Raw genomic sequence first — 57,671 nt, forward strand, 5'->3', positions numbered from 1 at the left:
AACCGGGGTCGGCGTGGGTGCGGGGGTTGGCGAACCTTCATCTCCACCGCCTCCGCATGCAGCCAGCATCAGCGTTGCGACGGCAAGAAGGCCGATCGACGATAGTTTTTCGCACGCCCCAAGCACAATCCCAGTCCCTTCTCGCGGAACATCGATCCCGATCTGGTGAACGGCCTCCGGCGGGACAGGTGGTCGAAGCGGAAGCGGTATAAAGTAAAATAAAGAAGGTAGGGATATGGCTATGGATATAAACCGTCGGCTATACTTAACGAAATGACGTTGTTAATTGTCCGCATATTTGCCGTTATTTTGGATTTTTCCCGGGATTCTGTTCATTGAAGTTGACATTGGAACATGCCTAACCGCAAATTAACCATGGGTAAAAACTTCAAAAACCGAGTCGCCCCAGATAGATGCGCGGTGTGACTGTAGCCTTGGGCGGAATCCCGGTCATGGGAACTGCTACGGGCATGAGAAGATGACTTCTATACCCTGATACAGCCTCATCGACATGGATAATGGCTGGGCATGTCCCGGAACGGCATCCTTTGTCTTGGGTATCGGGCAAAAGCGTTGTGCTTCATGGCCCGATGTGCAGGCGTGACTGGTTTTACTTGGAAAAACCAAAAGATATTCGGTCGCAAACTTATGAAATGATTTCGGCATCCATAAGTTTGGGGGTTTGCCATGACCTATGGCCACAGCGTCACCATCGACGGCTCTCTGAATGACTGGCTCGCAACCGACCGGATCGACGACAACAGCGCCCCCGGCTATCAGGTTTATGCGACACTGGACAATGACGCCTTCGTCTTCGCCCTGACGGCTCCGGTCGCCATAGGCGCGGACACCACCGTCTGGCTGAACACGGACGGCAGGACCGCCACGGGTTATCAGATTTTCGGCTTTGCCGGCGGCGCCGAATATAATGTGAACTTCGCGGCGGACGGCACGGTGAACCTCTACACCGGCGCAGCGGGGGAGACGCTGGTGCTGTCCGGGCTGCAGACGGCCTGGTCGGCTGACCGGACCACGGTCGAATTCCGCCTCCCCACTTCGGCGGTGGGCAATCCGGCGGCGATGTACACCTATTACGACATCAACAACCTGTCGAACAGCTTCATGCCGTCCAATTATCTGTCGGCGCCGTTCACGGTCTTCAACCAGACGACCGCAACCCAGGCGCCTGACATGCGGATCGGCATCGTCTTCTCCCAGACGACAGCCGACGCCTATTTCAGCCCCACCGCCTATTCGCAGCTTTTCATGTCGGTTCAGGCGCAGGCGATCCAGGCCGGCATCCCCTTCGACATATTGACGGAAGCGGACCTGACCGACCTTGCCAAGCTGTCCCATTACGATGCGCTGGTGTTCCCGTCCTTCCGCAACGTGCCCGTCGACAAGGTGGAGGCGATTTCCCACACGCTGGAAATGGCGAGCAAACAACTGGGCATCGGCCTGGTCACGGCGGGCGAGTTCATGACGAACCAGCCCCATGTGCAGGGCGGCACGATCGGCGGCGATCCGCTGCCCGGCGATCCCTATGCGCAGATGAAGCTGCTGTTCGACGCAACCCGCGTCACCGGGGGCACCGGCAATGTGGTGGTGAATGCGACCGACGCGACGGGCCTCGTCCTCGACCATTATGCCAATGGCCAGCAGGTGAACAGCTACACCGGCGTCGGCTGGAACGCCTTTACCAGCGTCAGCGGCACGGGCCACCAGATCGCGACCGAGACCATCGATGGCGGCTCCGTCTATTCGGCCGCGCTCGCGACGCAGACCGGGGCGGCGCGCAACATTCTGTTCTCCAGCGAAGGCATCATGGCCGACGCCAATATGCTGCAGCAGGCGATCTCCTATGCGGCGAACGGCACCGGCCTTTGGGTCGGCCTGCACCTGTCGCGAGATTCCGGCATCGTCGCGGCCCGCGTCGACATGGACCAGAGCCAGGAACTGGAAGACGTCAATCCCGCGGGCAGCACGCCCGGCATCTACGACAAGCTGTTGCCCCTCCTGACGCAGTGGAAGGCGGATTATAATTTCGTCGGCAGCTTTTATCTGAACGTCGGCGACGGCACGAACGGCACCGGTACCGACTGGGCGGTGTCGCTGCCTTATTACAAGGCGCTGCTGGACCTTGGCAATGAGATCGGCACGCACAGCCTGACGCATCCGGAAAACACCAACCTGCTCAGCGCGCAGCAGATCCAGACCGAATTCCAGAACAGCATCACGATCCTCAACCAGCAGATCGGCGCCTATCTGAACCAGCCGTTCCAGATCACGGGCGCGGCCGTGCCCGGCGCGCCGGAACTGCTGCCGACCTCGCAGGAGATCATGAAATATCTGTCGGACTATCTGACCGGCGGCTATGCGGCGCAGGGGGCGGGCTATCCCAATGCCTTCGGCTATCTGACGCCGGACAATCAGAACCAGATCTATTTCGCGCCCAACACCTCCTTCGACTACACACTCATCGAATTTCAGAAGAAGACCGTGGCGGAGGCGACAGCCGCCTGGATCGGGGAGTTCGACAAGCTGGTCGCCAATGCGCAGACGCCGGTGATCGTCTGGCCCTGGCATGATTATGGCGCTGCGGATTTCCTGTCGGGCAGCCCGACGGTGGACAGTCCCTATGATATTTCGATGTTCACGAGCTGGTTGCAGCATGCGGTGGCGGCGAACATGGAGTTCGTCACCCTGGACGATCTGGCCGCGCGCATGACGGCGGTCAGGAATGCGACGATCACGACCACGGTGGCGGGCAACAGCATCACCGCCAGCGTCGGCGGCGCCAATGTCGGCAATCTGTCGCTGGACGTCGACCGCCAAGGCGCTCTGGTCATCCAGAATGTGACCGGCTGGTATGCCTATGACAGCGACAGCGTCTTCCTTCCCCAGAGCGGGGGAACCTTCAGGATCAATCTGGGAGCGGCAGCGGACGATGTGACGCACATCACCGACCTGCCGATGCGGGCCGTGCTGCTGAGCGTCGCCGGCGACGGTCACAATCTTGCCTTTTCCGTTCAGGGGGAGGGGAAGGTCGTCATCGACATCGCCAATCCGGGCACGGACGGGATCGTCGTCACCGGAGCCTTGGGCTATAGCCGGGTCGGGGAGATCGTGACGGTCGATCTGGGCGGCTATGGCCTGCACAATGTCACGCTGGAATATAAGAATCCGCCGGTGATCGTCTCCGGTGGCGGCGGTCCGACAGCGGCGCTTTCCATGGCGGAGAACGGCACGGCGGTGACGACCGTTGTCGCGACCGACGCGGATGTCGGAACGGTGATCGGCTATTCCATCTCCGGCGGAGCGGACGCCGCGAAATTCAAGATCGACAGCGCGACGGGCGCCTTGGCTTTCCTCACCGCGCCGAATTTCGAGGCGGCTACCGACGCCGGGACGAACAATGTCTACGACGTCGTGGTGCGTGCGTCCGACGGCACGCTGTACGATGATCAGGCGATCGCGGTCACGATCACCAATGTGAACGAGGCGCCGGTCATAACCTCCAACGGCGGTGGCGCGTCCGCGGCTATTTCCGTCGCCGAAAACACAACCGCCGTGACCAGCGTGACCGCGACCGATCCCGATGCGGCTACGGTTCTCGCCTATTCTATCGTCGGCGGACCCGATCGCGCGCTTTTCTCGATCGATGCATCGACCGGCGCGCTCGCCTTCCTCAGCCCGCCCAATTACGACCTGCCCGGCGATGCGAACGCGAACAATGTCTATAGCCTGACGGTAAGGGTGTCCGACGGAGCGCTGTTCGACGATCAGGCCATCAACGTCACCGTCACCAATGTGAACGAGCATGCGCCGGTGATCACTTCCGGCGGCGGCGGCGATACGGCTGCCGTTTCCGTCTCCACCGGCACGCGGCCGGTGATGAAGGTGACGGCGGTCGATCCGGATGCCAACACGACGCTGGCCTATTCCATTGCGGGCGGCGTGGATGCGAGCAAATTCACGATCAACGCTTCGACAGGGCAGCTCAACTTCGTCAACACGCCCAATTATCTGCTGCCGACGGACACGGGCAAGGACAATGTCTATGACGTCATCGTCCGCGCGTCCGACGGAACATTCTATGACGACCAGGCCATCGCCGTCACCGTCACCATCCTCAACGCCGCGCCGATCATCATCTCGAATGGCGGGGGCGCGTCCGCAACCATCCGAATGGCCGAAAATGGCACGGCCGTGACGAAGGTCGTGGCGACAGACGTCAATCTGGGCCAGGCAATCACCTATTCGCTGGGGTCAGCCGTTGACGGCGCGCTCTTTTCCATCGATCCCCAGACCGGCGTCCTGACCTTCAAGAGCGCTCCGGATTTCGAGGCGCCCGCAGATTCCAACCTGGACAATCGCTATCAGGTGCAGGTGCTGGCCACGGACAGCCTGGGCGCGCAGGATTTCCAGAACCTGACGGTCGTCGTCAACAATGTGTCCGGCCTGTCGCTGACGGCGGCAAGCGGTGGATCGACGCTCATCGGTCAGGGAGAGGAAGACACGCTGAGGGGCGCCGGCGGCAACGACACGCTGATCGGCAATGGCGGGTCCGACACGCTGAACGGCGCGGGCGGCAACGACATCATCGATGGAGGGGCAGGCGCCGACCGCATCACGGGAGGCGCGGGCGCGGACATATTGACCGGCGGCGCCGATGCCGACCTGTTCATCTATAACGCCACAGGCAACAGCACGCCCGCGATCATGGACCGGATCATGGATTTCCAGCAGGGGATCGACCGGATCGACCTGTCCGCAATCGACGCCATGCCGGCGCTGTCCGGAAACCAGGCCTTCAGCTTCATCGGCAATGCGGCCTTTTCCGGGCCGGGCCAGCTTCATGTCTATTCCAACGGTACGGACAGCTTTGTCGAGGCGAATGTCGACAATAATCCGGCGACGGTGGATTTCGCGATCAGGCTGATCGGGGTGCACAACCTGACCGCGAGTGACTTCCTGCTTTAGCGACGGGGCCGGGGGAATGGCTGGCATCGGCTTCAGACTGGACCGGATAGCCCGGGAGGACGGCTTGGGCGGGATCGCCAATGCCGCCTTCCACGGGGCCGTTGTCAGTTCCGGCCCGTGGCTGATGACCGCGCTCGCGGTCTTCCTGCTACAGGGCTGGACGCGGTCCACCATGGTTGCGGCCGACCATGCGATCATCCAGACCAGCCTGGTCTATGCCTTCGGCGTTTCGACGGTGATCACCGCGCCATTGGCGATGATCGCGACCCGCATGGCGTCCGATCGCTTCTACCTGGGGGAACGCGACGCGATCCCCGCCATCCTGCTGGCCGCGCTGGTCTGGGCGACGCTGGCGTCGCTGATCGCGGGGGACCTGCTGTTCGGCCTTGCCGGTGGGATGCGGCCGGACCTGTTCCTGCTGGCCACCGCGATCCTGACGCTGTTCTCGCAAATCTGGATCGCCAGTCCCTTCCTGCACGCGACATGGCGGCACCGGCCGATATTCCTGGCCTATCTTTGCGGGATCGCGATGGTGGCCCTGTGCCTGGCGCTGGTCCGGCCGACCGCGCCCGCCGCTGTCCTTGCGGCGATCGCGGCGGGTCTGATCGTGACGCTGGCGCTGCTGATCGCCGCGATCCGGGATGATTTTCCCAACAGTCCCGATTGGCGGCCGGGCTGGATCGGCAGGACGCCCGGCGTCCTGGCGCTGGGCGCGGCGGGGTTGACCAACGCGCTGGCGATCTGGATCGACAAATGGCTGCTCTGGTGGGCGCCGGGCAGCGTCCAGGCCGTTGGCGCCCTGCGGGTCAATCCGGTCAACGATCAGGCCAGCTTCCTCGGCCTGCTCACGATGATTCCCGGCCTGACGCTGATCCTCGTCACGACGGAGACGCGGTTCGACCGGGCCTTTGCGGCGCTGATGAGCCATTGCATGGGCACGGCCAACCGGCGCCGGATCGAAAAGGCGCGGCAGAAGGTCGGCATGACGATCCGGCTGGACCTGCGCCTGCTGATGGTCGAGCAGGCGATCCTGGCCGGCTTCTGCTGGGTTCTCGCGCCGGAGATCGTCCGCCTGCTCGACATGAACGCGCGCGGCATATTCGGCTTTCGGCTGACGGCGGTGGGCGTCGTCTTTCACCTCGTCGCGATCCAGATGAGCATCATCCTGTCCTATTATGACCTTGCCGGCCGGATCGTGGCGGTCTGGGGCAGCTTCCTGCTGGCGAGCGCGGCGGGCACGCTGCTGTTTCGCGACAGCGGCTTCGCGGGCTTCGGCTTCGGCTATCTGGCGGGCGCGGTGACGGCAGCCTCGCTCGCCGTCGCGCTGGTGGCGGAGGCGACGGGCAAGCTCACCTATCTGCTCTTCGTCGGCAATAATCCGGCGGTGGCGGGCAATAGCGGCCTGTGGGCGAGATTCTGGCCATGAGCGTTCTTCCCTTCCGCCGCCGCGATCTGCTGGCGCTGTCCCTCATGGTGTTCGGCCTTTCGGCCCGCGCCCTGCCCGAAATCGGCGGGGCCAACGCCTGGGGGGTGGATTATGGCGAAGCGACCGATCCCGCCATCGCCCGCCGCTTCGGCCTTCTGGTGCTGGAACCCGACTTCGCCCGCCCGCTTGCCCCGCTGCGTGGCCCCGGCAGCCGCCTGCTGGGCTATATCAGCCTGGGGGAGGTCCATGACGGTCGTCCCTTCGCCGCAGAACTGGAAAAGGCGGGCGCGCTGCGGCAGGCCAATCCGAACTGGCCGCAGGCGCGGCTCGTCGACCTGCGCGATCCGGCGTGGACCGCCCTTGTGGTCGATCGCCTGATCCCCGCCATATTGCGCAAGGGCTATGACGGCATCTTCATGGACACGCTCGACAATGCGGAGGCATTGGAGCGGCAGGATGCCGACCGCAACAAGGGCATGGTGGCCGGCGCCGCGCGGCTGGTGCAGGCCATTCGCACGCGCTTCCCGGACATGGCGATCATGATGAACCGGGGCTATGCCCTGCTGCCGCAGGTCGCGGGTCAGATCGACCTCGTGCTGGCGGAAGCCATGGCGTCGCGCTGGAACTTCGCGGAGGGGCGCTATGAGATGACCTCCGCCGACGACTGGCAATGGCAGGCGGACCATCTTTTCGCAGCCCGGCGGATCAATCCCCGTCTGGGGCTCGCCACGCTCGACTATTGGGACCCGCGCGACAAGGCCACCATCGCCAGCCTCTATGCGCGGGAGCGCGCCGCCGGATTCCAGCCCTATGTGTCCACCCTGGCCCTCGACCGGCTCATACCGGAGCCCCTGTCATGAAGATCGAAGCGCTGCGCCACCCGAACATGGCGGTCATCGGACCGATCGCGGGAGGTGGGCTGCTGCTCGCCGCTGCGGTGCTGCTGATGCCCAGCCACTGGCAGATTGCCGATGCGATCCGGCGAGCGACATTCGCGCCGCCGCCGGTCGCCATCCCCTTGCCTCCACCCGATGCGGCCATGCTGATGCAGCGCTTCGCGCAAGGGAAAAGGCTTTCTCCTCCGGACCTTCAACGGTTGTTGAACGCTTCCGTGACGACGGCCGACGCGAAGGTTCTGGGGCAACTCGCGGATGCGCTGGCGGGGAAGGGCGCGCCGGTTCCGAGCGCGAGGCTGACCTATGACATCATGGCGGGCGGCCGTCCGGAGGTCGCGCTTGCCTTTCTGGAGGGCCGTCCGGACCACGCCGCCCCCGCCCATTGGCGCCTGCGCTTCGACCTGCGTCGCAAGGCCGGCGACGCGCAGGGCGCCGCCGACATGGTTCGGGCGGGGGCCATGAATCCCGGAACGGCTCCGGCCAAGGATCTGGTCGAGGCCAGCTATGCGCTCGGCCAGCCCGATCTGCTGATCCTGGCCGCGGAGCATGGCGCCATAGCGCCGCTCGACCCGGCACAGTCGCTCGATCTGGCGTCCTGGGCGAGTGGGGCGGGGCGCTATGACCTCATTGCTCGGATCGACCGGTCCGGGACGCCGGGCTGGCGCGACCGGAACCCCTGGCTTGCCATGACGCTGGCGCAGCGGTCCGGCGACATCCGTTCGGCGCTTCGCTATGCCGCCATGCTGCCGACGGGGCGCGATGCGGCCCGCGAAAGCATCATCATGGCGTCCGGAAACAGGGATGCAATACGGCAATGGCTGCTGGATCGGGCGGCCGAGACAGGCGCTGACCGCCCCGCCATCGCGCAACGCCTGCTGGAAAGGGGTTTCCGGTCGGACGCCATCGCGCTGCTTCGGCAGCAATCGACGGCCAAAAGCGATGACCCGTCCGATGCACGCATGCTGTACCTCATGGGGCCGCGCCCTGTCGCGCAGGACCTTGCCTGGTTGAAGGCGCGGGCATTGGCCGATCCGAAATGGGCGCAGGCCTATGTCGAGCGGGCAAGGCCTGCGGACGCGCTGGCGTTTCTGGAAGCGACTGACGCCGCCGACAGCAGCGACATGCTCGTCCAGCGCATCGCACTGGCCAATGCGGCGCGCGAGAGGGCGGCGGCGGCGCGGGCGCTCGACCGGCTGCTCGACGGCCGCACCCTTTCCGCCCTGCAGTTGAAGGCGGCAGCCGGCGCGCAGGTTCCGCCCGATAGAGCGGCCTATTATGATCTGGCGCTTGCGAACGCCCGCGTCGCCAATAGCGCCGCCGAGCCGTCGGATCGCCTTCGCCTTGCCTGGGACGGCTGGAATAGGGGTGATGCGCGGGCGACCGCCGACCAGTTGAATTTCTATCTTCGCGAACGTCCCGACGACCGGGCAGCGCTGAGCCTGATGGCCGATGCGCAGACGAAGCTGAAGGGCGAAGCCGGGGCCCGTCCCTGGATCGAAAGATCGCTGGCGCTCACCTCGCCGCTTTCGGTGGAGCGGGCGGAACTGCTGACCCGGCTGGGCCGGACGTCGGAGGCGACGGCCATGGTCGAGGCACTGCGCCGGGCCGCTCCGGCAGACCGCAAGCTCGACATCATGCTGGCCCGCTTGCTTATCGCTGCGGGTGATCCGGGACGTGCGCGCAAGGTGTTGCGGCCATGACGCCACTGGCCGCCGCCTTGCTGCTGATGGGGCCGCCGCCGCTCATGGTCGCGGCATTGCCGCCCGACACGGATGTGACGGCATCGGAAGTCAGGACTGTGGACCTGCAATGGAGCGGGGACGTGCATCTCGAACTGGAAGACAGCGGCTATGAGCTGGTCGTCCGGTTCGACCGGCCGATTGCCGATGCCGTCCTCAAGGACTTCGCCGCCGCCGCCGGGGCGGACCTGGCGGATTTGCGCTGGAATGACGAGAGTCTGGTTCTGCGCGCCGCCGAGGGGCGGAAGCTGGAGGCGGTGGCGGACGAGCATGGGTTGCACGTCCGTTTCCTGCCCGGTGGGGAGCCGGCGCCTGTCCCCCCCAGCGCAGGCGAACCGCAAACGTCGGATCTGGGCGTCGAACTCGCCATCGCCCGGGCGCTAGCCGATGCCGCCGCCGGCTATCCCGATCTGGCGCGGCGGCGGCTTGCTCCGCTGGCGGCGGCATATCCCGGCGACAAGCGAATCCAGCGCCTGCTGGGCGACATGGAGGTTGCGGAGGGCGCGCTGGCCCTTGGCGCGGCCCGCTATCGCAATCTCGCCGCGGACGATCCCTTTGCCCGGCAGACATTGGCCGAATCGGGCGGCAATGTCGCCGGCGCCGTGACGGCGCGCGGCGGCAAGGTCTTCTGGCAGGCGGAGGCGGGCCTCAATGCGCTGGTGCCTTTCAACAACCGCCTCTCGCTCGGCGCTGGCGTCCGCTGGTTCCGCTCCGAAGCGGACACCGTCCATGGCGCCAACGGCATTCTTGCCAACCGCACGTCCCGCTCCGCCATCGGGGACCTGTTCGCGACCGTCAATCTCGGCGCGGTTTCCCGCATCGAGTTTCAGGGCAGTGCCCAGTTGGACGAAAAGGTGGCGGGCGCCGGCCTTCGGCTGTTCGCCGGTCCTCCCGAAAGGCAGGGAAGGCTGGTCCTCGCCTACCGCCTGCCGGATCTCGCCACGCCTGAGCAATCGACCTTCGGCGGTCATATCAGCCGCGCGGGGATCGGGGGGACGATCCGCCTGACGCCGGAACTGGCGGTGCAGGCGGATGGCGGCTGGAATGGCTATGGATTGACCGGCACCGGCGTCCGGACGCGCAGCATCACCGTGGCGGGCGGCCTCGATTATCTGCTCCGCCGCGGATCGCCATCGCTGGCGGTCAGCTACCGGCTGGATGCGGAATATGTCGGCCGCAGGGCGCTGCGGCCCAATGGCCTTGCCTATATCCCTCTCAGCGACAGGGAAAATCACAGCTTCCAACTGCTGTCCGGCATGTCCTGGACAGGTTGGCAGCTCAGCGGCGCGGCAGGCTGGACCTTCGACCGCAAGGGCAAGACCGACGGCCCCACCGCGAACGTCAGCGCGACCGGGCGGCTGAGCGAGGGCTGGCGCCTTCAGGCGAGCGGCGGGATCAGTTCGATCAGCCGGCCCGGCATTTCGGGACGCCAACTCTATCTGCGCGTGGCGCTCACTCGCTTTCTTGGGAGGCATTGATGCTGAAGAAGCGGCCCATCCTGCTGCAATGCGCGGAAATGCTGATCCTGTTCGCCACGCTGATGGCGATCGACCAGGGATTGATGAGCGGCAATGCCTTTTCCGACATCAACCCCAATCCCTATTGGCTGCCGGTGCTGGTCATGGCGACGACCTATGGCACCGGATCGGGGCTGGCCGCCGCCGCGATCGCCTCCGCCATCTGGTTCCGCTGGTCGAACCCATGGTCGGGCGCGACGGATCATATCGAACAGCAGCTGCGCCTCTCCATCCAGCCCATGCTGTGGATGGTGACGGCCCTGGTGACGGGCGAGGTGACCGCCAGCCGCAGGAACCGCATTGCCGATCAGGAACGGCAGCATCAGGCGATGGACCGCAACTGGAAGAAGCTGGCGGAAATCATCGCCCGTCTTACCGACACCAACCGCAAGCTGCAGGTCCGGATCGCCATCGGGCAGCGCACGATCGTACAGGCCATGGCTGCCGGCCTCGACCTTTCCAAACCCGATCCGGAAAGCCAGGCCGACGCGGTCGCCCGCCTGATCGCGCTCGCCGCGCAGACGGAGGATTTCACCTTCTACGATGTGCGCGGCGCCCAGGTGACGGCGCGCTTCGGCGGCAAGACGGCCCAGGGGCAGGCCCCGGACCTTTCGCGCTCGCCGATGGCGCAGGCGATGCTGGCGACGCCCAGGCCGTTGCGGGCCGATCGTGCCGCCGACCGGCCGCTGCTGTCGGAATGGGGTCTTCTGGCCGTGCCGGTCGCGGGGGCGGAGGAAGGATTGGCGGCCATCATTCTCGTCCACAGCGCCGCCGGGATCAGGATCACGGAGGCCTATGTGGCGCAACTGCTACAGGTTGCAGACCTGCTCGGCAAATGCCCGGCGCTGTTCGGGCGTGAACAGGCCTTTGCGCCGAAATGGCTGGTCCCGGAAGGAAAAGTGGCTTGATCGCCCTGCTCATCCTGTTTTCGGCTGCCGATCTGTTCCTGCTGTTCACCGGTTTGGCGGTGGGAGAGGGGAGCATCCTCTGGTTCGCGCCCATCCATCTGGCGCTCTCCTGCGCCGCGCTGCTGGTCATGATGAAAGGGCTGGATGGGCTGGGCGTGCGCCAGCGTTTCGCCCTGCCGATCGGTGCCGCCATTGGGCCTGCCGGTATGCTGGCCTGCCTGATTCTGGCCCCGCTGGTCCGGCCGTCGAGGCGGAAAAGGCAGATCGCCTATCGGGATGTCCGAACGGGCAAGCGGCGGGACGTCAACGACCTGTCGCCGGTAGAGCGGCTGGGCCGGATACTCGACGATCGTGTGCGTTATCCCGAAAGCGACGAGATCGGTTCACTGGCCACCATGCTCCGCTACGGAAATCTGCAGGCCCGCTACCGGGCCCTGGAAACCGCCGTGATCTCTTTCGAGCCGCGATTGTCCCCCCTCATCGTCATGGCCCTGTCGGATGAGGACCAGACCATCCGGGCGCTCGCCGCCGCTGCGGCTGCGCAGGTCAGCTATAATCTGGCGCAGCAACGCAGCGAATTGCAGGCGAGGATCGCCCCCGCCCAGCATCTGGACGATCGCTATGCCCTCGCCATGCTGCTGGCCGATCATGGCTGCTTCAACCAGTTGCTGCCGCAGGGGCAGAGGCTTCGGCTCTGTCAGGACGCGAACAGGAAGCTGGATGAGATTGCCGGCTTGCTGAAGAGCGGGGATATAAGGCGTCGGTCATTGCAGGCGGCGCGCGCCCGGATAAGGCGTGCGCTGGAGCGGCATCCGGCAGGCAAAGCCCGGCCCACGCGCAGGGGGGACGTGGAGCCGGCGTCATGATGTCCGAGGGGCAGGACAGCGACATATGCCTGATCGTCGAAGGCGCTTATCCGTTTGTGGTCGGGGGCGTTTCCAGCTGGTTGCAGGACCTGATCCTCAGCATGCCCGACCTGCGATTTTCGCTCGTCGCCATCAAGGCGGGCAATGGCGCGCAGCCCTGGCGCATGGCGCCGCCGCCCAATGTCGTGGAGGTGGTGGAAATCCCGCTGCTGATCGAACCCTGCCTGCCGCGCCGCTATCCGGCGTCGCAGATGCAGCGGATCGGCCGCCTGCTGCTCGCCTTCCTGTCGACGGGCGGCAAGGATGAACTGATCCGTCTGCGGCAGGCGCTGGAAGGATTGAAGCCGTGCCCGGGCGCGGGCGATCTCCTCTCCAATCCGGAGATATTCGACCTCTTCACCCATTATTACGACACGGCTTTCCGCTCGGCCTCCTTCCATCATTTCTTCTGGGCGATGCGGGTGCTGCTGGGCGGATTGCTCAAGATGCTGCTCGCGCCCTTGCCGAAAGCGCGTGTCTATCACACCATATCCACCGGCTTTGCGGGCCTGCTGGCTGCGCGAGCCGCCTATGAGACCGGCCATCCCGCCTTCATCACCGAACATGGAATCTACATGCTGGAACGGCAGATAGAGATCATGATGGCCGACTGGATCGGGGACCAGATCGAAACCGGGCTGACGCTCGACCGGGAAGGGCATGATCTGCGCGACCTGTGGCTGGCGGTCTTCCAGACCTATACCCGCGCCTGCTACGACGCTTGCGACCCGATCATCGCGCTGTACGGGGCCAACAACCAGACGCAGCGCCGCCTGGGCGCCCGGCAGGAACGGCTGCGCGTCATTCCCAACGGCATCGATGCGGAGCGCTTCGCGTCGATGGAGCGCGCCTGCGATCCCGCCCGGCCACTGGTGACGCTGATCGGCCGGGTGGTGCCGATCAAGGACGTCAAGACCTTCATCAGGGCGGCGGCTCTGGTCCTGACGGACATGCCCGAAGTCCGCTTCGCCATATTGGGGCCGCTCGATGAGGATGCGGACTATGCCGCGGATTGCGAGGCGCTGGTCGCTGAACTAGGCATCGGCCATGCGGTGCAATTTGCCGGGCGGGTCAATGTCGCGGAATGGCTGCCCCGGATCGACCTGATCGTCCTCACCAGCCTGTCGGAAGCCCAGCCGCTCGTCATATTGGAAGGGGGCGCGTGCGGGGTGCCGGTGGTCGCGCCCGATGTCGGCAGTTGCCGGGAAATGATCGAGGGGCGGGCGCCTGGGATCGACCGGCCGGGCGGCATCGTCACCGAACTGGTCAACCCGGAGGGCACGGCGGCGGCGATCCTGCATCTGCTGCGCTCGCCTTCCTTGCGCCGGGCAATGGGCGAAGCGCTGCGCGAGCGGGTCGTGCGGGATTATGACCGCAGCGCCATCATCGCGGAATATCGGCACATCTACGAGGCGCTGGGCGCGCGGGTCCGCTTTTCCGAACTGCAATGACCGTCTGGCTCAATGCTCCCGGAAGGACAGCCAGAGCGACTGGGTCAGCGGTTCCAGCGCATATTGGAGCGCGGTCCGCCGCCGCAGCGGCACCAGGACCTGCACCGGCATCCCCGCCTTCAGGCTGAAATCCTTCCCCCGCACGCTCCTGATCCTGTCCAGTTCCTTCGGCGGCACCATCACCTCTGCGGTGTAGAAGGAGACCCCCGCCTTTTCATCCTGGAAGCTGTCGGCCGAAAGCCGCGTGATCCGGCCGTCCATGATCGGCAGGTCGCGTTCATGCAGGCTGCTGAACTTGATCTGCGCCTGCTGCCCCACTTTCAGGTCGTCAATGTCTTCGGGCGAAATCCGCGCCTCTATGACGAGGCCCGCCCGGTCGGGAACGATGTCCATCAGCTTCTGGCCGGCGGAAATGACGCCGCCGACAGTGAAGACGTTGAGGCCGACGATGGTGCCGGTGGCGGGTGCGCGGATTTGCAGCCGGGCAAGCTGATCCCTGGCGGCGCGATATTTGGGCAGCACTTCGTTGAGCGAGAATTCGACGTCGCGCAATTCCGATGAGGCCCGTTCCTTATAGGCCTTTTCCGCTTCGAGCGCCTTCAGCCGGTTTTCCCCCGCTTCCGCCCCCGACCGGGCGATGCTGGCGGAAAATTGCCCCTCCTGTCCCTGAAGATCGGCCCTTGCGCGTTCCAGGGCCCTGATCCGGGATTGGGACACAAACCCCTTTTCCGCCACGCCGCGCAGGCTCTCCAGTTCCTCTCCGATCAGACGGGCCTGCTCTGACGAGGCCGTCAGTTGCGAACGATAGCCGCGCGCCGTCTGCTGCACCTGACTGGCCTGCTCGCGCAGCACGCCGGTCTGCGCCGCCAGTACGGAGCTACGCGCGTTGAACTGGGTCAGCTGAAGGCGGATCGCCTCCTCCGCATCCGCCTTCTCCTGCCCCTTCAGCATCGCAAATTCGGCAGGCCACAGGACATGGCTTGCGCCAAGCTGCTCGGCAATCAGCCTTGCCCGCTGCGCCTTCAATTCGATATATTGCGCGCCGAATATGCGCGCCTGCGCCCGCACCTCGGCGGAGGCCAGTTCCATCAGCGGCTGGCCTTGGCTGACATGCTGGCCTTCCTTCACGAAGATCGCGCCCACCACGCCGCCATCGCGATGCTGCACCGATTGCCGCTGGCCCGACACGGTGAGCCGCCCTGGCGCATAGGCGGCCGCATCGAGTCGCGCAAAGGCCGCCCAGCCGAGAAACAGGACGAAGAACAGCGCCGCGATGATCATGCCGGCGCGCATGTCGCGTTCAGGCCTATCATCGATGATCTCCGCGCCGTTTCCGGCGGGATAGTAAAGCTCGACGGCGCCGGCCGCATCCCTGATCTGAATAGTTCCCATGTCGCCTTACCCCTCCGCCGTCTGGGGAGCGGGACGTTCTTCCGACCGGATCGCCTTCAAACGGCCCAGCACGTCGTCGCGTGCGCCAAAGGCCTCGACCCTTCCGTCACGCATCACCATGATCTTGTCGACCACGCCCAATATCCCCATGCGATGGGCGACGATGATGACGGACGCATTCCTCTTCTTGAGGTCGGCCAGCGTCGCGACCAGCCGCACCTCTCCCTCCGCGTCGAGATGCGCATTGGGTTCGTCCAGAAAGACCAGCGGCGGCGCACCGTAGAGCGCCCGCGCAAGACCGACGCGCTGCGCCTGCCCGGCGGAAAGGCCGCGTCCGCCCCAGCCGAGCGTCAGATTATAGCCGCCCGGCAGATGCTGGATCATGTCATGCGCGCCGCTCAGCCGGGCGGCTTCGATGGCGGCATTGTCTATCGCTTCCTCATCGTCCGACAGGAAATTGCCGAAGCGGGCGATATTCTCCTTGATGGTCCCGGCGAACAGGGACGTGTCCTGCGGCAGATAGCCGACGAAGCTCGCCAGTCGTTCCGATTCCCAGTCCTGGATGTCCGCGCCGTCATAGCGGATCGATCCGCGCAGCGGCCGCGCCGCGCCGGACAGCATGCGCAGCAGGGTCGATTTGCCCGCGCCGCTGGGTCCGACAATGGCGATGACCTCCCCCGGCTCCACCGTGAAGCTGATGTCGGCCAGCACAGGTCTTTCCTGGCCTGGGTTGAAACAGGTCAGATGTTCGACCGCGATATGGCCGTTCGGCGCAGGCAACCGGGTGAGGGCGATGTCGGCATCCCTCGCGGCCAGCAGATCGTTGAGTGTCGCATAGCTTGCCCGCGCATGGACGACGTTGCGCCACGCGCCCAGCAATTGGTCGATCGGCGCCAGCGCCCGGCCGACCAGAAAGGAGGAAGCGAAGATCGCGCCCGCCGAAATCTGGTCGTTGATCGCCAGCCACGCACCCAGGCCCAGCGCCAGCGATTGCAGGGCGAGGCGGATGAACTTGCTGATGGCGACATAGTGCCCGCCCGCGAAGCTGGCATGGGCCTGGAGGTTCAGCATCGCCCGGCGTTCGAGCAGGTGCCGACGGACCAGCGCGTTCCGCATGCCGAGCGCGCGGATCACCTCCGCGCCCGCGATCGTCTGTTCCTGGCTGACATAGGCCTTGTTGGCGGCGTCATTGGCCTGCTTCAGCGGCGAATTTGTCCGCCTTTCATTGCAAAGCGCGATGAAGAGGAGCGCGCCGCCGCCGGCCACCGCCATGGCCGCAATGGCCGGATGGATCAGGAAGCAGACGACGACATAGATGGGGCTCCAGGGAAAATCGAAGATCGACAGAATCGTCGGCCCGGTCAGCGTCTGGCGGAGCGTGTCGAATTCCCGGAGGGCCTGTCGGTTCATCGCCTCGCCCGTCGAGCCGCGTCCGCTCAGCGTCGTGTCGAGCAGCAGCCCCGAAAGCTGCCGGTCGAAGCGGATGCTGGCCCGCACCAGCAGGCGGGAGCGCACCTGCTCCAGCAGCGCGAGCGTGCCGATCACGAAGATGATGATGATTGTCAGGAAGAACAGGGTAAGTCTGCCCTGTCCCGTCACGACCCGATCATAGATTTGCAGCATGTAGAGAACGGGTCCGATATAAAGGACGTTCATCAATGCGCTGAATATCAAGGAAGAAAGAAAGTGGCGCCTGCATGATGACAGGGCAGCCTTCATCGGAGCGGATGGTTTATGAAGGTCACGCAACATAAGTTCCGCCTCGCCCCCATGTCGCGTCATGCTGTCGGCGCTATGTCCTATTCTTTGCTTATACTATCCTGCTGATTTTCGGTAAATATAACCAATAGCATAGGTGCGCATGCGTGCCGTAATGGCCCGGCCCGCCGGCAAGGCTCCAACCGGGTCAGGCGGTGGCGATCCGGATCAGCGCCTGCACATCGACATGCTCTTCCAACTGCATTGCGATCTGGTCCAGCGCTTCATGCACCGAAGCCTGATAATCCTCCGATGTGGCTTCATGCCCCAGGCGGGATAGAAAGGCGGCGCGCAGCGCGGTGCTGGCGAACAGGCCGTGGACATAGGTGCCCATCACCGTGCCGTCTCCGCTCGATGCGCCATCGGGACGACCGCCCTCCAGCATTGCGAATGGGCGCGCGCAATCGGCGCCGTCCGTCCGTCCGACATGCATCTCATAGCCCGAAAAGGCTTGGCCCATGGCGGTTCCGTCGGTCCTTTCCAATGTCTTGACCTGCGTCAGCCGGGTTTTCACGTCTAGCAGGCCAAGCCCCTCGATGCCGCCAGGCGGCCCCTCGATCCCGTCCGGATCGTCTATCCTGCGGCCCAGCATCTGGTAACCGCCGCATATCCCCAATATCGGCCGCCCGCGCCGGCGATGGGCGAGAATGTCGATGTCCCATCCCTGATCGCGGACCGCCTGCAGGTCGGCGATCGTCGCCTTGGAACCCGGCAGGATGATGAGCGCGGCCTCCGCCGGAATGGGCTGGCCCGGCGGCACCATCATGACTTCGACGCCCGGCTCCAGTTTCAGCGGGTCCAGATCGTCGAAATTGGCGATCCGGGGTAGGATGGGGCAGGCGATCAGCAGCTTTTCGTGGCCGCCGCCCTGCCGGCGTTCGAGCACCACGGCATCTTCGCTGGGTAAGCGGCTGGCCTGTCGCAGCCAGGGGATGACGCCAAAGCCCTTCCAGCCGGTCAACTGCTCGATATGGCGATAACCGTCCTCGAACAGCGCGGGGTCGCCCCGGAACTTGTTGATCAGGAATCCCCGGATCATCGCCGCATCGGCCGGATCGATGACTGCCCTTGTTCCGGCGACGGCCGCGATCACGCCGCCGCGATCGATGTCGCCCACCAGGATCACCGGCACATTCGCGGCCCGCGCAAAGCCCATATTGGCGATGTCGCCGGCGCGCAGGTTCACCTCTGCGGGCGATCCGGCGCCCTCCACCACGACAATGTCGCATTGCGCCTGCAAGCGGCGGTAGCTGGTCAGTACGGCCTCCAGCAATTCGCCGCGCGCGGACCGGAAATTTTCGCTGCCCAGCTTGCCGCGCACCTGGCCATGGACGACAAGCTGGGACGTGCGGTCGGCCTGCGGCTTCAGCAGCACCGGGTTCATGTCCGTATGCGGCTCGATTCCTGCCGCCATGGCCTGAAGAGCCTGCGCCCGCCCGATTTCTCCGCCATCGGCGGTGACGGCGGCATTGTTGGACATGTTCTGCGGCTTGAAGGGCCGGACGCTGTATCCGCGCCGCACCAGCGCGCGGCAAAGGCCCGCCACCAGCAAGGATTTGCCGACGTCCGAACCCGTTCCCTGAAGCATGATCGCAGCCATGACGCCGCTCCTGCATGGAGCGGGCGGCAGATACAAGTTAAATGGCGCTGTGCCGCATCTCCACGGCGTCCAGGATCATGCCGCCGGCCATGAAGACGCTGCCGGTGCAGGCCAGCGCCAGCAAATGCCCCCCGGTGCCGGGATATTGCTGCATGTAGACGAAGCCGCGCTCGGTCGCGCCAAGGGCCAGGGCGTAAATCACCAGAAACGCCTCGAACTTGGTCTTGATCGTGAAGAGGCGCTTGATCCGTTCCATCCGGTCCCACTCGGCTTGCCCGCCGTCAGGGGATTAGATCGCCTGAAAGTTGCAAATGGTCAACAACCGTTAACCATGATTGTTCGATGCGGGCGATCAGCCGGGTATCGGCCAGATCCTCTGGCGCTATAGCTTCGGGCCAATAGTTGCGGACGATGTCGGCAATGCCGTCCAGCTTCGCCTCGTCGACCAGGAAGCGGGGATCGATATTGGCAGGATCGGCCACCACGCGCAGGCGCAGGCAGGCAGGACCGCCGCCATTGGCCATGGACTGGCGAACGTCGACGGGCACGAGCTTGCGAATGGGGCCGTTGCCCGCGACCATCTCCTCCAGCCAGTTCCAGATGGCGGGCATATCCCGCGCCTCCGTCGGCAGGATCAGCGCCATGCCTGTCCCGGGCAAATTCGAAGGGTCGCCCGTGGGCAAGGTGACGAGCTGCGCATTGAAGATATAGCTGCGGATCGCGTCTGACAGGCTGATGGCGCTGGCGGGAACCTCCACGATCTCCACCGACGGCAGCCTGGCGCGGAGATCGGCGTAGAAGCGCTCCTTGTCCGCAAAGGCATGTTCATGCGTGAAGAGCACGCGTTCGTTGGCGACGGCGACCACGTCATTGTGGAAGGCGCCCGCCGCGATCGCTTCCTCCGACTGCATGACGAACAGCGTGCGATCCGGATCGAGCCGGTGCAGCCGGGCGACGGCCTTGCTCGCCTCGACATGCTGGCGGGCGGGAAAGGGGCCGCCGGACTGGCCATAGACGAACACCTCGACGCCTGCCTCGCCATGGCTGTCGCACAGGCGCATGTGATTGGCCGCGCCCTCGTCGCCGAAGGGGGCGGGGACAGGGCCATGCACGGCGAAGGCGTTCCGGTCGGAAAAGGCAAGGCGCAACTGGGCCAGCGTCTGCGGCCATTCATGGCTGCGATGCGGCATGGTGACGAGATTGGCGACGGTCAGGTGCGTGCGCCCATCGGCCGTATCGGCCGCCGGCGAAACGGTCGCGGCATTGGCGGCCCACATGGAGGAGGCCGACATGGCGGCGGCGCGGATATGCGCCTCCGCATTGCCGACATCGGTCCCGAGGGCTGACAGCCAGGCGCCATCCGGCCGCCACTGGGGCAGGAACAGCCCCTGCGGCAGCCCGAGGCGAAGGTTGGACCGCATCTTCTCTATCCCCTGGAGCGCCGCCGCTCGGGGATAGGAGATGGCGCCCGCGTTGCGCGCGGAGGCAAGGTTGCCCAGGCTGAGGCCCGCATAATTGTGGCTGGGACCCACCAGGCCGTCGAAATTGATCTCCCTTGCCGTCATGCCCGTTCCGCCATGGTGAATGTCTGTCCCGGTTCCACCCCCAGCAGTTCCGCGGAAGCCCGGTCGAGCGATATGCCGCCATCCTCCCGTTCCGTCACGAAGCCATAGGTGCAGCGGAAATCCGCGAGCCGTCCGGTGGTCACCAGCATCTTGTCTCCGCCCTTTTCGTGCACCGCGCCCAGCACCGCGTCGGAGGCATGGGCGATGGTGCGCAGCGAATTGATTTGCCCCACCATCGTCGGTCCGCCGTCGAATATGTCGACATAGCCGGGATTGGTGAAGCCCTCCGTCTCCAGCATGCGCATGGCCGCGCGGCCATTGGGGTGGGGCATGCCGATGACGCCGCGCGCGGTGTCGGTCAGCATGGCGGTGTAGATCGGCGTCTTTGGCATCAGGTCGGCAATGAACTGGTTGCCGTTCACCGCGTTGAACTCGTCCGCCTCCTGAAAGCTCATGCCGAAGAAGCGCCCCGCGAGGCCGTCCCAGAAGGGGGAACCGCCCGCCTCGTCGATCACGCCCCGCAGTTCCGCGATGATCCGCTCTCCGAAGCGGGCGCGATGGTTGCGGATATAGAGATAGCGGCTGCGCGCCAGCAGCAGCCCTAGACCTTCGGCCCGCTCGCGGGGGTGAAGGAACAGGCCGCCCACTTCCGTCGACCCTTCCAGATCGGTGACGAGCGAAAGCATCTCCGCCCTGAAGGTGCGCGAAAGCTCCCGGCTATGTTGGGTGAGAACGCCCAGCCGATAGGAATAGAAGGGCCAGCTTTGCCCGACCTTGCTGAATATCTGGCAGGTGCCGCGGACCTGACCCGTCTGGCTGTTTTCCAGCACCATGACGATCAGTTCGTCCTCGACCCCTTCGCCTTGCCGGGCCAGCGCCTGTTCCGTCCGCTCCAGCTTGGCGGCAAGCGACTTCCGGTCCGGCGGCAGGTTGGTGAACCCGCCCCCGGTCAGCTTCGCCATTTCATAAAGGGTCTGCAAATCGTCGGCGCGCGCCGTGCGCATGAAAAAACTCACGCCTTCATCCCCCCGGTGAAATGCCCCTGGGCGATGCGGAGCAGCGCCAGGGCCGATAGTTGCGCCCGTTCGGCCAGGCTGTCGACGATCAGATATTCCGAATCGCTGTGGATATTGCCGCCCCGCACGCCCATGGTGTCGACCACGGGCACGCCGCAGGCCGCGATATTATTGCCGTCGCACACCCCGCCGGTATCCCGCCAGGCGATGGAAAGGCCCAGGTCCGCGCCGCACTGCCGGACGAGCCCGAACAAGGCTTCCGCCCGCCCATCCATCGGCTTGGGCGGCCGGCCGAAGCCGCCATGCCGGTGAAGCGTCACCTCATGCTCCAGGGCGATCCGCGCCATGGCGTCCTTCAGCAGTTCGTCTGCGGCCTGCTCGTCGGCAGGCGTCTTCGGCCGGAAATTGACATGCAGAACCGCATGGTCCGGCACGACATTATTGGGACTGCCGCCCTCGATCCGCGCGGGATTGCAGGAAAAGCCGCCGCCGCTCGCCGCCTTCAGCCGCAACGCCAGGTTGGCGGCCGCCAGCAATGCGTTGCGGCCGTCCTGCGGATTGCGCCCGGCATGCGCGCTTCGTCCGGTGACGACGATGGCGAAGTTGCCGCTGCCGGCGCGGGCCCCGGCCAGCGTGCCGTCGGGCAGGGCCGGTTCATAGGTGAAGGCCGCGATCTTGCCCGTCGCGACCTGCCGCAACAGCGCCGCCGAGGAAGGGCTGCCGACCTCCTCATCGCTGTTGATGATGACGTCATAGCCCAGCCGCCCTGCATCCGGTGCGGTTTCCACCGCGCGCAAGGCCGCCAGCATGACGGCGATCCCGCCCTTCATGTCCGCGACGCCCGGTCCGTTCAGCGTCGCCGGATCGATCCACCGCAGCGCCTGAAAGCCATGGTCGGCGGGGAAGACCGTATCCATGTGCCCGGTGAGCAGGATCTGCACCGGAGCCTCCGGCCTGACCGAGAGGCGCAGGTGGCTGCCATGCGCGACCATCGCCAGACGGCCGTCGGGGCGGACGGTTTCCACCGGCTCTGGATCGACAAGGGACATCGCGCCCGGCAGGCCGGCGAAGGCATCGGCAAGCATGGCCGCCATGGCCGCAAGACCGGGAAGATTGCGCGACCCGCTGTTCACCGCCGCCCATTTTTCAGTCTGGGCGAGCATGGGCGCGTCGGCGGCGCTTTCCATGACGCTCCGTTCGAACGACGAAATGCCTCTCATCCTGACGACCCTATCAGAGCGGAGGGCGCGCCTCCACCCCTGGTCCTGAAAGTCGGCGACCGCCTAGAAATCATAGGTGAGGGTCAGGCGACTCATCGTGTCCGAATCCCGCGCCGAAAGCAGCGTCTCCGATTCATATTGCACATTGTAGGAAAAGGCGGCCGACCAGCGTGTTCCCACCTTCGTCACCAGCGAGGTCAGCGAATTCAGCGTATAGACGTCGCTTTCGGCATAGCCGGAGGCTGTCTGCCTGAAGGTCAGCGCAGGGGTCAGGCGCCAGGCGAAGTCCATGGACGCACGGGCGCCCAATTTGGTCTCCCGCTCTCCCGTCACATATTTGGCATGGCGGATCGAAGGACCGGCATCCAGCGAGAGGTCAACCGGATCGCTGACGATCAGCTTGTAGCCGATGCCGGCCGAGGCGGTGTAGCGCGCGTCATAGCCGATCGACGTATCCCGCTCGAACTGCGTCAATCCATAGGCGAAGCCCCGTGGATCGAATTCATAGCGGGGCTCATAGCTGGCGGTATAGCGTTCGCGCGAGGTCACGCCGTTGGCGCGCCGGTAATCGACGCTGGCGGCCAGCTTGTGCGACCATTGGATGCCGGTGCGCTTGACCGCTGCGCTGGCGCTGATGCCGATTTCGCTGGTGGAACCGGTGGAGCGGAAGCCGCCCGCTTCGATCTTGCCCGTCCACAATTCCGTGAAGCGCGCCTCGCGGATCACGGTTTCCTGCGTCGCCCTGGTCCGTTCCTTCCAACTGTTGACCATGCGCTGAATCTCGTCGGCGGAACCGGGATTGGTCTGCTTGGCGATCTTTGCGACGGTCGCGATCTCGGTCTCATTGCCGTTGGCGATGGCCGCTTCCAGCATTTCCCGCACCGATGGCGGCAGGAGCACGGGGTAATCGGCGAGCGCCGGGGTGGAGAGGAAGAGGGGCAGAACGGCCAGCCAGTAACGCATGCGCCTTCTCATACTGGCATGGCAGCGGATTTTAACCCTTGTTTTCAGATCAAATCCCTGAATTCCTGGAGAATATCCCGATACAGCTTGCGCTTGAACGGCACGATCAGGTCAGGCAGGCTCTCCGGCTCCGCCCATTTCCATTCGCGGAATTCAGGATGCGCCGTCTGGATGTCGATGTCCTCATCCGACCCCAGGAAACGCGCAAGGAACCAATATTGCCGCTGGCCGCGATATTTGCCGCCCCACAGCTTGCCGATCAGTTCCGGCGGCAGGTCGTAGAAATGCTCTTCGCGGGCCTTGGCGATGATCTCCACATGCTCGCGAACGATGCCGGTCTCCTCGTTCAGCTCCCGAAGGGCGGCCGCCTTCATATCTTCACCGTCGTCGATGCCGCCCTGTGGCATCTGCCAGGCTTCCACCGCATTATCGATCCGCTGACCGACGAAAACCTTGCCATCCATGTTGACGAGCATGACACCGACGCATGGCCGGTAGGCGAGTTCTGAATCATTCGGCATCGAAGCCATCATAGTCCCTGGTCGTTAATCCCGACAAGCCATCCGGGGGCTCCAGCCCGCCCGTCGCTTTGTGCAGTGCAAGAATAAGCGGGGCGGGGCGGCGCGTCCATGCCGGAAAAATCCTGACGCGGCGATTTGTGCTGTGCATCGCTTCAAATGGGCGGGGGCTTGGAACATCGGGCGGCCCATGGCATGCCCGATCGCATGTCAGACCCCGTAATTCTCTGGTTTCGTCAGGACCTGCGCCTTGCCGATCAGGCCGCACTGGCAGCCGCCGTGCAGGAAGGGCCGGTGATTCCCGTCTATGTGCTGGACGATCAGGCGCCGCGCCAATGGAAGATGGGCGGAGCGTCGCGCTGGTGGCTGCACCATAGCCTGAAGAGCCTGGACGAAAATCTTCGGGAGAAGGGATCGCGCCTGATCCTGAGGCAGGGAAACTGCATCGATCAGATCGTCCAGATCGCTGAGGAAACGGGCGCCCGGCGCGTGCATGCCCTGCATCATTACGAACCCTGGTGGCGCAATGCCGAGAAGTCGCTCGCCAAAAGGCTGGAGCTGTGCCTGCATGACGGCGCATTGCTGCTGCCGCCCGGCGCGGTGCGGACGGGCGAAGGAAACAGCTATCGGATCTATACCCCCTTCGCCCGCGCCGTGATGGAGCATATGCCGCCGGCCGAACCGGTTCGCGCGCCTTCGCGCATCGGTGCGCCAGGACGTTGGCCGAAAAGCGATTCGGTGGACCAATGGGACCTTTTGCCGACCAAGCCGGATTGGGCCAGGGCCTTTTCACGCGACTGGGCTCCGGGGGAAGCGGGGGCGCGGGCCAATGTCGCCGCCTTTCTCGACCAGGTGGCGGATTATGACAGGGCCAGGAACCTGCCCTCGCAGGAGGGGAGCTCTCGCCTGTCGCCGCACCTCCATTTCGGGGAGGTCTCCCCCGCCTATGTCTGGCGCCGGGTTGCCGGAGCGCCCGACGATGCGACGACCTTCCTCAAGGAACTGATCTGGCGCGACTATGCCCATACGCAGATATGGGCCATGCCCGCCTATGGATCGGAAAATGCGCGGCCAGCCTTCGACGCGATGCCCTGGCGCGATCTTCGCGAGGCTGGTGCCGATTTCAAGGCGTGGAAGACAGGGCGCACGGGCTATCCCATTGTCGATGCCGGCATGCGGCAGCTCTGGACGACGGGCTGGATGCATAATCGGGTGCGCATGATCGCGGCCAGCTTCCTGATCAAGCATCTGCTGATCGACTGGCGGCATGGGGCGCGCTGGTTCTGGGATACGCTGGTCGATGCGAGCTACGCCAATAATAGCGTCAACTGGCAATGGGTTGCAGGCAGCGGCGTCGATGCCAATATCTTCTCGCGGATCATGGCGCCCCTGACCCAGTCGGGAAAGTTCGAAGCCGCGGACTATATCAGGGCCTGGGTGCCGGAACTGGCGCATCTGAACGATGACATCATTCACGACCCCGAAGCGCATGACGCGCGTCCGTCCGATTATCCGGCCAAGTGCATCGGTCATCGGGAGGGGCGTGAACGGGCTCTCGCCGCATGGCGGGGGATCAGGCCATGATTGCGACGCGGTAAACCATCGGGCAGAGTGGAAGCATGAACGCCATTGAACCCCGTCGTGGCCGGGCCGCAGTGCCGGTCAGGCGACCGCTGGAGCGCCGCAGCCATGGCTGGCCGGATCGTCTCGCCGCCCGGCAGTTCCACAAATTGCTCGACCGCATCGACCTTGGGCTCGAACAGGGTTCTTTGCTCGCCATTCTGCCGGACGGCAGCCGGCGCCTGCTCGGCGGCCGCGCAGCGGGACCGGAATGCGAGGTTCATCTGCTGCGCTGGCGGGCGCTGATTCGCCTGATCGCCGGGGGATCGGCGGGCTGGTACAGAGCCTGGGCGCGGGGAGAGTGGACCAGTCCCGATCCGGTTCCGCTCTTCGCCCTGTTCATGGCCAATGCCGTCAGCCTGGGCAATGTAGCCCGGCCGCATGGGCCGGCACGCTGGATCGGGCGCGCGTTCCATTGGGCGCGCCGCAACAGCCGCAAGGGTTCGCGGCGCAACATCGCCTATCATTATGATCTGGGGAATGATTTCTACCAGCCATGGCTCGACAAGGGCATGCATTATTCCAGCGGCCTGTTCCGCGACCCGGACGACCGGATCGAAAGCCTGGAGCGGGCGCAGCAGCGGAAGGTCGACGCCATTCTCGACCGGCTCGACATCGGCGATGGCGATTCGCTGCTGGAAATCGGCTGCGGCTGGGGCGGCTTGGCCGAACAGGCGATGGCGCGTTGCCCGATCCGTTATGACGGGCTGACCCTGTCTGTGGAACAGGCGCATTTCGCACGTGACCGCCTGGGGTCGGGAGCGAACATCATATTGCGCGACTATCGCGACGCGCAGGGGCAATATGACGCCATTGCCAGCGTGGAAATGGTGGAGGCAGTCGGGCAACGTTACTGGCCGGCCTATGTCGGGGCGATCGAGCGTCTGCTCAGGCCCGGTGGGCGGGCGGCCATACAATATATATTGATCGATGACGCGATCTTCGAAGGCTACGCCCGGGGCGCGGATTTCATCCAGACCTATATCTTCCCCGGTGGCATGCTGATTTCGGAAAGCCGTTTCCGGGCCTTGGCCGAAGCGAACGGTTTGGAGTGGCGTGATGTACGCCGCTTCGGTCTGCACTATGCCGAAACGCTGCGGCGGTGGCGCGAACGCTTCGACCGGGCGGTCGACAGGGGATGGTTGCCGGCCGGTTTCGACCAGCATTTCGTCGATCTATGGCGCTATTATCTGATGTATTGCGAAGGCGGCTTTCGCGGCGGCACCATCGATGTCGCGCAGGTCACGCTGGTGAAGCCGGCTTAGGGCGGGAGGAATTCAGTTCGGCTAGAGCGTTTTCCAAGCAGATGGAATCATCTGCTGACTCGAAAAACGCGATAAAACAAAAACTTAGAGCAGTCGAGCCGATGCAATCGGATCGGAATCTGCTCTAGCGGCCTTGGCGGGTGGATGGGGGAAGTGCCATGCCCGCAACCGGCCAATCCAGTCATCCCCAAGGCTCAGCCTCTAATCGATACGCGTCCGGTATCCGTCGGGCGTGTCCGCAATCACCAGATCGAGAATCGCCTGACCCACGGCAGCCGGTTCCTTGAGCGTCGCCGGGTCTTCACCCGGAAAGGCCCGCGCCCGCATCGCTGTACGGGTGGCGCCCGGATCGACGATATGGGTGCGGATGGCGGAAATATTCTTCACTTCCTCGCCATAGGCGCCGACCAGGGTTTCGAGCGCCGCCTTCGAAGCGCCATAGGCGCCCCAATAAGCGCGCGGCGCCGCGCCGACCGAAGAGGTGATCGCCACCACGCGCGCATCGCCGCTCGCCCGCAGCATGCCGTCGAACGCCGCGATCAGCGCCTGGGGCGCGGCGACGTTGAGCGTCAGCAACCGGGCGAATTCCTTGGCGTCGATGGCTGGAACCGAAGCCAGGCTACCCAGCGTCGCCGCGTTAAGGACCAATATGTCCAGCGCCTGCCAGCGACCCGAAATGGCATGCGCCAATCGCCCGATGCTTTCGCCGTCGATGAGGTCCAGCGGCGCGATGGTCGCATTGCCGCCGCCCTCGTGAATGCGATCCTCCACCTCTTCCAGCCCGCCCGTGGTGCGGGCGGTCAGGATGACATGGGCGCCGGCGGCGGCGAGCGCTTCCGCCGTGGCGGCGCCGATGCCACGGCTCGCTCCGGTGACGAGGGCGAGCTTACCGGAAAGGGGTTGGCCGGAAAGGGGTTGGCCGGAAAGGGGTTGGGTCGACATGAATGTCCCTCATGGGGTCAGGAAGGAGCAAGCCCGAGGCCGCAAAGCGTCGGGCTGTCCGTCCAGCGGTAGGAAAGGCGTTCAGACCACTCGTTCGGCCAGCAGTTCGAGCTGGTTCTGAACCACAGCTTCGTCCTGGTCGGTCAGAGTGGTGGGATAGTCGCCGGTGAAGCAGGCGTCGCAATATTGCGGCCGTATGTCGGCGCGCTTCGCCTCGCCCAAGGCCTTGTACAGGCCGTCGATCGAGATGAAGGACAGGCTATCGGCATGAATGAAGTCCTGCATCCCGCCAATGTCCAGACGGTGCGCCAGCAGCTTGGTCCGTTCCGGCGTGTCGACGCCATAGAAGCAGCTATGCTTGGTCGGCGGACTGGCGATGCGCATGTGCACTTCCTTGGCGCCTGCCTCGCGCATCATCTGCACGATCTTGAGCGAAGTGGTGCCGCGCACGATCGAATCGTCGATCAGGACGATCCGCTTGCCCTCGATCAGGGCGCGATTGGCATTATGCTTCAGCTTCACGCCCAGATGGCGGACCTTGTCGCCCGGCTGGATGAAGGTGCGCCCGATATAGTGCGAGCGGATGATGCCCAACTCGAAGGGAATGCCCGATTGCTGGGCATAGCCGATTGCTGCCGGAACGCCGCTGTCGGGCACGGGGATGACGAAGTCCGCCTCGACCGGATTTTCAATGGCCAGTTGCGCGCCGATCGCCTTGCGGACCGAATAGACGCTGGAGCCGTCCACGACCGAATCGGGACGGCTGAAATAGACATGTTCGAAGATGCAGGGCCGGGCATGGGTGTCGCCGAAGGGACGGTGGCTGCGCACCTCGCCGTCATGGGTGACGATGACCAGTTCGCCCGGTTCGATGGAGCGGACATGCTCCGCGCCCACCACGTCGAAGGCGACGGTTTCAGAAGCGAAGATGATCGAATCGCCCAGCTTGCCCATGACCAGCGGCCGGATGCCCAGCGGGTCGCGGCAGGCAACCATGCCTTCGGGCGTCATGACGATCAGCGAATAGGCGCCCTCGACCTGCTTCAGCGCATCGATGAACTTGTCGAGCAGCGTGCGATAGGTGGACGTGGCGACCAGATGGATGATGACTTCCGTGTCCGACGTCGACTGGAAGATGGAACCGCGGCGGATCAGTTCCCGCCGCAGCTTCATGGCGTTGGAGATGTTGCCGTTATGCGCGACGGCGAAACCGCCCGAACTCAGTTCCGCATAAAGCGGCTGGACATTGCGGAGCGATGTCTCGCCGGTGGTGGAATAGCGGACATGGCCGCAGGCGGCGGTGCCGGGAAGGCCCCGAATCACTTCGTCGCGGTCAAAATTCCCGGCCACATGCCCCATCGCCCGATGGGTGTGGAAATCATGGCCGTCCCAACTGGTGATGCCCGCGGCTTCCTGGCCGCGATGCTGGAGCGCGTGAAGGCCAAGTGCCACCATGGCGGAGGCGGTTTCAGCGTTGAAGACGCCGAAAATGCCGCATTCCTCACGCAATTTGTCGTCGTCGAACGGGTTGGTCGTAAACATGGGTTTTTGATGGTCCACTGCCGATCCTGTGCGCCCTCATCGGGACGGCTTTCGCGCGCATATAGTGCGTTGAGGACGATTTGTCGCCTGCCTGTCACAAAAAAGGGATGCAATACCCACCGGCCGCTATTTTCCAGCGATGAAATTGGGAAAAAGGCCTACTGGCCTTGAGCCATTGGGGAGGCTAATAGCCTCTTCTCATGCATCGTTTCGCCAATCCTGCACGCTTCCTCAAAATTGCCCGGCCGTTGACCGCCTGGCTGTTCTGGCCGGGGCTGATCCTGCTGCTGGCCGGCGCCGGCTGCGGCCTGTTCGTGACCCCGGCGGACTATCTTCAGGGGGATACGGTGCGCATCCTCTACATCCATGTGCCGGCCGCGTGGCTGGGCATGGGCGGATGGACCGGAATCGCCGTCGCTGCCCTCATGCAGCTCGTCTGGCGCCATCCGCTTGCGGCCGTCGCGGGCCGGGCCATCGCCATGCCGGGCGCTTTCTTCACGGCGATCTGCCTTATCACCGGATCGATCTGGGGCCGGCCGACCTGGGGTACATGGTGGGAATGGGACGGACGCATGACCTCCATGCTGGTGCTGTTCTTCCTCTATCTCGGCTATATCGCGCTCGCCAATGCCAGCGCGCGGCAGGGCAGCGGCGGGGTGAGCCCGGTGACAGCCATTTTCGGGCTGGTGGGCGCGATCAACATCCCGATCATCAACCGCTCCGTCGTCTGGTGGAACAGCCTGCATCAGGGGCCCAGCATCACGCTGCGCGGGTCCAGCATCGATACCGCGCTGCTTTGGCCGCTTGGCTTCACCCTCGCCGGATTTACCTTGCTTTTCGCCGCGATCGTGCTGATGCGCATGCGCGCCATATTGGCGCAGAACAAGATCGAAGCGCGCATGCAAAGGCTGGCGCGGGGGTGAGGATATGAACCAGTGGGCTTTCGTCATCGGCGCCTATGCGCTGACCTTGTCGGGCACCGGCCTCATCAGCCTGTTCAGTTGGCGCGCGATGCGCAACGCTGAACGCAGGGCATCGGCGGGCAGGGTATCGGCGGACAGGGTATCGGCGGGCAGGGCATGAAGGCAAAGCATCAAAGGCTGATCCTGGCCGTGGTGGCCCTGCTCGCGCTGATCGGCGCGGGATTGCTGGCCGCTTCCGCGCTGAAGGACGAGGCGGCTTATTTCTACGCGCCCAATGACGTTAAGACCAAGGGCGTCGAGCCGGGCAAGCCGATCCGGCTGGGCGGCATGGTGGTCAAGGGCAGCCTGAAGCGCGCCAGCGACGGCGTCACCATCCATTTCGACGTCACCGACGGCAAGGCGACCGTTCCGGCGAGCTTCAAGGGCATCACGCCAGACCTTTTCCGCGAAGGTTCAGGTGTGGTGGCGGAAGGTGCTTTCGATGCGGGCGGCACATTCCAGGCCACCAATCTGTTGGCCAAGCATGACGAACGCTACATGCCGCGTGAACTGGAAGGCATGAGCTATGATGAGAAAACCCACAAGATGAAGGCCGAACGGTGAGCGAGAGCCAGCTTCATCGGCAAGGTCATGCTGGGGTTGGTTCAGCATCCGTCAGGCCCCGCGCTCCGCAACTCGAAGGGGCGGAGCAGGCGCGGCATCTGGTTCATGGTCACGAAGCATCCGGGGAGGAAGCGGCAGCATGATCGCTGAGGCCGGCCTTGCCGCATTATGGCTCGCCGCGTCCTTGGCGCTGCTTCAATTGGCGCTGGCCGCTATAGGGCTGGCGGGCGGCAAGAGCGAGCTGCTGGGCGCCGTCCGTCCGGTGGCGGTCGCGCAGGGGGTGCTGACCGCGACGGCCTTCGCCTTGCTGATCATGCTGTTCCTGCGATCCGACATGTCGGTCCTGCTCGTCGCCACCAACAGCCATTCGATGAAGCCATGGCTCTACAAATTCGCTGGAACCTGGGGCAATCATGAAGGGTCGATGCTGCTTTGGGTGACGGTGATGGGCGTCGCCGGATCGGCCGTCGCCTTGTTCGAGCGGGCCTTGCGGCGTGAAACCCATATGGCGACGCTGGGCGGACAGGCGGCGATCAGCCTTGGTTTCTACGCCTTCCTGCTTTTCGCCTCCAATCCCTTCGCGCGGATCGATCCGCCGGCGGCAGACGGGCAGGGGCTCAATCCGCTGTTGCAGGACCCCGGCCTCGCCTTTCATCCGCCGACGCTTTACCTTGGCTATGTCGGGCTGTCGGTTGCCTTTTCCTTCGCTGTCGGCGCATTGCTGACCCGGCAGGTGGACGCCGCTTTCGCCCGCGCCATGCGGCCCTGGGTATTGGGGGCGTGGATATTGCTGACGCTCGGCATCACGGCGGGCAGCTATTGGGCCTATTATGAGCTGGGCTGGGGCGGCTGGTGGTTCTGGGACCCGGTGGAGAACGCCTCGCTCATGCCGTGGCTGGCGGCGACGGCGCTGCTGCATAGCGTGACCGTGCTGGCCACCCGCGACGCCCTGCGCGCCTGGACGGTGATGCTGGCGGTCGTCGCCTTCTCCATGTCGATGGTCGGCACTTTCCTCGTCCGGTCGGGCATCCTGACCAGCGTCCACGCCTTTGCCGTCGATCCGGAGCGCGGAACCTTCATCCTGGCGTTGCTCGGCATCTATATCGGCGGGGCGCTGGCGCTGTTCGGCTGGCGCGTGGGCGCGGTCCGCGAGGGCGCGCCCTTCGAGCTGGTCAGCCGGGAAACCATGCTGGTCGTCAACAATCTGCTGCTGTCGGTCATATTGGGGCTGGTGCTGATCGGCACGCTTTATCCGCTGCTGACCGAAGCCTTCGGCCATAAGGTGTCGGTCGGCGCGCCCTATTTCGACCGCATCGCCGGGCCTGTCGCGCTTGCCCTGATGATCGTCATGGTCCTTGGGCCGCTGACCCGCTGGCGGCGCGACCGGATGCGGGAGGTGAGCCGGCGCATAACCGTCCCGCTGATAATGGCGGGATTGGTTTTCCTCGCCTTGTCGGCATTCGCCTGGGGACGGATCGGCATATTGCCTTTCCTCGGCCTGGTGATCGCCCTGGCCGTCGCTGTGGGGAGTGTCGCGCCGCTCTGGAAGCGCAATCTGCGTCGCACGCCACTTTTCACCTGGGGCATGGTGATCGCGCATCTGGGCTGCGCGGTCAGCCTGGCCGGCATGGCCTGCGATTCGGCCTTCACGGTGGAAAAGCTGGTGGCCGCCCGCCCCGGCGATACTGTGGAGACGGCGGGCTGGACGATCCGGTTCAAGCAGATTCTGCCGATAGCGGGCGATAACTGGACCGCGCTCCAGGCGGATATGGAAGCCAGCCGGAACGGTGGGGAGCCGGTCCTGATCCACCCGCAGTCCCGCTTCTTCGCCTCGCCGCCCACGACGACGACGGAGGCCGCTCTGCTGACCCGCTGGAATGGCCAGCTCTATGTCGTGCTGGGGCAGGAGGCGGATGAAGGCCGCTGGCAGCTCCGCATCTGGTGGAAGCCTTTCGTGACGCTGATCTGGCTGGGTGGTTTCCTGATCGCTGTGGGCGGCGCGCTGGCGCTGGTCGGGCGGGAACGGCGCGGATGGCTGCTCAAATGGCGGGCGCGCAGGGCCGTGGAGGCCGGCGCATGAGGAAGCCGCTGATCTGGCTGCCGCTGGCGCTGTTCCTTGGTTTTTTCGGGCTGTTTGCCAGCGGGCTGCTGCGTCCGGACGACCGGATCATCAATTCGAAACTGGTGGGCAAGGCGCTGCCTGCCTTTGTCCTGCCTGCCGCCGCGAGCGACCGGCCGCCGCTGGCAAGTTCGGAACTCGCGACCGGCAAGCCGCGCCTGCTCAATATCTTCGCGAGCTGGTGCGTGCCCTGCGCGGCCGAGGCGCCGCAGTTGCTGGCGCTCAGGCAGGCGGGCGTGGAGATCGACGCCATCGCCATCCGCGATGCCCGGCCCGATGTCGACGCCTTCCTCAAGCGCTATGGCAATCCCTATTCCCGCATCGGCCTGGATGCGCGGAGCGAGGTGCAGATCGCCATGGGTTCGTCGGGCGTGCCCGAAAGCTTCATCATCGATGGAAGGGGCCGCATCGCCTATCAGCATGTCGGCGACATCCGTCAGGATGATGTGCCGATGATCCTGGACCGGCTGAGGAACGCGCAATGAGGATGCTGGTCGCCCTGCTGGCGCTGATGCTGAGCGTGCCGGTCTTCGCGCAGTCCGCGCTGCCGCCGGCGCCCTATGCCGACCGTCAGATCGAAGACCCGGCCCTGGAGAAGAAGGCGCGGACGCTGATGGAGACGATCCGCTGCCTCACCTGCCAGAGTCAGTCGATTGCCGACAGCAATGCCAGCATGGCCGGCGACATGCGCTCCCAGATTCGCGAACGCATCATGGCGGGGGAAGAGCCCGAGCATATCCGCGCCTGGCTGATCGAGCGCTATGGCGACTGGGTCAGCTATGAGCCGACAGCCGATCCGATCCTCTGGCCGCTCTGGGCCGCGCCCCTGATCCTGCTGGGATTGGGGCTGCTGCTGCTGCGCGGTCGGATCAAGCGGGGGAGGCGGGTATGACCGGCTGGATCATCGCCGGCGCCCTGCTGGTCCTGGTGAGCGTGGCGCTCGTCCTTGTCGGGCGGGTACCGCGGTCGGCCTGGGAAATCACGGCCGCTGCGCTGTTGCTGGGTTTGGCCGGCTATGCGTGGCAGGGCCGTCCCGGACTGGCTGGCTCGCCCCGGCAGGCGGCCGACAGGGGCGGCGCCGCGTTCGACGAGAAGCTGGCCGAGCAACGCCGGGGCCTTGCCGAGCGCTATGGCAAGGCGGGCCAATGGCTGATGCTTTCGGACGGCCTTGGCCGACAGGGGAAGACGAAGGAAGCGGCGAACGTCCTTTTGTCCGGACTTCGCGAGACTCCGGACGATCCCAATTTGTGGCTGGGCTTCGGCAATGCGCTGGTCGCGCATGCAGGCGGAGTGCTGTCTCCCGCCGCCGATTTCGCCTATCGCCGGTCGATGGTGATCGATCCCGAAGGTCCGGCGCCCCGCTATTTCTATGGACTGGCCCTCGCCCGGGCGGGGCAACTCAAGGAAGCCCGCGCCCTTTGGGGCCCGCTGGCCGCCAGCGCCCCCGAAGGCAGCGAGGTCAAGAAGGAACTCGAAGGCAATATCGCGCGTATCGATGCCATGCTCGGGTCCGAAGGCCGATAGACGGTCGAAGCCGCAGCGGCATCATTGCCACCACCCGGGAGCCGTGATAGGGCGCGGCGGTTTGCGGGGGCTTATGGAATGACAAGACGGGCCGCTTCCCCGTTCGGGTGTCCAAAGATCATGACAATTCGGCATTTTCTTCATGGCTGACGAGATCACCAACGGCGCCGTGCGCGTCGATGACGAGGGCGCCCATGATCACGGTCATGCCGGACAGAAGGCCACGCTGAAGCTGGTCGTCGGTGCGATCGGCATCGTCTTCGGGGACATCGGCACCAGCCCGCTTTATGCCTTCCGCGAAACATTCGCCGGGCATCATCATCTGGACCTCGATCCGGATCATATATTGGGCGTCATCAGCCTGATGTTCTGGTCGATGATGCTGGTCGTGACGCTGAAATATGTCACCGTCATCATGCGTGCGGACAACAAGGGGGAGGGAGGCAGTCTCGCCCTGCTCGCCCTGATCAACGGCCAGACCAGGACGCAGCGATGGTCGCGCGGCATCGTCCTGCTCGGGGTGTTCGCGACGTCCCTTTTCTACGGCGACTCGATGATCACGCCCGCCGTGTCGGTGCTGTCGGCGGTCGAGGGACTGGCGGTCTACAACAGCAGCCTTGCGCCGCTGATCCTGCCGGCCGCGATCGTCATCCTGCTCGGCCTGTTCTGGATACAGGGACTGGGGACCAACCGGGTCGCATCGCTGTTCGGCCCGATCATGCTGTTCTATTTCCTGACCATCGCGGTTCTGGGCATCATCAGCATCGTCAAGACGCCGGGCATCCTCCACGCCTTCAATCCCTATTGGGCGGTCATGTTCTTCGTCACCGATCCGCTGCCGGCATTCCTCGCCCTGGGCGCGGTCGTGCTGGCCGTTACGGGCGCGGAAGCGCTCTACGCCGATATGGGGCATTTCGGACGCAGCCCGATCCGCGTGTCCTGGTTGACCTTCGTCCTGCCCGCCTTGATGATGAACTATATGGGGCAGGGCGCGCTGCTGTTCCGGGAGGGCGCGGCCGCCCTTCACAGCCCCTTTTATTATCTGGCCCCGCAATGGGCGCAATTGCCGCTGGTCGGGCTGGCCACGCTGGCCGCGATCATCGCCAGCCAGGCGGTGATCTCCGGCGCTTTTTCTGTCACGCAGCAGGCGATACAGCTCGGCTTCATGCCGCGCCTGCGGATTGCGCATACCAGCGCGTCGACGGCCGGCCAGATCTACATCCCCCTCATCAACTGGGGGCTGATGGTCATGGTGATCCTGTTGGTGCTGGTGTTCCAGACCTCGTCGAACCTCACGGCCGCCTATGGCATCGCCGTCACGGGCGCGATGTTCATCGACAATGTGTTGCTGACGGTGCTGCTCTACCGGCTATGGAAATGGCGCTGGTATTATTCGGCGCCGCTGCTGTCGGTGCTGTTCCTGGTGGACGGCGCCTATCTGGCCGCCAATTTCACCAAGGTGCCCGATGGCGGCTGGTTCCCGCTGCTGATCGGCTTCGTGATCTTCACCCTGCTCACCACCTGGTCGCGCGGGCGCCGTCTGGTTCAGGACCGGCTGCGCGAAGCGGCCATGCCGATTCCCGTCTTCGTCGCGTCCGCCGCGAACAGCGCGGTTCGGGTGCCCGGTACGGCGGTTTTCATGACCTCCACGCCCGATGGCGTTCCCCATGCGCTGCTGCATAATCTCAAGCACAACAAGGTGTTGCATGAGCGCGTCATCCTCTTGACCGTCAAGATCAAGGATGTGCCGGTTGTAGAAGATGACGGGCGCTTCAAGCTGGAGGATCTGGGCCGCGGATTCTTCCGGCTGGTGCTGCAATATGGCTTCATGCAGGAACCGGACGTCCCCGCCGCGCTGAAGAATGTGACTGGTTGCGGTCAGGCGTTCAGGATGATGGACACCAGCTTCTTCCTAGCCCGGCAGACGCTGCTGCCGTCGGCCAAGCCGGGGATGCCGCTGTGGCGGGAGAAGATTTTCGCCTGGATGCTGCGCAATGCGGAAAGTGCAATGGAATTCTTCCGGCTGCCGACCAATCGCGTGGTCGAACTGGGCAGCCAGGTCGAGATCTGATCCATATAAAAGGGCGCGGCAGGACCGCCGCGCCCCATCTTCCATCCAAGCGGATCAGGCCGCGTCGCGATCGGCATTGATCTCGACGAGCTGACCGCCGTTGATCGCGATCTTCTTCGGCTTCATCGCCTCCGGAACCTCACGCACCAGTTCGATCGTCAGCAGACCATCGGCCAGGTCGGCCTTTTCGACCCGTACGAAATCGGCGAGTTCGAAGCGGCGTTCGAAGCTGCGGTTGGCGATGCCGACATGCAGGAAGCGAGAGCGGTCGCCGCCCTGCGATTCTTCCTTGCGCCCGGTGACCTGGAGCAGGTTCTGCTGGGCAGTGATGTCGATCTCGTCCGTCCGGAAGCCCGCGACGGCCAGCGTGACGCGATAGCGATCTTCGGAAATCCGTTCGATGTTGAACGGGGGATAATTGTCGCCTTGCTGCAACCGGGCGTTGTTCTCGATCAGGTCGAAGAGACGATCGAAGCCCACGGTCGAGCGGCGATAGGGGGTAAGGTCAAAACCACGCATTGTCATAATCTCCCAAAGAGCAAAATGAACATGCCGGACCCAGAACAAGGCATCCGGCGGTACCATGCCCAACCCCATATGGCGGCTGGACGGCTTTGATATGGTTCGATGGAAAAGCGTTTCAAGTGGTCTGGCGGCGGGATTTTGGATGCGTGGCGGGCGCCATGCGCAGCCTTGTTCACATGCCCGGAGGCGGCCCAATGGCTGGTCGTTCAAGCCCGAAAAGAAAAGTACCCGGGCCGTGTTTCCACGACCCGGGTACTAATGGACGATTGCTCGTCTCCCCCTTGGCCTGCCTCAACCGCTTCTCAGCCCCCTAAGCTCGAAGCGGGATGCAGTATCCCTGAACCACGGCCATTTACCTGTGCTTCGTCGCCTGTGCTATGTATAGAGCAGGCCGCTGTCACGGGCTATTTCCCAGCCTTGTGATTTTCCCCGCGAGGCTGTGGCTCCGGTGCAACAATCCGGCAATGCTTGCCGTCGGTCGATAGCATGCTAGACGGGCTGCCTGTCCAATCGAGAGGCCATTCGCGCCGTCATGATTCTATCCCGATACGAACGCATGATTGCCAAGCGTTACCTGCTGCCCGGCAAGGGGGAGGGGTTCATATTCCTGGTTGCCGGCATCAGCCTGGCCGCCGTGATGCTGGGGGTGGCGGCGCTGATCATCGTGATGAGCGTGATGAACGGCTTTCGCGCCGAACTGTTCGACAAGATCGTGGGCCTTAACGGTCATGCCGTCGTCCAGGGCTATGGCGGACGCCTGCCGGACTGGAAGGCGGTGTTGAGGGAGGCGAAGGCGACGCCCGGCGTGACCAGCGCCACGCCATTGATCGAGCAGCCCCTGCTGGGCAGCTTTCAGGGGCGGGTGGAAGCGGTGCTGGTGCGCGGCATGACCGTGAACGACATCCGCAACAATGCAACGCTGAAGGCGAAGGTCGTGGCCGGCAGCCTGAGCGCGCTGACCCCCAATGGCGGCAAGGTGGCGATAGGGTCGCGGCTGGCGGAAAATCTGGGCATCCAGTTGGGCGACAGCCTTACCATCATCAATCCGGCGGGCCGTTCGACGCCCTTCGGCACGGTGCCGCGGCAGGTATCCTATCAAGTGGCCGCCATTTTCGAGGTCGGCATCTACGATTATGACAAGGCCTTCGTCGTCATGCCGGTGGAGGACGCGCAGACATTGCTGCTGTTGGGCGACGTCGTCAGCATGATCGAGGTGGAGACCGTCAACGCCGACCAGGTGGCCGCCATATTGGAACCCTTGGCCGGCAAGGTCGCGGGCCGCGCTATCGTCACCGACTGGCGGCAGATGAATGCCTCGCTGTTCGAGGCGCTGGCGGTCGAGCGCGTCGCCATGTTCGTCGTGCTGTCGATCATCGTGCTGGTGGCGGTTTTCAACATCCTCTCCTCGCTCATCATGCTGGTGCGCGCGAAGACGCGCGACATCGCCATCCTGCGGACCATGGGTGCGAGCCGGGCCGGGCTGGTGAAGATATTCATGACCGTGGGCGTGACGATCGGCGCGTTGGGCATGGCGGCGGGCATGGTGCTGGGCTTCACCTTCCTGTTCTTCCGTCAGAGCGTGGTGAACGCGATCCAGTTCATGACCGGGCAGAATCTCTGGGACCCCTCGATCCGCTTCCTTACCGAATTGCCGGCCAAGCCCGATCCGGTGGAGATCGCCATCATCTGCCTGATGGCGTTGATCTTCAGCTTCCTGGCGACGCTCTATCCCGCGTTCAAGGCCGCCAATACCGATCCCGTGCAGGTGCTGCGTTATGAATGAGATATTGAAGGTCGCAGGCCTCAAGCGCAGCTTCACCCAGGGTGGCGTCACCATAGAGGTGTTGCGCGGTGTCGAGTTGTCGGTGGCGCCGGGAGAGATTGTGGCGTTGCTCGGTCCGTCGGGATCGGGGAAATCGACGCTGCTCCAGGCGGTAGGACTGTTGGAGGGCGGCTTCGACGGATCGATCCGCATCGCGGGCGAGGAAGCGGCGAAGCTCGACAATGACGGACGGACGCGGCTTCGCAGGGATGCGCTGGGCTTCGTCTATCAGTTCCACCATCTGCTTCCCGACTTCAATGCGGTGGAGAATGTCATCCTGCCGCAGGTGATCCGCGATGCGGAGATGGCAACGGCCCGCGCTCGCGCCGAATCCCTGCTCGGGTCATTGGGGCTTGGCCATCGGCTGGAACATCGGCCCAGCCAGCTTTCCGGCGGCGAGCAGCAGCGCGTGGCCGTGGCGCGGGCGCTCGCCAACCAGCCTGCGCTGGTCCTTGCGGACGAGCCCACCGGCAATCTGGACGAGCGGACCGCCGACGTCGTGCTGGCCGAATTCCTGCGGCTGGTGCGCGAGGAAGGTTCCGCCGCGCTGGTGGCGACGCATAATGAAAGACTGGCGGAGAAGATGGACCGGGTTGTCCGCCTTCACGAAGGGCTGCTGGAGGAAAGTTCAGGCGGAATGTGACGCCGCATCCCGGACCGTCGCGATGACGATCTGGTTCCGTCCCTGATTCTTCGCCCGAAGCAGCGCGGCATCCGCCGTCCGGACCAGTGTTTCCGCCCTGCCATGGTCGGGGAAGACGGCAAGGCCAAAGGAGGCTGTGATCGGCCCCAGTTCTTCGCCCCGATGCTCGACTCGCAGTTCCTGCAATTTCTGCTGCACCTGAATGGCGCGGTCGATGGCCTGGTCCTGCGCGAAGCCGGGCATCAACAGCACGAACTCCTCCCCGCCCAGACGGAAAGCGCAATCCTTTTCCCGCAACGCTTCGTCCAGCACGCCGCCCACGGCGCGCAGCACGGCATCGCCCGCATCATGGCCATGGGCGTCGTTGAACCGCTTGAAATGATCGATGTCGACCATCAGGCAGGCCAGCGGCGTCAGGGCGCTTTCGGCATGGGCCACCTGTTCGTTGAACACCGCATCGAAGCGGCGACGATTGGCCAGCCCGGTCAGCGGATCGGCCATGGCCATCTGCCGCAACGCATCGCGCAGCCGCAGATTGGCAAGAGCCAGGCCGATATTTTCCGCCAGCATCTCCAGATATTTCTCGGTGCGGCCGATCTGGTCGGCGGTACGATCCTCGGGCTGCTCGACATAGAGCAGGCCGATGCTCTCCCCCTGCGCCGTCAGCGGTATGCAGATGGTGCGGACCTGCGCATTTCCCGTCAGATGCTCGCAGGGAATGTCGACCAGATCGCCGGCCGGCTTGTGAATCTGCCCCCGCCGCAGCGCCCAACAGGCGGCGGGCGTAAAATCGCCGCCCGACTGCCGGGGCGACAGCCAGTCGCAGGCCTGCACCATCATGTTGCGGCGCGTGTCGTGAATGTAGAGCCGCCCGGCAAAACCCGGCGCGATCTCAGGCGCGAAACGCCGGACGACCTCGACCAGGTCGCTGGTGCTGTCGCATCCCTGCAGGCGTTGCGTCATGCGGGAAAGCTGGTCGCGCGTGATCCGGTCCGCATCGCGTTCCTGCTCCAGCCTTTGCCTTTCCAGGCCGTTTTCCCGGAAAATGCGGATGGCCTGCGCCATGTCGCCAATCTCGTCCACCTGGGGAAAGTCGGGCGGCACAGCGGCGTAATCCTGCGCGGCGAGGCGCGTCACGACATCGCTCAGCCTCACCACCGGACGCAATATGCGCTGCTTCAGGATGAAGTAGAGCACGCACAGGAACAGCAGGGCGGTAGCACCCAGCATGATTTCCGACATGATGCGCCACTGCCGGGCCGCTTCGGTCGCCTGCTGGACGGTGTTTTCGGCCCGCTGGTCCAGCATATACTGGAATTTGCCGATCTGGGCGGCGACGCGATCGAGTTCCCGGCCATATTCGTCCCCGAAGACTATGGTGCGCGCGGTCTCCCGGTCTCCCTTTTCGGCGGCGTTGATGGCGGCTTCCTGCTCATCGGTCAGCGCGTCGGCCCAGTGCAACCCCTGCCGCAACGCCGCCAGTTCGCTGATGCTTGCTCCCCGGTCGCGCAGATGCAGGATACGCTGCTCGACAGAGCGGAGCGCCGCCTTCTCCCGCCGATAGGCGATGATATGCGACGGATCGCCCGTAATCACATAGGCGCGCGCCTGCTCGGTCAGCCGATAGGTGTCTTCCTCCAGCGTGGCGGTCATCTGGTCGAACACGGCCCGCTGCTCGACGGCGGCCCGCTCCTTTTCTTCGGCGCTGGAGGCCATCAGCATGACCGCCCCCGAAGCGAGGGTAAGGGCCACGGTGGCGCCATAGGCATAGTTGGTGATGGTGGATAGACGCATGATCCGCTCAGGCTAGAACTCAATAGTTGGAGATGTGTTAACCATCGGCCAGTGACGGCGCAATTTTACCCACGACTTTCTGCGTCCGGGGGCTGGCGCCGAATCGGTGGGAATGCCTAGATGAGGTCATGCCTCATGCCGGTTTCGTCCCCCTTCGCGTCTTTTCATCCTTCACCATGCTGGAGGGGGCGATCGACCCCAAGAAGATCGCGAAGCAGGCCAGGGCTCTGGGCTTTCCCGCCGCGGCCATCACCGACCGTAACGGCCTGTATGGCTCCATGGCCTTTTCCGACGCCTGCAAGGGGGAGGGGGTGCAGCCGATCATCGGCGCGATGATCGGCGTTTCGCGCCCAGACCGGCCGGCCAATGCGGCGCCCGTGCACGACTGGATCGCCCTCTATGCGCAGGATGCGGCCGGCTATGACAATCTCTGTGCGCTGGTATCCATGGCGCATCTCGACAGGCCCGTCGAAGAGGTGCCGCATATCAGCCTAAACATGCTGGAGGGGCGGACCGATGGCCTGATCGCCTTGACCGCCGGAGGGGAAGGCGCGCTGGCGCGGCTCTTCGCCGAGGATCAGCCTGCTGCTGCGCTGGCCTATGCCAGTCGGCTGGAAGCGCTGTTTCCCGGAAGGCTCTATATCGAAATCTGCCGCCGTTTCGACCCCATCGAAGGGAAGGCGGAACCGGAACTGCTCGATCTTGCCTATGCCCGCGACCTGCCTCTGGTGGCGACCAACCCGACCTGCTTTGCCGAGCCGCATTTTCACGAAGCGCATGACGTGATGCTCTGCATTGCCGACAGCGCCTATGTCGAGACGCCCGACCGTCGCACCAGTTCGCCGGACGCCTGGATGAAACCGGCGGCGGAGATGAGGCGACTGTTCGAGGATTTGCCCGAAGCGCTCGCCAATACGCTGGTGGTCGCCCAGCGCTGCGCCATTGCCGCCCCCAAGCGCAAGCCCATCCTCCCCAGCCTGGCCGGGGACATAGAGGGCGAGGCGAAGATGCTGCGCGAGCAGGCGACGGCAGGGCTGGAAGCCCGGCTGGCCAAGGCCGGCATCACCGACGAGGAAGCGCGAAAGCCCTATTTCGACCGGCTGCGGTTCGAAACCGACATCATCATCCAGATGGGATTTCCGGGCTACTTCCTGATCGTGGCCGACTTCATCAAATGGGCGAAGGATCATGACATTCCGGTGGGGCCGGGACGCGGTTCGGGCGCTGGATCGGTCGTCGCCTGGGCGCTGACGATCACCGATCTGGACCCGCTGCAACTGGGATTGCTGTTCGAGCGCTTCCTGAATCCGGAACGCGTCTCCATGCCGGACTTCGACATCGACTTCTGCGAAACCCGGCGAGGCGAGGTGATCCGCTACGTCCAGCAGAAATATGGCACGGACCATGTCGCGCAGATCATCACCTTCGGAAAGCTGAAGGCGCGCGCCGTTCTGAAGGACACGGGCCGCGTCCTGCAGATGAGCTATGGGCAGGTCGACCGCCTGGCCAAGCTGGTGCCCAACCATCCGACCGATCCCTGGACGCTGGAACGCTCGCTGAACGGCGTGGCGGAGTTCAGGGCGGAATATGACAATGACGCGCAGGTCAGGCGGCTGATCGACTATGCGATGAAGCTGGAGGGGTTTCCGCGCCATAGCTCCACCCATGCGGCGGGCGTGGTGATCGGCGACAGGCCGCTGTCGCAACTGGTGCCGCTCTATCGCGATCCGCGCTCCGACATGCCGGTGACGCAGTTCGACATGAAATATGTCGAGGGCGCGGGGCTGGTGAAGTTCGACTTCCTTGGCCTCAAGACGCTGTCCGTCTTGCAGAAGGCGGTGCAACTGCTTGCGGGCCGGGGGGTGGAGGTCGACCTCAATTCGCTCGGCTGGGACGATCCGGCGGTCTATGAACTGCTCCAGCGGGGCGATACGGTCGGCGTGTTCCAGTTGGAATCGGAGGGCATGCGCAAGACGCTGGCCGCCGTGCGTCCGACCAATTTCGGGGACATCATCGCGCTGGTGTCGCTCTACCGCCCTGGGCCGATGGATAATATCCCGATGTTCGGCCGTCGCAAGAACGGTCAGGAAGAGATTGAATATCCACATATATTGCTGAAACCGATCTTGGAAGAGACCTATGGCATCTTCGTCTATCAGGAACAGGTGATGCAGGCCGCGCAGATATTGGCGGGCTATTCGCTGGGCGATGCCGACCTTCTGCGCCGCGCCATGGGCAAGAAGATCAAGGCGGAGATGGATGCGCAACGCGCCCGCTTCGTCGAGGGGTGCGCGAACAGCGGCATCGCGGCGGGCAAGGCGAACGAACTGTTCGACTTGATCGACAAGTTCGCGGGCTATGGCTTCAACAAGTCGCACGCCGCCGCCTATGCTCTGCTCGCCTATCAGACTGCCTGGCTGAAGGCGCATTATCCGGCGGAATTCTATGCCGCGTCCATGGCCTTCGACATCCACCTGACGGACAAGCTGACCGTGTTCGTGGACGACATGCGGCGCATGGGGCTGAGCTGCCTGGCGCCGGACATCAACCGCAGCCTGGCGGATTTTTCGGTCGAACCGGTCGAATATGAAGGCGACGACCCGCGCCTGGGCTTTGCCGTGCGCTATGCGCTGGGCGGGCTGAAAGGCGTGGGCGAGAAGGCGATGGAACAGCTTGTGGCCGAGCGGGAGGTTGGCGGCCCGTTCAAGTCGCTGGACGATTTTGCCGACCGGATCGAGCCGCGTCTGCTCAACCGGCGGCAATTGGAAAGCCTGGCGGCGGCTGGCGCCTTCGACGGCGTGCATGCCGACCGGGCCGGCGTCCATGCAGCGGCGGAAACGATCCTCAGCGTCGCCTCCAGCGCTGCGGAGGCAAGGGAAAGCGGTCAGGGCGGTCTGTTCGGAGATGTCGAAACGCCGCATGCGGATGTCCGCATCCCGCCGCACCAGACCTGGTCGACGGCGGACCGCATGGCGCAGGAAAAGGATGCCTTCGGCTTCTATTTCTCCGCGCATCCGGTGGACCGCTACCGCCATCTGGCAGAGGCGCGCGGCGCGAAAAGCTATGGCGCGATTTGCGCCGAACCGGTGGCGGAGGGCGGACGTGCCACCGGCGTGATGGCGGCCATGGTCGAGGATGTGCGCTGGCGTGAAACCAAGCGCGGTGCGCGCTATGCCGCCGCAACATTCTCCGACAGCAGCGGTCAGTTTCAGGCAAGCTGCTTCGATGAGGATGCCTGCAAGGCTATCGAAGATATGGCGCGCGAAGGCGATTGCGCGTTGCTGATGGTTGAACTGGACCGCTTGCCGGGCGAAGAAACGCCGCGGGTGACGGTCCGCGGGGTGGAGCCTTTCCGCCAATTGGCCAATAGTTCCCGCATGGAACTGGTGGTCGATGTGAGCGATGCAGCCGCAATCGGGACGTTGGCGCAGCTTCTGGCGCGCGCGAAGGGAGGACGGAGCGAAGTCTTCCTGCGTGCGCCCGTGGGGGGAGGCAAGGCGGCGCGGCTGTTCCTGGGCGACGATTATCTGATCGGTGCGGACCAGGTTGACAGCATCGCGACGATTGCCGGCCTGCGCATTGGGTCGTTCGAACGGATGGAAGCCAAAGCGGACGGCTATCGCGCACGCAATCGGCGTTCGGGCTTGCGCTTGGTGGCGGGTTGAGCTTCCTCCGGCCAAGGACAGCTTGCCCTCACCGTCGCCATGTGCAGGAACCTCAGTTCCGAAGCTCGATCTGGAGCCTGAACCCCTAGAATAGGCTCATCTGGTCACCCTCCGGCCTTCGGAACAGATCGGTGCTCAGAGTCACCCGTTCTCCAGTGAAGCCCGCCCGTTTCCGTGCCTTTTGAAAGCGCGTGCGGATCAGGTCGGCCCATACTCCCTGCCCGCGCATCCGGCTGCCGAAATTCGCGTCATTGTCGCGACCGCCCCTTATGTCATGGATGATTGCCATCACCTTGGCCGCGCGGTCGGGATAATGTTCTTCCAGCCAGGCGCGGAACAGCGGGGCGACTTCATGGGGCAGGCGGACGGGGATATAGCTGGCGTCCCGTGCGCCAGCCGATGCGACGCGAGCGACAATATCCTCTATCTCATGATCGGTGATAGCGGGAACGATGGGCGATATGCTGGCGACGACCGGTATGTCCGCATCCGCCAACCGCCGGATCGCCTCCACCCGGCGAAGCGGATGCGGCGCGCGCGGTTCCAGCGTTCTGGCCGTGGCGGGATTCAGCGAGGTCACCGAAATCATCACCGCGACCAGCCTTTCCCGCGCCATGCAGGTCAGCAGGTCGATGTCGCGCAATATCCGGTCGGATTTGGTCGTGATATAGACCGGATGACGGCATTCCCACAATATTTCAAGGCATTGTCTGGTGATCCTCCAATCCCGTTCGATCGGCTGATAGGGATCGGTATTGGTGCCCATCGCAATCGGGTTGACCTGATGGGATTTCTTGGAAAGCTCCTTGCGAAGCAACGTTGCCGCGTCGGGCTTCGCAAACAGCCGGGTTTCGAAATCCAGGCCCGGCGACAGGTCGTGATAGGCATGGGTCGGACGGGCGAAGCAATAGATGCAGCCATGTTCGCAGCCCCGATAGGCGTTGATCGACTGGCTGAAGGCAATGTCGGGAGAGTTGTTGCGGCTGATGATGGTTCGAGGGCGTTCTACGGTCACCTCCGTACGCCGCCGCGGCGGGACGCCGTCAATGTCGGTCAGGGCATCCAGCCAATCGCCGTCGACCGTTCGTTCGGGCATGTTGAAACGCCGGCTTTCGCCGTTTACCGTCGCACCTCTGCCTTTCTCAACCGCCATCTCCTAATTAGAACATAAAGGGAACATGTTGACAAGGCCGTATCCGCCGGTTCATCTGAAGCCCATTCGAAAAGGGGGACATGATGCGGAAGATCATCGCCGCGGCAGGCTTGTGGATGGCTCTGGCAACGCCCGGCCTGGCTGCCGACACTGGGGCTTGCGGTGCGGGCCTGATATGCGCGAGCAATCCGCAAACCGTGGTGCAGGCGCTTCAGGCCGCCGGATACAGGGCGCTGTTGGGCAAGAGCAAGCAAACCGGCAATCCGAAGATCGAAAGCGCGGCGAGCGGCTATGATTACTCGATCTTCTTCTATGAATGCGAGCAGACGCGGCATTGCGGATCGCTGCAATTTCAGGTGAGCTTTGAGGATGACGGCGGCAATACGCCGGAGCTTGCCAATAAATGGAACAAGGACAAGAGGTTCGCGCAGATGTCCGTCTGGGACGACGGATCGCTGGCGGTCGCCTATGACGTGACGACCGTCGGCGGGCTTAACCAGAAGAATTTCGCGGATGTGATCGACTGGTGGACGGTCATGCTGGGCGAGGCCAGCAAATTCTTCAAGGAAAACCCTGCGCCGACCAAATGAGGGTGCGAATTGTGGCGATGTCTCAGCGTTCGGTCAGGCGCGGCATGAGTTCCACGAAGTTGCAGGGCCGGAAACGATTGTCGAGTTGGCTGACGAGGATGCCGTCCCAGGCATCCTTCACCGCGCCCGTCGATCCAGGCAGCGCGAAGATATAGGTGCCCCGTGCGACGCAGGCGGTCGCCCGCGACTGGATGGTGGACGTGCCGATGCTTTGATAGCTGAGCCAGCGGAACAACTCTCCAAAGCCCGGAATTTCCTTGTCCTGCACCTGCGCCAGAGCCTCCGGGGTGACGTCGCGGCCCGTGACTCCCGTTCCGCCGGTCGTGATGATGCAGTCGATCTGCGGATCGTCGATCCAGCCATGCAGGCGCGCGACGATGGCCGAGCGTTCGTCCCGCTCGATATGACGATCGGCCAGGACATGGCCGGCGGCGGCAATGCGATCCGCCAGAATGTCGCCCGACCTGTCGTCGGCGGCCGTGCGGCTGTCCGACACTGTCAGCAATGCAATCCGAACCGGCAGGAAGGGCCGGCCTTCGTCGATCGGCATCAGTCGGAACCGCCGGCAATGCTGGCGGCAATGCTTGCGCTGGCCATCGGCTTCCTGGGGGCCAGGCGCACCAGGCGCGTGCCCTTCGTTCCCGGAAAGGTCGGCCAAAGTCCCTGCGCCATGCCGGCCAGCGATTCCGCACTGCCCTTCGCCTGGATCTGATACATCCAATAGTTGCGCATCACGATGTTCACATAGGCGCGCGTTTCGTAATAGGGCAGGGATTCGATGAACAGCAGCGGGTCGCCATTGTCCTTCACTTCGCTGTTCCAACGCTCGACGGGCATCGGCCCGGCATTATAGGCGGCCATCACCTTGGGCAGCAGCCCGCCGGTCGCGCCCATGTCGCGCAGATTTTCGAGGTAGCGCTGGCCATATTCCATATTGGTCGACGGCACGAACAGTTGATCGGACGCGGAAAGCCCCATCAGGCTGCCCGTGCTGGGCAGCACCTGCATCAGTCCACGGGCGCCTGCGCTGCTCACGACATCCCGGCGGAAACCGGATTCCTGGAGCGCATGGGCATAGATCAGCGCCGGGTCGACCCGCCATCCACCATCCGGCCGCCAATCGGGCGCGGGGAAGCGCGCGAAACTGCCCGGCTGCTTGCCCGCAGGACCGTTATGAGCGAGCCAGAGCTGGGTTTCCGGCAGGCTCAGCGCGCCCGCCAGCCGGATCAGCGCATCATATTGGCCGGTCCCGCCGATCTTCGCCTGATAGCGCAGGATCTGGTCCGCTCGTGCCGTTTCACCAATGGCTGACAGGGTGACGGCCGCCCGCACATTAGGGCTGTCCTTGAGCTGCTGCCATTCCGTAGCGCCGAAGCGAGGTGCGGCAGGCGCGCCGCCCAGGGGCACGGCCAGCGTTTCGCGGGCCAGCAGGCCGTAGAAGCTCTCTTCCGAGCGCGCAGCGGTCTTCAGCAGGGCTTCGACCCGCTCCGGTTCTCCGCACACCATATAGGCGCGCGCCGCCCAATAGGCGCCTGCCGCGCGCATGTCGCTATTGCCGGCCAGCGCCGCGACATTGCCGAAAGCAGGCGCAGCAGCCCGGCAGTCATTCTGGCGCCAGGCCGCAAGGCCGGTGGTCCAATAGGCCTGCACAGCCCAATCGCCGCCGCTGCGGCCTTCAAGGGCCTTCGCCGCCATGCGCCGGGCGTTGGCGTCGTCGCTTTCGATATAATAGGCCCAGGCGATGCGCTGCCGCACTTCGGTCAGGCCCTCCGGCGTCAGCCCAGCCTCACCGGTGGAAAGCAGGGCTTCGGCGCCGGCCGGATCGTCATTCTTGATGAAGGGCTGGATTTGACCGACCAGTGCTTGCGCCAGCGCATCGGTCTTCACCGCCGACACATATTCGCGGCGGGGCGCGCCACCCAGCCAGACCATCTTCTGCACCTGGGGCAGGGCGGGTAGGATCGTGGCGCCACGCTTCTGCGCCAGCCGCGAAAGCTGATCGGCCTTGTCCAGCCATGGCGCCTTGTTGATGAGGTCGAGCAGTTCGAACAGCTCGACCCTGGGGGAATTCCTTGCGAGGTAGAGTTCGGCCAGGGCGACCGGGCGGAAAGCGTCCTGTGCGTCCAGCGCGCCGATCATCGCCTTCGCATCCATCCATTTCTGGTCCCGCAAGGCGGCGTAAATGGCGCTGTACCGGCCCTTGTCGGCCTCGCTCAGCTGGAGAGGCGATGAGGGCAATTCCCTGGCCATCGCGGGAACAGTAACCGCCGTGTCGGCGTTTGCCGGCATGGCCGTCGCGGCGAAAGCCAGCGCTGCCAGGCATGATGAAAGGGTGGTTGCGCGAATCACTCAGTCATTTCCTCGATCAGACCTTGCAGCACACGCCAACATTCTGCCTTTGCTGCGGGTTGGCCAAGCAGCAAACGCGGGTGAAATGTGGCGAAGGCGGGTAAGGTGCCGCCATCATGGTTAAAATTCCGTAAACCTGTCTCCGGCGTTGGCAGAAGGGTGCGGATCGTTCGGTCGCCCAACAACAATAATCTTCGTGGAGAGGCAAGCATCACATGTGTGCGCATGCGCGCTGCGGCCGCCGCCAGATCCGACGCCTCCACCATCGCGCCCGGCGGACGGGACAGGAAGAGCGACCCCAGATGGATGTCCTGCCGCTTGAGGCCGATCGTCCGCAACATGGCATCGAACAATTGACCCGCGCGCTCGCTGAGCAGGGCTCCTGCCTCGATGTCTGCGGGATCGGGCATGTCGGTGATGACCATGAGAGGTGCGTTGACGGGCCCTGCGGGCATGAGCGCGGCCCCCGGCCAGCGTCGCTCCGGCTGGGCGGCGTCCTCCGCAAGCCAGGTCAGGAAGGAGTCGAAAGACTGGGGCTTAGTCTGGGCGGGAGCATCGTCGGGCGCGGCGATCCGCGTTCGCGGCGGCTCCTGAACGGGGCGCAACCAGTTGGTCGGTTCCTCGCCGATGGCGCAATCCACGCCGGCCAGCCTCCACCACGCCATATAGGCATTGGCGGTCTCCGCCAGATTTTCCTGCAATAATCCCCGCATCGATTGTCTTGGGCCAGAGGTTGACGCCGTGGTCAAGTTTCTTCATCGCGCTCAGTGGCAAAACGTTTGGGTAGCGCGGCGACCGGATCAGGAAGGAAAACCGGCGGCGTCGACGAAATGGAGGGAATATGAGCGAACGGGATTCGATGCCCTATGACATCGTCATCGTCGGCGGGGGACCGGCGGGGCTGTCTTCGGCCATCAGGCTGAAGCAACTCGCGAACGAGGCTGGGCAGGAATTGTCGGTTTGCGTGCTGGAAAAGGGCTCGGAAATCGGCGCCCATATCCTGTCGGGCGCGGTGGTCGATCCCAAGGCGCTGGATGAGTTGTTCCCCGAATGGCGCGACATGGGCTGCCCGATGGCCGAAGTGCCGGTGACGGACAATCAGCACTGGTTCCTCAGCAAGGGCGGCAAGATGAGTATGCCGCACATCATGACGCCGGGCTGGATGCACAACAAGGGCACCTATACCGGATCGCTGGGCAATCTCTGCCGCTGGCTGGCCGAACAGGCCGAGGGGCTGGGCGTCGAAATCTTCCCCGGCTTCGCGGCGGCGGAAATCCTCTACAATGAGGACGGGTCGGTGAAGGGCGTCGCGACCGGCGACATGGGTATCGACCGGGAGGGCAATCGCAAGCCTGACTATCAGCCTGGGCTGGAACTGCATGCGCGCTACACCTTCTTTGCGGAGGGCGCGCGGGGCCATCTCACCAAGATATTGAAGCGCCAGTTCGCGCTCGATGCCGACAGCGAGCCGCAGGTCTATGGCCTGGGCATGAAGGAATTGTGGGACATCGATCCCGCCAAGCACAAGCCCGGCCTCGTCATCCATACCCAGGGCTGGCCGCTGACCGACGCCTATGGGGGCGGCTTCCTCTACCATCAGGCCAATGGGCAGGTGGCGCTGGGCTTCGTCGTGGGGCTGGGCTATCGCAACCCCTATCTCTACCCGTTCGAGGAATTCCAGCGCTGGAAGCAGCATCCGGAAATCCGCAAATATCTGGAGGGCGGCCGTCGCGTCTCCTATGGCGCGCGGGCGATCAACGAGGGCGGCTGGCAGTCGATCCCCAAGCTCGCCTTCCCGGGCGGCGCGTTGATCGGTTGCTCGGCGGGCTTCGTCAACGTGCCCCGCATCAAGGGCACGCATACCGCGATGAAATCGGGCATGCTGGCGGCGGAGGCGGCCTTCGCTGCGATCCGGGCCGAACGGTCGAGCGATGTGCTGGACGATTATGAGGCCAATCTGCGGTCGAGCTGGATCGCGACCGAACTGCAACTGGTCAAGAATGCCGAGCCGCTGCTGTCGAAGTTCGGCAACACCATCGGCACGGTGCTGGCGGGCATCGACATGTGGATGCGCACGCTGAAGATCGGCCTGCCCTTCACGATGAAGCACAAGCCCGATGCGGAGAAGCTGTGGCGCAAGGACGTGTCGAGGAAGATCGATTATCCCAAGCCCGATGGCGTGATCAGCTTCGACCGGCTGTCGTCGGTGTTCCTCAGCAACACCAATCATGAGGAGGATCAGCCGGTCCATCTCCAGCTCAAGGACCCGTCCATCCCGATTTCCTACAACCTGCCCCTTTATGACGAGCCGGCGCAACGCTATTGTCCGGCGGGCGTCTATGAAGTGGTCGGGCTGGAAGAAGGCGAACCCCGCTTCCAGATCAATGCGCAGAACTGCGTCCACTGCAAGACGTGCGACATCAAGGACCCGACCCAGAACATCAACTGGGTGGTGCCCGAGGGCGGTGGAGGACCGAACTATCCGAACATGTAGGCGCCTACCTCAACAGGCATTTGCTGCAATCATGCTGGTGCTGCCCGCCGCGGCGGGCGCATCGGTGGACCCCGGCAGCGCATTGCATGCCTATATGCGGGGGCGCCTGGCCGATGACGACGGCGCTCCCGGCCTTGCGCTGACCAGCTACCGGCAAGCGCTGGCGGGCGATCCCGCCAGCCTGGAGGTTGCCCGCCGATCCTATTTCCAGGCGGTGATCAGCGGCGATATGGCGCTGGCGCTGCGCTCCGCCGCCGTGCTGGAAAGCGACGGCATCCTGCCGCGCGACGGCACCCTGCTCCAGATCGCGGACGCGCTGAACCGGAAGGATTGGGCAGGTGCAAGGCTGATCGTCGACCGCATGGTGGCGGAAGGCAATTTCGCCTTTCTGGCGCCGATCATGCGCAGCTGGATTTCGGTGGGGGAGGGGCGCTATGCGGCGCCCGTCATCGACCCCACGGATCGTTTCGCCTCCCTCGCGAAACGTTATCTGGACGAACATCTGGCGCTGCAGGCGCTGCGTAACGGCGACCTTCAGACTGCCCGGCCATCGATCAACCAGGCGCTTGCATTGCGGACCGCGGAGGCGGACGAACTGCGGCTGCTCTTCGCCGGACAATTGGCGGCGCGGGGCGCCAGGGCGGATGCGCTGGCGCTTCTGCCCGAAACCCACGCCAATTTCGCGCAGGCCCGCGAGGATGTTGCCAGGGGCAAGGCGCTTTCGTTCCATGGCAAGGCCCTGACGGCGGGGCAGGGGTTCGCCCGGCTGCTTACCCGGCTGGCCGCCGACATATCCTCGGACGGCAGCACGGGGTCGCTGGGGATCAGGCTTGCGCGCATCGCCGCCTTTGCCGATCCTGCCGGGGCCGCGCCCCGCATCGTCGCCGCCGATTTGCTGAGCCGGGGCGGTTATGCGGCCTATGCGGTCGAGGAAGCCCGCAAGGTCCCCGGAGCCGGCTGGTACGGCGCGCTAGGGCAGGCCGAACTGGTCGAGGCATTGGCGGCGGCGGGCCAGCGGCCGGAGGCGATCTCCCTTGCCCATGCGCTCGCAGCCGTCCCCAATGCGGAGCCCGAACGCCATGTCCGGCTGGGTCAGTTGCTGATGCAGGAAAAGGATTACCGGGCGGCCGCATCGGCCTTCCGCGCGGCGCAGGCAGGCTATTCGGACGATGCCGTTCCCTGGGCGCTGCTGCTGTTCGAAGGCAGCGCGTTGGAACAGGGCGCGCAATGGGACGAGGCGCGGGCCGTGCTGGAGCGGGCGGCCAAGCTGGCGCCGAACGAACCCGCCATACTCAATTATCTGGGCTATGCGCAGATCGAGCGGCGGCAGAACATGGATGCGGCGCTGGAATTGCTGAAGAAGGCGAGCGCGCTGAAGCCGCAGGATGCATCGATCACCGACTCCCTGGGCTGGGCGCAGTTCGTGACCGGCGACATCGATGCCGCCGTACCGATATTGGAGCGGGCAGCAGCGGGCGCGCCCTCAGACGCGACCATCAACGAACATCTGGGCGATGCGCTCTGGGCAGCCGGACGACGGTATGAGGCGCGCTATGCCTGGCGCGCCGCGGCCGTCTTTGCTGAGGGAGAGACGGCGCAGCGACTGGCCGCCAAGACCAGAGAGGGGATGAAGCCGGAATATGCCGCACGTTGAAGCGGAGGAGGTCGCCGCCCGCCCCGTGGACGCGGGCGAACTGGTCGAAACCGCCTTTGCCAAGATCAATCTGGCGCTCCATGTCCGGGGCAAGCGGGCAGACGGCTATCATGCGCTGGAGAGCCTGTTCGTCTTCACCGAGTTGGGCGACAGGCTGACGGGCCGCATCCGCGCGGACGGAGAAATCAGGCTGGAGATGGACGGCCCGTTCGGTCCCTTGCTGGATGGCGGCCCGGACAATCTGGTGGTGAAGGCCGCCCGCGCGTTGCAGGTCCATCTGGGGGGAAGTCCCGGCGCCGATCTGAGGCTGACCAAGATATTGCCCGTCGCTTCGGGCATTGGCGGCGGTTCCGCCGATGCCGCGGCTGCGCTGCGTTTGCTGACCAGGCTCTGGAATGCGCCGATGGCTCCGCAGGCTCTGGAGCGCATCGCCCTGTCATTGGGATCGGACGTTCCCGCCTGCATCGGCAGCATCCCGCAAATGGTGCGTGGACGCGGCGAGATATTGCAGCCCCAGGCTGTCGAAGGCCTGACCGCCATGCCGATCCTGCTCGTCAATCCCGGCGTCGCCCTGTCGACCGCGGAAGTCTTCGGACTTTGGGATCGACTGGACCGGGGTCCGCTTGCGGCAGAGGGGCTGGAACAGTTGATCAGCGAGGGGCGCAACGACCTGGAGCAGGCCGCCACGGCGGCAGCGCCGGTCGTCGCGGATGTACTGGCGGCGCTGGGAGCCTGCGCCGGAGCGCGCCTTGTCCGCATGTCCGGGTCGGGCGCGACCTGCTTCGCCCTCTTCGATAGGGATCGGCAGATGGCGGAGGCTGCGGCAGTCTTGCGCGCTGGTCGGAACGGATGGTGGGTTGCGGAAACGAGGATCAGGGCGGCATGAGCGAGGCTTTCACGCAGATCGATGGAGGCGACCTCAACATCCTGATCATTGCCGATCATGCCTCGGCGCATGTTCCGGCGGACATCGACCTTGGGATCGATGCCGCCTTGCTGAGCGATCATATCGCCATAGACATCGGCGTGGCGGAGGTCAGCGCGCTGCTGGCGCGGCAACTGGGCTGCACGGCGGTGCTCGGCGGCGTTTCGCGCCTCGTCATCGACCTCAACCGGGAAGAGGATGCACCCGGCCTGCTGCCCGTCATGAGCGATGGCCATGCCATTGCGGGAAACCGCCATGCCGACCTCGCCGACCGGATGATGCGGTTCCACCACCCCTATCATCATCATGTCGCGCGGCTGCTGGACGGCATGGCTTCGCCGTTCATCCTGTCCGTCCACAGCTTCACGCCGCGCCTCGCCAGCGATCCCGATCAGAAGCGGCCCTGGGACATCGGCGTGCTCTACAACCAGGATGACAGGGCAGCGCGGATCGCCATTCCCATGTTGGAGGCGGCGGGGCTCAAGGTGGGTGACCAACTGCCCTATTCGGGCAAGGTGCTGAACGCCACGATGAACCGCCACGCGGAGAGGAACGGCATTCCCTATCTGGGCATAGAGATGCGGCAGGATCTGGTCGGCGATGAGGAAGGGCAAAGGCGATTTGCCGCAATATTGGCTCCGGTGGTTCTCGAATGCCGGAGCCGGCTCGCATGACGGGCAGCGGGAAGGAATGATGAAATCCCGCTCGTTGATGCAAGATGCGCTTCTGTGTCTGGCGCTGACGGGATGCAGCCCTCGCCCGGAGTCCGGCGAACTTGCGGGGAAAGGGCGGGAAAAGATTTTCTGCGCAATCGGACCGGGCGCGGAGTGGAGCGAGGATTGTGCGGTCGAGCGGGATGGGAAGATGCTGACGGTGCGCCATGCGGACGGCGGCTTCCGGCGCTTCCGGATAGTCCATGACGGACGCGGAATCGCGCCGGCGGACGGGGCGGAACAGGCCGGTATTCAGGTCGCCGGCAAGGGGGCAATCGCGTTGAGCGTCGGGCAGGACCGCTATCGCCTTCCCGCCCGCTTCTCCGAAGGGAAGAAATGATGCGGATGCATGCGATCCTGACGGCGGCCGAGATGCGGCGGGCGGAGCAGGCCGTGATCGCAGCCGGCATCCCCGAATATATGCTGATGGAGCGCGCGGGGGCCGCCGCTGCGGAGATCATCTGGCGGGCAGGTGGAAAGCGTGACTTGCTGGTCCTCTGCGGTCCCGGCAATAATGGCGGCGACGGCTTCGTGATCGCGCGGCTCCTTCGGGCGCGAAGCGTGCCGGTGCGCGTCGCCGCCCTTGGCGAAAGCCGAACGGACTCCAGCATGAAGGCGCGGGAGGCATGGGGTGGCCCCGTCGAAGCTTTCCTGGACGCGGCGCCGGCGACGCAGATCGTGGATGCGCTGTTCGGGACCGGCCTCTCTCGTGGGCTGGACGGGGCGATCGCGGCGAAGCTGCGCGCCCTTACCGAACAGGCGAGCTTCAGCTATGCCGTGGACCTGCCGAGCGGCGTGCAGACGGATAGGGGCGAATTGCTTTCCGATGTGCCTGTCATGGGCGTCTGTGTTGCCCTGGGTGCGCTAAAGCCGGCGCATATGTTGCAACCGGCCGCAGGATGCTGGCGGCGGCTGGTTTGCGCCGACATCGGCATTGACGCATCCGGCGCGAAGATTCACCGGCTGGCGCCGCCGCAATTGCATCCGCCGGCGCCCGACGCGCATAAATATAGCCGGGGGTTGGTCGCCGTGGTGGGCGGCGAAATGGCGGGCGCCGGACTGCTCGCCAGCCAGGCAGCGGCACGTGCGGGATCGGGCATGGTTCGGCACCTGGCGCAGGGTTCGGTGCACATGGGGCCGGGCGCCATCGTCACGCAGCAGGCCGATAAGGCGGGTGATGTAGCACGTGCGCTGAACGACGATCGGTTCAGGGCCATATTGGTAGGGCCGGGCCTGGGACGTGGGAGCGAGGCTTCGGATCGGTTGAAAGCCGCGCTTGCCGCCGGGCATCCGCTCGTTCTGGACGCCGATGCGCTGGTCTTGCTGGGGAAAGACGGGGTGGACGCCATTCCGCAGGGCTCGGTCCTGACGCCCCATGAAGGCGAATTTGTCCGCCTGTTCGGAAATCTACCGGGCAGCAAGGTGGAACGGGCGCTGGAGGCGGCGAAACGGACGCGCGCGACGCTGATCTACAAGGGAAGCGACAGCATTGTCGCCTCGCCGGATGGGCGCGCTGTCCTTTCGCCGCCGGGTTCATCCTGGCTGTCGACGGCGGGGACGGGCGATGTTCTGGCGGGGCTGGTCGCTGCTCGGCTCGCTGTCACGGGGGACGGATTCCAGGCGGCATGTGAAGCGCTGTGGCTGCATGGAGAGGCGGCAAGGCGGGCGGGCGCGGCGTTCATCGCGGACGATTTGCTTGCGGAGCTGCCAGCGGCTATCGCCTCCCGCCTGTGACCGACCCTGATACCGACATCATCGTCCGCATCGCCGCGAAGGGCGATGGCGTGACCGCCCTTGGCCGCCATGTTCCGTTGACCGCGCCTGGAGACAGGATCGCGGCGGACGGCGGCATATTGCGGGGGCCGCATCATGTCGACGCGCCATGCGTTCACTTTCCGACCTGCGGCGGATGCGAGTTGCAGCATATCGACGATGCGAGCTACGCGGAGTTCGTGACGGCGCGCGTTGCAGGAGCCCTGGCAGGGCAGGGCGTGGAACCCGGCATGCTTCTGCCGCCGCATATCTCGCCGCCGAAGGTCCGTCGCCGTGCATCGCTGCGCGCAAGCAGACAGGGGCGGAAGGTCGTCATCGGCTTTGCCGAATCGGGCAGCCATATGCTGGTCGACCTCGCGATGTGCGAGATCCTCGATCCCCGGCTGTTCGCGCTGGTGGCGCCGCTGAGGAGCCTGTGCGCGGTCATCCTGCCCGAGAAGCGCGCCGCGCATGTCCGCATGTCGCTGACCGATCAAGGCGTCGATCTTTTGCTGGAGGGCGTGCGGATCGAGGGGCTTGCCGCCGACGAGGCGCTTCTAACTTTTGCGCAGGACCATGGGCTGGCTCGCCTGACCATCGATGAAGGGGAGGGTCCGCAGACGCGGTGGGAACCGGAGCCGGTCACGGTCCGCTTCGGCGGCGTGCCGGTTGCCTTTCCGCCCTTCGCTTTTCTTCAGGCGACACCCGATGGCGAAGCCGCGCTGGTGCGCGAAGCGCGGGCCGCTATGCCCGCGGAGGGCGCCGTTGCGGATCTCTTTTGCGGGCTTGGCACATTCGCCCTGGCTTTGGGGGATGGGCGGCCCGTCTATGCGGCGGAGGCGGCGCGTGATCTTGTCCTCTCCCTCAAATCGGCGGCGAATAAGGCGCGGCGGCGCATGGTGGCGGATCATCGCGATCTGTTCAGGCGACCGCTGACGCCTGCGGAGATTGACCGGTTCGCGGGGATTGTCATCGATCCGCCGCGCGCAGGGGCGCGGGAGCAGGTGATGCAGCTCGCCGCATCGCGTGTGCCGGTGATCGCCTATATTTCGTGCAACCCTGCCAGTTTCGCGCGGGATGCCGCGCATCTGATCGCCGGCGGCTATCGGCTGGAGCGGGTTCGGCC

46 protein-coding genes (1 of these 46 running past the window's edge) are annotated in these 57,671 nt (G+C 64.7%); 29 read left to right on the top strand and 17 right to left on the bottom strand.

Annotated features, from left to right (window positions below; all coding sequences use genetic code 11):
* The first annotated feature begins 687 nt into the window (after positions 1-687).
* From K7W03_RS08580 to pelF, 8 genes are read left to right on the top strand one after another with little or no spacing between them, the layout of a single operon-like run.
* Positions 688-4,983 carry a cadherin domain-containing protein gene (locus tag K7W03_RS08580; RefSeq protein WP_222886055.1) on the top strand — a complete coding sequence of 1,432 codons (4,296 nt, stop codon included), beginning with the start codon at positions 688-690 and terminating at the stop codon, positions 4,981-4,983.
* 16 nt (positions 4,984-4,999) lie between these two features.
* Entirely contained in the window at positions 5,000-6,409 is a 1,410-nt protein-coding gene (gene pelG, locus K7W03_RS08585) for an exopolysaccharide Pel transporter PelG (protein ID WP_222886056.1), read from the top strand.
* Positions 6,406-7,269 carry an endo alpha-1,4 polygalactosaminidase gene (locus tag K7W03_RS08590; protein WP_192832864.1) on the top strand — a complete coding sequence of 288 codons (864 nt, stop codon included), beginning with the start codon at positions 6,406-6,408 and terminating at the stop codon, positions 7,267-7,269. The genes pelG and K7W03_RS08590 overlap by 4 nt, the downstream gene beginning before the upstream one ends.
* Positions 7,266-9,005 (top strand): hypothetical protein, encoded by a 1,740-nt coding sequence (locus K7W03_RS08595; protein ID WP_222886057.1) that lies wholly within the window; start codon positions 7,266-7,268, stop codon positions 9,003-9,005. Before K7W03_RS08590 ends, K7W03_RS08595 begins: the two co-directional genes overlap by 4 nt.
* Positions 9,002-10,522, top strand: coding sequence for a hypothetical protein (locus tag K7W03_RS08600; protein ID WP_222886058.1), 1,521 nt, complete (start codon positions 9,002-9,004; stop codon positions 10,520-10,522). The genes K7W03_RS08595 and K7W03_RS08600 overlap by 4 nt, the downstream gene beginning before the upstream one ends.
* Entirely contained in the window at positions 10,522-11,469 is a 948-nt protein-coding gene (locus tag K7W03_RS08605; RefSeq protein ID WP_222886059.1) for a hypothetical protein, read from the top strand. The genes K7W03_RS08600 and K7W03_RS08605 overlap by 1 nt, the downstream gene beginning before the upstream one ends.
* The gene (locus K7W03_RS08610; RefSeq protein WP_048577076.1) at positions 11,466-12,335 is read left to right on the top strand and encodes a hypothetical protein; all 870 of its coding nucleotides are present in this window, start codon (positions 11,466-11,468) and stop codon (positions 12,333-12,335) included. The genes K7W03_RS08605 and K7W03_RS08610 overlap by 4 nt, the downstream gene beginning before the upstream one ends.
* A complete protein-coding gene (pelF, locus tag K7W03_RS08615; RefSeq protein ID WP_222886060.1) occupies positions 12,332-13,825 on the top strand; it encodes a GT4 family glycosyltransferase PelF in 1,494 nt (497 codons plus the stop codon). Before K7W03_RS08610 ends, pelF begins: the two co-directional genes overlap by 4 nt.
* 9 nt (positions 13,826-13,834) lie before the next feature.
* Here pelF and K7W03_RS08620 read toward each other — a convergent pair whose 3' ends face one another.
* From K7W03_RS08620 to K7W03_RS08660, 9 genes are all read right to left on the bottom strand, one after another.
* Positions 13,835-15,217, bottom strand: coding sequence for an HlyD family type I secretion periplasmic adaptor subunit (locus K7W03_RS08620; RefSeq protein ID WP_222886061.1), 1,383 nt, complete (start codon positions 15,215-15,217; stop codon positions 13,835-13,837).
* Positions 15,218-15,223: 6 nt separating this feature from the next.
* A complete protein-coding gene (locus K7W03_RS08625) occupies positions 15,224-16,936 on the bottom strand; it encodes a type I secretion system permease/ATPase (RefSeq protein WP_222886087.1) in 1,713 nt (570 codons plus the stop codon).
* 187 nt (positions 16,937-17,123) lie between these two features.
* Positions 17,124-18,575 (bottom strand): cobyric acid synthase, encoded by a 1,452-nt coding sequence (locus tag K7W03_RS08630; protein WP_222886062.1) that lies wholly within the window; start codon positions 18,573-18,575, stop codon positions 17,124-17,126.
* 37 nt (positions 18,576-18,612) lie between these two features.
* Positions 18,613-18,831 carry a hypothetical protein gene (locus K7W03_RS08635; protein ID WP_025550071.1) on the bottom strand — a complete coding sequence of 73 codons (219 nt, stop codon included), beginning with the start codon at positions 18,829-18,831 and terminating at the stop codon, positions 18,613-18,615.
* A 25-nt stretch (positions 18,832-18,856) separates the two neighbouring features.
* Positions 18,857-20,140, bottom strand: a complete 1,284-nt coding sequence (locus tag K7W03_RS08640; RefSeq protein WP_048577079.1) for an N-succinylarginine dihydrolase — start codon at positions 20,138-20,140, stop codon at positions 18,857-18,859.
* Positions 20,137-21,156, bottom strand: coding sequence for an arginine N-succinyltransferase (locus tag K7W03_RS08645; protein WP_173676444.1), 1,020 nt, complete (start codon positions 21,154-21,156; stop codon positions 20,137-20,139). The genes K7W03_RS08640 and K7W03_RS08645 overlap by 4 nt, the downstream gene beginning before the upstream one ends.
* Positions 21,153-22,376 (bottom strand): hydrolase, encoded by a 1,224-nt coding sequence (locus K7W03_RS08650; RefSeq protein WP_222886063.1) that lies wholly within the window; start codon positions 22,374-22,376, stop codon positions 21,153-21,155. Before K7W03_RS08650 ends, K7W03_RS08645 begins: the two co-directional genes overlap by 4 nt.
* A gap of 63 nt (positions 22,377-22,439) precedes the next feature.
* Entirely contained in the window at positions 22,440-23,339 is a 900-nt protein-coding gene (locus K7W03_RS08655; protein ID WP_025550074.1) for a YdiY family protein, read from the bottom strand.
* A gap of 44 nt (positions 23,340-23,383) precedes the next feature.
* Entirely contained in the window at positions 23,384-23,869 is a 486-nt protein-coding gene (locus tag K7W03_RS08660; RefSeq protein WP_222886088.1) for an RNA pyrophosphohydrolase, read from the bottom strand.
* Positions 23,870-24,064: 195 nt separating this feature from the next.
* Here K7W03_RS08660 and K7W03_RS08665 point away from each other — a divergent pair, with 195 nt between their 5' ends.
* Positions 24,065-25,441: a cryptochrome/photolyase family protein gene (locus tag K7W03_RS08665; protein WP_222886064.1), complete on the top strand. Its 1,377-nt coding sequence runs from the start codon at positions 24,065-24,067 to the stop codon at positions 25,439-25,441.
* A gap of 35 nt (positions 25,442-25,476) precedes the next feature.
* Positions 25,477-26,742, top strand: a complete 1,266-nt coding sequence (locus K7W03_RS08670) for an SAM-dependent methyltransferase (RefSeq protein WP_222886065.1) — start codon at positions 25,477-25,479, stop codon at positions 26,740-26,742.
* A 201-nt stretch (positions 26,743-26,943) separates the two neighbouring features.
* On the opposite strand, the gene K7W03_RS08675 is transcribed toward K7W03_RS08670, so the two are convergent.
* Complete coding sequence (locus K7W03_RS08675) at positions 26,944-27,684, bottom strand: SDR family NAD(P)-dependent oxidoreductase (RefSeq protein ID WP_222886066.1); 741 nt, start codon at positions 27,682-27,684, stop codon at positions 26,944-26,946.
* Between the two features lie 81 nt (positions 27,685-27,765).
* A complete protein-coding gene (gene purF / locus K7W03_RS08680; protein ID WP_044662385.1) occupies positions 27,766-29,226 on the bottom strand; it encodes an amidophosphoribosyltransferase in 1,461 nt (486 codons plus the stop codon).
* Between the two features lie 200 nt (positions 29,227-29,426).
* Between purF and ccmC the strand changes: the two genes are divergently transcribed.
* The 8 genes from ccmC (at position 29,427) to K7W03_RS08720 (ending at position 36,466) form a co-directional block, all read left to right on the top strand.
* A complete protein-coding gene (ccmC, locus tag K7W03_RS08685; protein WP_048577085.1) occupies positions 29,427-30,149 on the top strand; it encodes a heme ABC transporter permease CcmC in 723 nt (240 codons plus the stop codon).
* Between the two features lie 4 nt (positions 30,150-30,153).
* Positions 30,154-30,309 carry a hypothetical protein gene (locus K7W03_RS08690; RefSeq protein WP_222886067.1) on the top strand — a complete coding sequence of 52 codons (156 nt, stop codon included), beginning with the start codon at positions 30,154-30,156 and terminating at the stop codon, positions 30,307-30,309.
* On the top strand, positions 30,306-30,752 hold the full coding sequence (gene ccmE / locus K7W03_RS08695) for a cytochrome c maturation protein CcmE (protein WP_222886068.1): 447 nt from the start codon (positions 30,306-30,308) through the stop codon (positions 30,750-30,752). The genes K7W03_RS08690 and ccmE overlap by 4 nt, the downstream gene beginning before the upstream one ends.
* A 139-nt stretch (positions 30,753-30,891) precedes the next feature.
* On the top strand, positions 30,892-32,832 hold the full coding sequence (locus K7W03_RS08700) for a heme lyase CcmF/NrfE family subunit (RefSeq protein WP_222886069.1): 1,941 nt from the start codon (positions 30,892-30,894) through the stop codon (positions 32,830-32,832).
* Complete coding sequence (locus K7W03_RS08705) at positions 32,829-33,356, top strand: redoxin family protein (RefSeq protein ID WP_222886070.1); 528 nt, start codon at positions 32,829-32,831, stop codon at positions 33,354-33,356. Before K7W03_RS08700 ends, K7W03_RS08705 begins: the two co-directional genes overlap by 4 nt.
* Positions 33,353-33,763, top strand: a complete 411-nt coding sequence (locus K7W03_RS08710; protein ID WP_222886071.1) for a cytochrome c-type biogenesis protein CcmH — start codon at positions 33,353-33,355, stop codon at positions 33,761-33,763. The genes K7W03_RS08705 and K7W03_RS08710 overlap by 4 nt, the downstream gene beginning before the upstream one ends.
* Positions 33,760-34,395, top strand: a complete 636-nt coding sequence (locus K7W03_RS08715; protein WP_222886072.1) for a tetratricopeptide repeat protein — start codon at positions 33,760-33,762, stop codon at positions 34,393-34,395. The genes K7W03_RS08710 and K7W03_RS08715 overlap by 4 nt, the downstream gene beginning before the upstream one ends.
* Before the next feature lie 142 nt (positions 34,396-34,537).
* Entirely contained in the window at positions 34,538-36,466 is a 1,929-nt protein-coding gene (locus K7W03_RS08720) for a potassium transporter Kup (RefSeq protein WP_025547421.1), read from the top strand.
* 54 nt (positions 36,467-36,520) lie between these two features.
* On the opposite strand, the gene K7W03_RS08725 is transcribed toward K7W03_RS08720, so the two are convergent.
* Positions 36,521-36,985: an Hsp20 family protein gene (locus tag K7W03_RS08725; protein ID WP_007685769.1), complete on the bottom strand. Its 465-nt coding sequence runs from the start codon at positions 36,983-36,985 to the stop codon at positions 36,521-36,523.
* A gap of 538 nt (positions 36,986-37,523) precedes the next feature.
* On the opposite strand from K7W03_RS08725, the gene K7W03_RS08730 reads away from it, so the two are divergent.
* Both K7W03_RS08730 and K7W03_RS08735 read left to right on the top strand, forming a co-directional pair.
* Entirely contained in the window at positions 37,524-38,774 is a 1,251-nt protein-coding gene (locus K7W03_RS08730; RefSeq protein ID WP_044662378.1) for a lipoprotein-releasing ABC transporter permease subunit, read from the top strand.
* Positions 38,767-39,456, top strand: coding sequence for an ABC transporter ATP-binding protein (locus K7W03_RS08735; RefSeq protein ID WP_048577091.1), 690 nt, complete (start codon positions 38,767-38,769; stop codon positions 39,454-39,456). The genes K7W03_RS08730 and K7W03_RS08735 overlap by 8 nt, the downstream gene beginning before the upstream one ends.
* Here K7W03_RS08735 and K7W03_RS08740 read toward each other — a convergent pair.
* Entirely contained in the window at positions 39,442-41,250 is a 1,809-nt protein-coding gene (locus tag K7W03_RS08740; RefSeq protein ID WP_222886073.1) for a diguanylate cyclase, read from the bottom strand. The two genes, K7W03_RS08735 and K7W03_RS08740, sit on opposite strands and share 15 nt — an antisense overlap.
* Positions 41,251-41,378: 128 nt before the next feature.
* On the opposite strand from K7W03_RS08740, the gene dnaE reads away from it, so the two are divergent.
* Complete coding sequence (gene dnaE / locus K7W03_RS08745) at positions 41,379-44,915, top strand: DNA polymerase III subunit alpha (protein WP_222886074.1); 3,537 nt, start codon at positions 41,379-41,381, stop codon at positions 44,913-44,915.
* An 85-nt stretch (positions 44,916-45,000) separates the two neighbouring features.
* On the opposite strand, the gene K7W03_RS08750 is transcribed toward dnaE, so the two are convergent.
* Positions 45,001-46,068 (bottom strand): PA0069 family radical SAM protein, encoded by a 1,068-nt coding sequence (locus K7W03_RS08750; RefSeq protein ID WP_222886075.1) that lies wholly within the window; start codon positions 46,066-46,068, stop codon positions 45,001-45,003.
* Positions 46,069-46,148: 80 nt separating this feature from the next.
* Between K7W03_RS08750 and K7W03_RS08755 the strand changes: the two genes are divergently transcribed.
* Complete coding sequence (locus tag K7W03_RS08755; protein ID WP_226869931.1) at positions 46,149-46,658, top strand: YbjN domain-containing protein; 510 nt, start codon at positions 46,149-46,151, stop codon at positions 46,656-46,658.
* A gap of 22 nt (positions 46,659-46,680) precedes the next feature.
* Here the strand turns inward: K7W03_RS08755 and moaB are convergent, their stop codons facing one another.
* Genes moaB through K7W03_RS08770 form a run of 3 tightly spaced genes read right to left on the bottom strand, consistent with a single transcriptional unit; the run spans position 46,681 to position 49,720 of the window.
* Entirely contained in the window at positions 46,681-47,208 is a 528-nt protein-coding gene (gene moaB / locus K7W03_RS08760; protein ID WP_044662373.1) for a molybdenum cofactor biosynthesis protein B, read from the bottom strand.
* Entirely contained in the window at positions 47,208-49,007 is a 1,800-nt protein-coding gene (locus tag K7W03_RS08765; RefSeq protein WP_222886076.1) for a lytic transglycosylase domain-containing protein, read from the bottom strand. Before K7W03_RS08765 ends, moaB begins: the two co-directional genes overlap by 1 nt.
* Positions 49,004-49,720, bottom strand: a complete 717-nt coding sequence (locus K7W03_RS08770) for a uracil-DNA glycosylase family protein (protein ID WP_226869933.1) — start codon at positions 49,718-49,720, stop codon at positions 49,004-49,006. Before K7W03_RS08770 ends, K7W03_RS08765 begins: the two co-directional genes overlap by 4 nt.
* A gap of 128 nt (positions 49,721-49,848) precedes the next feature.
* Here K7W03_RS08770 and K7W03_RS08775 point away from each other — a divergent pair, with 128 nt between their 5' ends.
* The 7 genes in view from K7W03_RS08775 to K7W03_RS08805 are tightly spaced (at most 37 nt apart) and all read left to right on the top strand, a layout consistent with a single transcriptional unit that may run on beyond the window.
* Positions 49,849-51,501 (top strand): electron transfer flavoprotein-ubiquinone oxidoreductase, encoded by a 1,653-nt coding sequence (locus tag K7W03_RS08775; RefSeq protein ID WP_044662370.1) that lies wholly within the window; start codon positions 49,849-49,851, stop codon positions 51,499-51,501.
* A 31-nt stretch (positions 51,502-51,532) separates the two neighbouring features.
* Positions 51,533-53,155, top strand: a complete 1,623-nt coding sequence (locus K7W03_RS08780; RefSeq protein ID WP_222886077.1) for a tetratricopeptide repeat protein — start codon at positions 51,533-51,535, stop codon at positions 53,153-53,155.
* The gene (locus K7W03_RS08785; RefSeq protein WP_222886078.1) at positions 53,142-54,041 is read left to right on the top strand and encodes a 4-(cytidine 5'-diphospho)-2-C-methyl-D-erythritol kinase; all 900 of its coding nucleotides are present in this window, start codon (positions 53,142-53,144) and stop codon (positions 54,039-54,041) included. The genes K7W03_RS08780 and K7W03_RS08785 overlap by 14 nt, the downstream gene beginning before the upstream one ends.
* On the top strand, positions 54,038-54,754 hold the full coding sequence (locus tag K7W03_RS08790; protein WP_222886079.1) for an N-formylglutamate amidohydrolase: 717 nt from the start codon (positions 54,038-54,040) through the stop codon (positions 54,752-54,754). The genes K7W03_RS08785 and K7W03_RS08790 overlap by 4 nt, the downstream gene beginning before the upstream one ends.
* Positions 54,755-54,791: 37 nt before the next feature.
* The gene (locus K7W03_RS08795; RefSeq protein ID WP_226869935.1) at positions 54,792-55,133 is read left to right on the top strand and encodes a hypothetical protein; all 342 of its coding nucleotides are present in this window, start codon (positions 54,792-54,794) and stop codon (positions 55,131-55,133) included.
* On the top strand, positions 55,133-56,527 hold the full coding sequence (locus K7W03_RS08800; protein WP_222886092.1) for an NAD(P)H-hydrate dehydratase: 1,395 nt from the start codon (positions 55,133-55,135) through the stop codon (positions 56,525-56,527). The genes K7W03_RS08795 and K7W03_RS08800 overlap by 1 nt, the downstream gene beginning before the upstream one ends.
* Positions 56,524-57,671 carry the 5' portion of a class I SAM-dependent RNA methyltransferase gene (locus K7W03_RS08805; RefSeq protein ID WP_222886080.1) on the top strand. Its footprint extends 58 nt past the window's final position, so only the first 1,148 of its 1,206 coding nucleotides appear in the window; its start codon is at positions 56,524-56,526; its stop codon lies off the right edge, out of view. The genes K7W03_RS08800 and K7W03_RS08805 overlap by 4 nt, the downstream gene beginning before the upstream one ends.

Source organism: Sphingobium sp. PNB (assembly GCF_019873065.1).
GTDB lineage: Bacteria > Pseudomonadota > Alphaproteobacteria > Sphingomonadales > Sphingomonadaceae > Sphingobium > Sphingobium fuliginis.

Bases quoted from the DNA above. Each gene is read 5' to 3' on its own strand.
- K7W03_RS08635 (WP_025550071.1), bottom strand. From the start codon at position 18,831: ATGGAACGGATCAAGCGCCTCTTCACGATCAAGACCAAGTTCGAGGCG.
- K7W03_RS08740 (WP_222886073.1), bottom strand. From the start codon at position 41,250: ATGCGTCTATCCACCATCACCAACTATGCCTATGGCGCCACCGTGGCC.
- K7W03_RS08665 (WP_222886064.1), top strand. From the start codon at position 24,065: ATGTCAGACCCCGTAATTCTCTGGTTTCGTCAGGACCTGCGCCTTGCC.
- K7W03_RS08660 (WP_222886088.1), bottom strand. From the start codon at position 23,869: ATGGCTTCGATGCCGAATGATTCAGAACTCGCCTACCGGCCATGCGTC.
- K7W03_RS08770 (WP_226869933.1), bottom strand. From the start codon at position 49,720: ATGCGGGGATTATTGCAGGAAAATCTGGCGGAGACCGCCAATGCCTAT.
- K7W03_RS08605 (WP_222886059.1), top strand. From the start codon at position 10,522: ATGCTGAAGAAGCGGCCCATCCTGCTGCAATGCGCGGAAATGCTGATC.
- purF (WP_044662385.1), bottom strand. From the start codon at position 29,226: ATGTTTACGACCAACCCGTTCGACGACGACAAATTGCGTGAGGAATGC.
- K7W03_RS08655 (WP_025550074.1), bottom strand. From the start codon at position 23,339: ATGCGTTACTGGCTGGCCGTTCTGCCCCTCTTCCTCTCCACCCCGGCG.
- pelG (WP_222886056.1), top strand. From the start codon at position 5,000: ATGGCTGGCATCGGCTTCAGACTGGACCGGATAGCCCGGGAGGACGGC.
- K7W03_RS08735 (WP_048577091.1), top strand. From the start codon at position 38,767: ATGAATGAGATATTGAAGGTCGCAGGCCTCAAGCGCAGCTTCACCCAG.
- K7W03_RS08750 (WP_222886075.1), bottom strand. From the start codon at position 46,068: ATGGCGGTTGAGAAAGGCAGAGGTGCGACGGTAAACGGCGAAAGCCGG.
- moaB (WP_044662373.1), bottom strand. From the start codon at position 47,208: ATGCCGATCGACGAAGGCCGGCCCTTCCTGCCGGTTCGGATTGCATTG.
- K7W03_RS08775 (WP_044662370.1), top strand. From the start codon at position 49,849: ATGAGCGAACGGGATTCGATGCCCTATGACATCGTCATCGTCGGCGGG.
- dnaE (WP_222886074.1), top strand. From the start codon at position 41,379: ATGCCTCATGCCGGTTTCGTCCCCCTTCGCGTCTTTTCATCCTTCACC.
- K7W03_RS08630 (WP_222886062.1), bottom strand. From the start codon at position 18,575: ATGGCTGCGATCATGCTTCAGGGAACGGGTTCGGACGTCGGCAAATCC.
- K7W03_RS08590 (WP_192832864.1), top strand. From the start codon at position 6,406: ATGAGCGTTCTTCCCTTCCGCCGCCGCGATCTGCTGGCGCTGTCCCTC.
- ccmC (WP_048577085.1), top strand. From the start codon at position 29,427: ATGCATCGTTTCGCCAATCCTGCACGCTTCCTCAAAATTGCCCGGCCG.
- K7W03_RS08600 (WP_222886058.1), top strand. From the start codon at position 9,002: ATGACGCCACTGGCCGCCGCCTTGCTGCTGATGGGGCCGCCGCCGCTC.
- K7W03_RS08620 (WP_222886061.1), bottom strand. From the start codon at position 15,217: ATGGGAACTATTCAGATCAGGGATGCGGCCGGCGCCGTCGAGCTTTAC.
- K7W03_RS08595 (WP_222886057.1), top strand. From the start codon at position 7,266: ATGAAGATCGAAGCGCTGCGCCACCCGAACATGGCGGTCATCGGACCG.
- K7W03_RS08715 (WP_222886072.1), top strand. From the start codon at position 33,760: ATGACCGGCTGGATCATCGCCGGCGCCCTGCTGGTCCTGGTGAGCGTG.
- K7W03_RS08785 (WP_222886078.1), top strand. From the start codon at position 53,142: ATGCCGCACGTTGAAGCGGAGGAGGTCGCCGCCCGCCCCGTGGACGCG.
- K7W03_RS08705 (WP_222886070.1), top strand. From the start codon at position 32,829: ATGAGGAAGCCGCTGATCTGGCTGCCGCTGGCGCTGTTCCTTGGTTTT.
- K7W03_RS08580 (WP_222886055.1), top strand. From the start codon at position 688: ATGACCTATGGCCACAGCGTCACCATCGACGGCTCTCTGAATGACTGG.
- ccmE (WP_222886068.1), top strand. From the start codon at position 30,306: ATGAAGGCAAAGCATCAAAGGCTGATCCTGGCCGTGGTGGCCCTGCTC.
- K7W03_RS08795 (WP_226869935.1), top strand. From the start codon at position 54,792: ATGCAAGATGCGCTTCTGTGTCTGGCGCTGACGGGATGCAGCCCTCGC.
- K7W03_RS08755 (WP_226869931.1), top strand. From the start codon at position 46,149: ATGATGCGGAAGATCATCGCCGCGGCAGGCTTGTGGATGGCTCTGGCA.
- K7W03_RS08730 (WP_044662378.1), top strand. From the start codon at position 37,524: ATGATTCTATCCCGATACGAACGCATGATTGCCAAGCGTTACCTGCTG.
- K7W03_RS08650 (WP_222886063.1), bottom strand. From the start codon at position 22,376: ATGAGAGGCATTTCGTCGTTCGAACGGAGCGTCATGGAAAGCGCCGCC.
- K7W03_RS08720 (WP_025547421.1), top strand. From the start codon at position 34,538: ATGGCTGACGAGATCACCAACGGCGCCGTGCGCGTCGATGACGAGGGC.
- K7W03_RS08800 (WP_222886092.1), top strand. From the start codon at position 55,133: ATGCGGATGCATGCGATCCTGACGGCGGCCGAGATGCGGCGGGCGGAG.
- K7W03_RS08780 (WP_222886077.1), top strand. From the start codon at position 51,533: ATGCTGGTGCTGCCCGCCGCGGCGGGCGCATCGGTGGACCCCGGCAGC.
- K7W03_RS08725 (WP_007685769.1), bottom strand. From the start codon at position 36,985: ATGCGTGGTTTTGACCTTACCCCCTATCGCCGCTCGACCGTGGGCTTC.
- pelF (WP_222886060.1), top strand. From the start codon at position 12,332: ATGATGTCCGAGGGGCAGGACAGCGACATATGCCTGATCGTCGAAGGC.
- K7W03_RS08640 (WP_048577079.1), bottom strand. From the start codon at position 20,140: ATGACGGCAAGGGAGATCAATTTCGACGGCCTGGTGGGTCCCAGCCAC.
- K7W03_RS08675 (WP_222886066.1), bottom strand. From the start codon at position 27,684: ATGTCGACCCAACCCCTTTCCGGCCAACCCCTTTCCGGCCAACCCCTT.
- K7W03_RS08690 (WP_222886067.1), top strand. From the start codon at position 30,154: ATGAACCAGTGGGCTTTCGTCATCGGCGCCTATGCGCTGACCTTGTCG.
- K7W03_RS08670 (WP_222886065.1), top strand. From the start codon at position 25,477: ATGAACGCCATTGAACCCCGTCGTGGCCGGGCCGCAGTGCCGGTCAGG.
- K7W03_RS08710 (WP_222886071.1), top strand. From the start codon at position 33,353: ATGAGGATGCTGGTCGCCCTGCTGGCGCTGATGCTGAGCGTGCCGGTC.
- K7W03_RS08700 (WP_222886069.1), top strand. From the start codon at position 30,892: ATGATCGCTGAGGCCGGCCTTGCCGCATTATGGCTCGCCGCGTCCTTG.
- K7W03_RS08625 (WP_222886087.1), bottom strand. From the start codon at position 16,936: ATGAAGGCTGCCCTGTCATCATGCAGGCGCCACTTTCTTTCTTCCTTG.
- K7W03_RS08790 (WP_222886079.1), top strand. From the start codon at position 54,038: ATGAGCGAGGCTTTCACGCAGATCGATGGAGGCGACCTCAACATCCTG.